The organism is Actinomadura formosensis NBRC 14204, assembly GCF_001552155.1.
Taxonomy (GTDB): domain Bacteria; phylum Actinomycetota; class Actinomycetes; order Streptosporangiales; family Streptosporangiaceae; genus Spirillospora; species Spirillospora formosensis.
Map to the genome: position 1 here is coordinate 1 of NZ_BCQQ01000020.1, position 55889 is coordinate 55889.

Annotated in this window: 57 protein-coding genes and 2 riboswitches (1 of these 59 running past the window's edge); of the genes, 36 read left to right on the forward strand and 21 right to left on the reverse strand. The window is 72.3% G+C overall.

Annotated features, from left to right (window positions below; genetic code table 11):
* The 5 genes from AF1_RS07540 to AF1_RS07560 form a co-directional block, all read right to left on the reverse strand.
* Positions 1–317: biotin/lipoyl-containing protein (locus tag AF1_RS07540; protein ID WP_303621231.1), on the reverse strand; the 317-nt coding region annotated here is incomplete at its 3' end.
* 34 nt (positions 318–351) lie between these two features.
* Positions 352–1746: a dihydrolipoyl dehydrogenase gene (gene lpdA, locus AF1_RS07545; RefSeq protein ID WP_067794291.1), complete on the reverse strand. Its 1395-nt coding sequence runs from the start codon at positions 1744–1746 to the stop codon at positions 352–354.
* A 128-nt stretch (positions 1747–1874) separates the two neighbouring features.
* Positions 1875–3353, reverse strand: coding sequence for a leucyl aminopeptidase (locus tag AF1_RS07550; RefSeq protein ID WP_067794292.1), 1479 nt, complete (start codon positions 3351–3353; stop codon positions 1875–1877).
* A gap of 86 nt (positions 3354–3439) precedes the next feature.
* A complete protein-coding gene (locus AF1_RS07555) occupies positions 3440–4201 on the reverse strand; it encodes an adenosylcobinamide-GDP ribazoletransferase (protein WP_067794294.1) in 762 nt (253 codons plus the stop codon).
* A complete protein-coding gene (locus AF1_RS07560) occupies positions 4198–5145 on the reverse strand; it encodes a bifunctional adenosylcobinamide kinase/adenosylcobinamide-phosphate guanylyltransferase (RefSeq protein ID WP_306303155.1) in 948 nt (315 codons plus the stop codon). The genes AF1_RS07555 and AF1_RS07560 overlap by 4 nt, the downstream gene beginning before the upstream one ends.
* A gap of 67 nt (positions 5146–5212) precedes the next feature.
* Here AF1_RS07560 and AF1_RS07565 point away from each other — a divergent pair, with 67 nt between their 5' ends.
* Positions 5213–6061: a DsbA family protein gene (locus AF1_RS07565; protein ID WP_067794296.1), complete on the forward strand. Its 849-nt coding sequence runs from the start codon at positions 5213–5215 to the stop codon at positions 6059–6061.
* A gap of 18 nt (positions 6062–6079) precedes the next feature.
* Positions 6080–6295 (forward strand): hypothetical protein, encoded by a 216-nt coding sequence (locus AF1_RS07570; RefSeq protein WP_306303156.1) that lies wholly within the window; start codon positions 6080–6082, stop codon positions 6293–6295.
* Between the two features lie 46 nt (positions 6296–6341).
* Here AF1_RS07570 and AF1_RS07575 read toward each other — a convergent pair whose 3' ends face one another.
* Positions 6342–7343 (reverse strand): aldo/keto reductase family protein, encoded by a 1002-nt coding sequence (locus tag AF1_RS07575; protein ID WP_067794299.1) that lies wholly within the window; start codon positions 7341–7343, stop codon positions 6342–6344.
* Between the two features lie 76 nt (positions 7344–7419).
* The gene (locus AF1_RS07580) at positions 7420–7995 is read right to left on the reverse strand and encodes a DUF3043 domain-containing protein (protein WP_084262548.1); all 576 of its coding nucleotides are present in this window, start codon (positions 7993–7995) and stop codon (positions 7420–7422) included.
* Between the two features lie 132 nt (positions 7996–8127).
* On the opposite strand from AF1_RS07580, the gene AF1_RS07585 reads away from it, so the two are divergent.
* The 6 genes from AF1_RS07585 (at position 8128) to pspAB (AF1_RS07610) (ending at position 12413) form a co-directional block, all read left to right on the forward strand.
* Complete coding sequence (locus AF1_RS07585) at positions 8128–8931, forward strand: PspA/IM30 family protein (RefSeq protein ID WP_207394155.1); 804 nt, start codon at positions 8128–8130, stop codon at positions 8929–8931.
* Positions 8928–9206 carry a PspA-associated protein PspAA gene (pspAA, locus tag AF1_RS07590; protein ID WP_067794303.1) on the forward strand — a complete coding sequence of 93 codons (279 nt, stop codon included), beginning with the start codon at positions 8928–8930 and terminating at the stop codon, positions 9204–9206. The genes AF1_RS07585 and pspAA overlap by 4 nt, the downstream gene beginning before the upstream one ends.
* A gap of 140 nt (positions 9207–9346) precedes the next feature.
* Positions 9347–10264, forward strand: coding sequence for a zinc metalloprotease HtpX (gene htpX, locus AF1_RS07595; protein WP_067794305.1), 918 nt, complete (start codon positions 9347–9349; stop codon positions 10262–10264).
* 3 nt (positions 10265–10267) lie between these two features.
* The gene (pspAB, locus tag AF1_RS07600) at positions 10268–10837 is read left to right on the forward strand and encodes a PspA-associated protein PspAB (RefSeq protein WP_067794307.1); all 570 of its coding nucleotides are present in this window, start codon (positions 10268–10270) and stop codon (positions 10835–10837) included.
* Positions 10838–10893: 56 nt separating this feature from the next.
* The gene (locus AF1_RS07605; protein ID WP_067794309.1) at positions 10894–11811 is read left to right on the forward strand and encodes a M48 family metalloprotease; all 918 of its coding nucleotides are present in this window, start codon (positions 10894–10896) and stop codon (positions 11809–11811) included.
* Positions 11812–11813: 2 nt separating this feature from the next.
* A complete protein-coding gene (gene pspAB, locus AF1_RS07610) occupies positions 11814–12413 on the forward strand; it encodes a PspA-associated protein PspAB (RefSeq protein ID WP_067794311.1) in 600 nt (199 codons plus the stop codon).
* A 24-nt stretch (positions 12414–12437) separates the two neighbouring features.
* Here the strand turns inward: pspAB (AF1_RS07610) and nadA are convergent, their stop codons facing one another.
* Positions 12438–13592 (reverse strand): quinolinate synthase NadA, encoded by a 1155-nt coding sequence (gene nadA / locus AF1_RS07615; RefSeq protein WP_067794313.1) that lies wholly within the window; start codon positions 13590–13592, stop codon positions 12438–12440.
* A gap of 235 nt (positions 13593–13827) precedes the next feature.
* On the opposite strand from nadA, the gene AF1_RS07620 reads away from it, so the two are divergent.
* A complete protein-coding gene (locus AF1_RS07620; protein ID WP_067794315.1) occupies positions 13828–14190 on the forward strand; it encodes a HesB/IscA family protein in 363 nt (120 codons plus the stop codon).
* A 179-nt stretch (positions 14191–14369) separates the two neighbouring features.
* Positions 14370–15356, forward strand: coding sequence for a carbohydrate kinase family protein (locus tag AF1_RS07625; protein ID WP_067794409.1), 987 nt, complete (start codon positions 14370–14372; stop codon positions 15354–15356).
* A 60-nt stretch (positions 15357–15416) separates the two neighbouring features.
* Here AF1_RS07625 and AF1_RS07630 read toward each other — a convergent pair whose 3' ends face one another.
* Together AF1_RS07630 and AF1_RS07635 are read right to left on the reverse strand one after the other, a co-directional pair.
* On the reverse strand, positions 15417–15725 hold the full coding sequence (locus tag AF1_RS07630) for a sulfurtransferase TusA family protein (RefSeq protein ID WP_084262550.1): 309 nt from the start codon (positions 15723–15725) through the stop codon (positions 15417–15419).
* Between the two features lie 31 nt (positions 15726–15756).
* Complete coding sequence (locus AF1_RS07635) at positions 15757–16914, reverse strand: cysteine desulfurase family protein (RefSeq protein WP_067794317.1); 1158 nt, start codon at positions 16912–16914, stop codon at positions 15757–15759.
* Positions 16915–17094: 180 nt separating this feature from the next.
* On the opposite strand from AF1_RS07635, the gene ctaC reads away from it, so the two are divergent.
* From ctaC to AF1_RS07655, 4 genes are all read left to right on the forward strand, one after another.
* A complete protein-coding gene (gene ctaC, locus AF1_RS07640) occupies positions 17095–17853 on the forward strand; it encodes an aa3-type cytochrome oxidase subunit II (protein ID WP_242608962.1) in 759 nt (252 codons plus the stop codon).
* Complete coding sequence (gene ctaD, locus AF1_RS07645) at positions 17850–19517, forward strand: aa3-type cytochrome oxidase subunit I (RefSeq protein WP_067794321.1); 1668 nt, start codon at positions 17850–17852, stop codon at positions 19515–19517. Before ctaC ends, ctaD begins: the two co-directional genes overlap by 4 nt.
* 3 nt (positions 19518–19520) lie before the next feature.
* Positions 19521–19931: a cytochrome c oxidase subunit 4 gene (locus tag AF1_RS07650; RefSeq protein ID WP_067794323.1), complete on the forward strand. Its 411-nt coding sequence runs from the start codon at positions 19521–19523 to the stop codon at positions 19929–19931.
* Positions 19932–20065: 134 nt separating this feature from the next.
* Entirely contained in the window at positions 20066–21355 is a 1290-nt protein-coding gene (locus AF1_RS07655; RefSeq protein WP_084262551.1) for a L,D-transpeptidase, read from the forward strand.
* A 6-nt stretch (positions 21356–21361) separates the two neighbouring features.
* On the opposite strand, the gene AF1_RS07660 is transcribed toward AF1_RS07655, so the two are convergent.
* The 5 genes from AF1_RS07660 to AF1_RS07680 form a co-directional block, all read right to left on the reverse strand.
* Entirely contained in the window at positions 21362–22777 is a 1416-nt protein-coding gene (locus AF1_RS07660; protein ID WP_084262553.1) for a M48 family metallopeptidase, read from the reverse strand.
* The gene (locus AF1_RS35620) at positions 22774–24114 is read right to left on the reverse strand and encodes a hypothetical protein (RefSeq protein WP_067794325.1); all 1341 of its coding nucleotides are present in this window, start codon (positions 24112–24114) and stop codon (positions 22774–22776) included. Before AF1_RS35620 ends, AF1_RS07660 begins: the two co-directional genes overlap by 4 nt.
* A 39-nt stretch (positions 24115–24153) precedes the next feature.
* Positions 24154–24966: a CHAP domain-containing protein gene (locus AF1_RS07670; protein ID WP_067794327.1), complete on the reverse strand. Its 813-nt coding sequence runs from the start codon at positions 24964–24966 to the stop codon at positions 24154–24156.
* A gap of 9 nt (positions 24967–24975) precedes the next feature.
* Positions 24976–25116: riboswitch (cyclic di-AMP (ydaO/yuaA leader) on the reverse strand.
* A gap of 158 nt (positions 25117–25274) precedes the next feature.
* A riboswitch (cyclic di-AMP (ydaO/yuaA leader) is annotated at positions 25275–25469 on the reverse strand.
* Positions 25470–25970: 501 nt separating this feature from the next.
* Entirely contained in the window at positions 25971–26939 is a 969-nt protein-coding gene (locus AF1_RS07675; protein ID WP_242608961.1) for a C40 family peptidase, read from the reverse strand.
* A gap of 273 nt (positions 26940–27212) precedes the next feature.
* Complete coding sequence (locus tag AF1_RS07680) at positions 27213–28490, reverse strand: NYN domain-containing protein (RefSeq protein ID WP_242608960.1); 1278 nt, start codon at positions 28488–28490, stop codon at positions 27213–27215.
* A gap of 337 nt (positions 28491–28827) precedes the next feature.
* On the opposite strand from AF1_RS07680, the gene AF1_RS07685 reads away from it, so the two are divergent.
* The 3 genes from AF1_RS07685 to AF1_RS07695 are packed head-to-tail and all read left to right on the forward strand — an operon-like array spanning position 28828 to position 31709.
* Positions 28828–30618: a DEDD exonuclease domain-containing protein gene (locus AF1_RS07685; protein WP_067794333.1), complete on the forward strand. Its 1791-nt coding sequence runs from the start codon at positions 28828–28830 to the stop codon at positions 30616–30618.
* A gap of 4 nt (positions 30619–30622) precedes the next feature.
* Positions 30623–31375 (forward strand): rhomboid family intramembrane serine protease, encoded by a 753-nt coding sequence (locus AF1_RS07690; RefSeq protein ID WP_067794334.1) that lies wholly within the window; start codon positions 30623–30625, stop codon positions 31373–31375.
* 46 nt (positions 31376–31421) lie between these two features.
* Positions 31422–31709, forward strand: coding sequence for an Lrp/AsnC family transcriptional regulator (locus AF1_RS07695; RefSeq protein WP_067794336.1), 288 nt, complete (start codon positions 31422–31424; stop codon positions 31707–31709).
* Positions 31710–31770: 61 nt separating this feature from the next.
* On the opposite strand, the gene AF1_RS07700 is transcribed toward AF1_RS07695, so the two are convergent.
* Together AF1_RS07700 and AF1_RS07705 are read right to left on the reverse strand one after the other, a co-directional pair.
* Positions 31771–32469 carry a cache domain-containing protein gene (locus tag AF1_RS07700; protein ID WP_067794338.1) on the reverse strand — a complete coding sequence of 233 codons (699 nt, stop codon included), beginning with the start codon at positions 32467–32469 and terminating at the stop codon, positions 31771–31773.
* Positions 32470–32478: 9 nt separating this feature from the next.
* Positions 32479–33195 (reverse strand): FadR/GntR family transcriptional regulator, encoded by a 717-nt coding sequence (locus AF1_RS07705; protein ID WP_067794340.1) that lies wholly within the window; start codon positions 33193–33195, stop codon positions 32479–32481.
* 76 nt (positions 33196–33271) lie between these two features.
* Here AF1_RS07705 and AF1_RS07710 point away from each other — a divergent pair, with 76 nt between their 5' ends.
* From AF1_RS07710 to AF1_RS07725, 4 genes are read left to right on the forward strand one after another with little or no spacing between them, the layout of a single operon-like run.
* Positions 33272–34315, forward strand: coding sequence for an ABC transporter ATP-binding protein (locus AF1_RS07710; protein WP_067794342.1), 1044 nt, complete (start codon positions 33272–33274; stop codon positions 34313–34315).
* A 34-nt stretch (positions 34316–34349) separates the two neighbouring features.
* Positions 34350–35558 (forward strand): ABC transporter substrate-binding protein, encoded by a 1209-nt coding sequence (locus tag AF1_RS07715; RefSeq protein WP_067794344.1) that lies wholly within the window; start codon positions 34350–34352, stop codon positions 35556–35558.
* The gene (locus AF1_RS07720; protein ID WP_067794346.1) at positions 35555–36469 is read left to right on the forward strand and encodes an ABC transporter permease; all 915 of its coding nucleotides are present in this window, start codon (positions 35555–35557) and stop codon (positions 36467–36469) included. Before AF1_RS07715 ends, AF1_RS07720 begins: the two co-directional genes overlap by 4 nt.
* Positions 36469–37278 (forward strand): ABC transporter permease, encoded by an 810-nt coding sequence (locus AF1_RS07725; RefSeq protein ID WP_067794348.1) that lies wholly within the window; start codon positions 36469–36471, stop codon positions 37276–37278. Before AF1_RS07720 ends, AF1_RS07725 begins: the two co-directional genes overlap by 1 nt.
* 80 nt (positions 37279–37358) lie before the next feature.
* Here AF1_RS07725 and trpD read toward each other — a convergent pair whose 3' ends face one another.
* The gene (gene trpD, locus AF1_RS07730) at positions 37359–38405 is read right to left on the reverse strand and encodes an anthranilate phosphoribosyltransferase (RefSeq protein ID WP_067794350.1); all 1047 of its coding nucleotides are present in this window, start codon (positions 38403–38405) and stop codon (positions 37359–37361) included.
* A gap of 75 nt (positions 38406–38480) precedes the next feature.
* A complete protein-coding gene (locus tag AF1_RS07735) occupies positions 38481–38903 on the reverse strand; it encodes a type 2 periplasmic-binding domain-containing protein (protein WP_067794352.1) in 423 nt (140 codons plus the stop codon).
* A gap of 92 nt (positions 38904–38995) precedes the next feature.
* Between AF1_RS07735 and ctaE the strand changes: the two genes are divergently transcribed.
* From ctaE to AF1_RS07785, 10 genes are all read left to right on the forward strand, one after another.
* On the forward strand, positions 38996–39652 hold the full coding sequence (ctaE, locus tag AF1_RS07740) for an aa3-type cytochrome oxidase subunit III (protein WP_322788273.1): 657 nt from the start codon (positions 38996–38998) through the stop codon (positions 39650–39652).
* 34 nt (positions 39653–39686) lie between these two features.
* Entirely contained in the window at positions 39687–40598 is a 912-nt protein-coding gene (gene qcrC, locus AF1_RS07745) for a cytochrome bc1 complex diheme cytochrome c subunit (RefSeq protein ID WP_067794354.1), read from the forward strand.
* Complete coding sequence (gene qcrA, locus AF1_RS07750) at positions 40595–41710, forward strand: cytochrome bc1 complex Rieske iron-sulfur subunit (protein WP_067794356.1); 1116 nt, start codon at positions 40595–40597, stop codon at positions 41708–41710. The genes qcrC and qcrA overlap by 4 nt, the downstream gene beginning before the upstream one ends.
* Entirely contained in the window at positions 41707–43335 is a 1629-nt protein-coding gene (gene qcrB / locus AF1_RS07755) for a cytochrome bc1 complex cytochrome b subunit (protein WP_067794358.1), read from the forward strand. Before qcrA ends, qcrB begins: the two co-directional genes overlap by 4 nt.
* Positions 43336–43403: 68 nt before the next feature.
* Positions 43404–44531 (forward strand): glycosyltransferase family 4 protein, encoded by a 1128-nt coding sequence (locus AF1_RS07760; protein WP_067794360.1) that lies wholly within the window; start codon positions 43404–43406, stop codon positions 44529–44531.
* Between the two features lie 17 nt (positions 44532–44548).
* Positions 44549–45343 (forward strand): hypothetical protein, encoded by a 795-nt coding sequence (locus AF1_RS07765; protein WP_067794362.1) that lies wholly within the window; start codon positions 44549–44551, stop codon positions 45341–45343.
* 569 nt (positions 45344–45912) lie between these two features.
* A complete protein-coding gene (locus tag AF1_RS07770; RefSeq protein ID WP_067794364.1) occupies positions 45913–47244 on the forward strand; it encodes a M23 family metallopeptidase in 1332 nt (443 codons plus the stop codon).
* Entirely contained in the window at positions 47225–48082 is an 858-nt protein-coding gene (locus AF1_RS07775; RefSeq protein WP_131732602.1) for a hypothetical protein, read from the forward strand. The genes AF1_RS07770 and AF1_RS07775 overlap by 20 nt, the downstream gene beginning before the upstream one ends.
* Positions 48079–49584: an NADH-quinone oxidoreductase subunit NuoF family protein gene (locus tag AF1_RS07780; RefSeq protein ID WP_067794367.1), complete on the forward strand. Its 1506-nt coding sequence runs from the start codon at positions 48079–48081 to the stop codon at positions 49582–49584. Before AF1_RS07775 ends, AF1_RS07780 begins: the two co-directional genes overlap by 4 nt.
* 97 nt (positions 49585–49681) lie before the next feature.
* Entirely contained in the window at positions 49682–50362 is a 681-nt protein-coding gene (locus AF1_RS07785) for an NAD(P)-binding oxidoreductase (protein ID WP_067794417.1), read from the forward strand.
* On the opposite strand, the gene AF1_RS07790 is transcribed toward AF1_RS07785, so the two are convergent.
* Entirely contained in the window at positions 50350–52140 is a 1791-nt protein-coding gene (locus AF1_RS07790) for an AMP-dependent synthetase/ligase (protein ID WP_067794369.1), read from the reverse strand. The two genes, AF1_RS07785 and AF1_RS07790, sit on opposite strands and share 13 nt — an antisense overlap.
* Before the next feature lie 211 nt (positions 52141–52351).
* Between AF1_RS07790 and AF1_RS07795 the strand changes: the two genes are divergently transcribed.
* From AF1_RS07795 to AF1_RS07815, 5 genes are all read left to right on the forward strand, one after another.
* Positions 52352–53119: a metallophosphoesterase family protein gene (locus tag AF1_RS07795; RefSeq protein ID WP_067794371.1), complete on the forward strand. Its 768-nt coding sequence runs from the start codon at positions 52352–52354 to the stop codon at positions 53117–53119.
* 65 nt (positions 53120–53184) lie between these two features.
* Positions 53185–53619 carry an SRPBCC family protein gene (locus AF1_RS07800; protein WP_067794373.1) on the forward strand — a complete coding sequence of 145 codons (435 nt, stop codon included), beginning with the start codon at positions 53185–53187 and terminating at the stop codon, positions 53617–53619.
* A 56-nt stretch (positions 53620–53675) separates the two neighbouring features.
* A complete protein-coding gene (locus AF1_RS07805; protein WP_067794375.1) occupies positions 53676–54005 on the forward strand; it encodes a hypothetical protein in 330 nt (109 codons plus the stop codon).
* A gap of 46 nt (positions 54006–54051) precedes the next feature.
* Positions 54052–55026 carry an ROK family glucokinase gene (locus tag AF1_RS07810; protein ID WP_067794377.1) on the forward strand — a complete coding sequence of 325 codons (975 nt, stop codon included), beginning with the start codon at positions 54052–54054 and terminating at the stop codon, positions 55024–55026.
* Complete coding sequence (locus AF1_RS07815) at positions 55023–55718, forward strand: endonuclease/exonuclease/phosphatase family protein (protein WP_067794379.1); 696 nt, start codon at positions 55023–55025, stop codon at positions 55716–55718. Before AF1_RS07810 ends, AF1_RS07815 begins: the two co-directional genes overlap by 4 nt.
* On the opposite strand, the gene AF1_RS07820 is transcribed toward AF1_RS07815, so the two are convergent.
* Positions 55715–55889 carry the 3' end of a hypothetical protein gene (locus tag AF1_RS07820; RefSeq protein ID WP_067794381.1) on the reverse strand. It continues 689 nt past the right edge of the window, so 175 of the gene's 864 nt are visible here — the last part of the coding sequence; the start codon falls outside the window, past its right edge — the gene reads right to left on this strand; the stop codon is at positions 55715–55717. The genes AF1_RS07815 and AF1_RS07820 overlap by 4 nt on opposite strands.

The window sequence follows — 55889 nt, forward strand, 5'->3', positions numbered from 1 at the left end:
GCCTGCGGGGCGGGCGCCTCCTGCGCGGGCGCCTGCCGCTCCGCGGCGGCCGGGGCGCCGCCGGTGGACGGCGCGGCGCCCTCGTCCCCGATGACGGCCAGTTCGGCGCCGACCTCGACGGTCTCGTCCTCGGCGACGGTGATGCTGGTCAGGATGCCCGAGGCGGGCGAGGGGATCTCGGTGTCGACCTTGTCGGTCGACACTTCCAGGAGCGGCTCGTCGGTCTCGACGCGCTCGCCCTCCTTCTTGAGCCAGCGGGTGACGGTGCCCTCGGTGACGCTCTCGCCGAGCTGGGGCATTGTGACGGAGACCGGCATGTCTCAGCGACTCCTTTTGAATACTGTGCGGCGTTCAGCCGTGCACATGCAGTGGTTTGCCGGCGAGGGCGAGGTGAGCCTCGCCGACCGCCTCGGACTGGGTCGGGTGGGGATGGATCAGCTGGGCGACCTCGCCCGGCAGAGCCTCCCAGTTGTAGATGAGCTGGCCTTCCGCGATGAGCTCGCCGACGCGCGCCCCGACCATGTGCAGGCCGAGGACGGGACCGTCCACGGCCGCGATCACCTTGATCTCGCCCTGCGTCCCCAGGATCTTGCTCTTGGGGTTGCCGGCCAGGTCGTAGGTGACCTCCTTGATCTGGTGACCGCGCTCGCGGGCCACCGCGGACGTGATGCCGACCGAGGCCACCTCGGGGTCGGAGTAGGTGATGCGCGGGACGCCGTCGTAGTCGATCGGCGGCGGGGTGAGCCCGCTCAGCCGCTCGGCGACGAGGATGCCCTCGGCGAACCCGACGTGCGCGAGCTGCGGCGTCGGGATCAGGTCGCCGACCGCCGAGATCGTGGGGACGCTGGTCCGGCAGTACTCGTCGACCTTGACGAACCCGCGCTCGGTCTCGACGCCGGCCTCGGCCAGGCCGATGCCGTCGGAGACGGGGCCGCGCCCCACCGCGACGAGCAGCAGCTCCGCCTCGATGGTCTTGCCGCCTTCGAGGGCGACGGAGACGCCGTCCTGCGTCGTCTTGACGCTCTCGAACCGGGTGCCGACCTCGAACTTGATGCCGCGCTTGCGGAACGCGCGCTCCAGCCGTTTGGAGCTGGACTCCTCCTCCAGCGGCAGCAGGTGCGGCAGCGCCTCCACGATCGTGACCTTGGCGCCGAACGAGCGCCACACGCTGGCGAACTCGACGCCGATGACGCCGCCGCCGAGGATGACGACCGAGGCGGGGACGTGCTCCAGCCGCAGCGCGTGGTCGCTGGAGATGACGCGCTCGCCGTCGATCTCCAGGCCGGGCAGCGACTTCGGCGCCGACCCGGTGCCGAGGACGATGTGCCCGCCCTCGATCGTTGTGGCCTGCCCGTCGGCGCCGGTGACCTCGACCGTGGTCGGGCCCGTCAGCCGCCCCGTGCCGTGGACGACCTCGATGCCCCGGGACTTGATCAGCCCGGTGAGGCCCTTGACGGTCGTGGAGACGACCTTGTCCTTGTAGGCGTTCACCCCCGCGATGTCGATGCCCTCGAACGTGGTCTTGACGCCGAACTTCGCCGCCTCGCGGGACTGGTCCGCCACCTCGGCCGCGTGCAGCAGCGCCTTGGTGGGGATGCAGCCGCGGTTGAGGCACGTTCCGCCGAGGGTCTCGTCCCGCTCGATGAGCGCGACCGACTTGCCGAGCTCGGCGGCGCGCAACGCGCACGCGTAACCGCCGCTGCCGGCACCTAGGACGACGATGTCGAAGGGGCCGCTGTTGGCCACTGGACGCTCCCTTTCGCCTGAGGTGGCACCGCGTGGATCGCGGCGCCGCGGGCGGGGCGCACCGTCGCCGGGCCCCGCCGCCACGAGAAAACTATTCTGTTCTGCACCGGTACCAGCGGGCGGGGTCGCTACAGAATTCCTGCGGCGACGTCCTCGGCGATCTGGATCAGCGTGCGGGCCGCGGCGCCGGTGCCGCCCTTCGGCGTGTACCCGTACGGCTCGCCCTTGTGGAACGACGGGCCCGCGATGTCGAGGTGCGCCCACTTGACGCCGTCCGGCACGAACTCCTTCAGGAACACCGCGGCGACCAGCATGCCGCCCCAGCGCTCGCCGCTGATGTTGGCGATGTCGGCGACCGCCGAGTCGAGGCCCTTGCGCAGCTCCTCCGGCAGGGGCATGCCCCAGGACGGTTCGCCCGCGCGCTCGGCCGCGGCCACCACCTTCTCACGGACGTCGTCGTCGTTGGCCATGACGCCGGTGGTCCGGGTGCCGAGCGCGACGAGCTGCGCGCCGGTCAGCGTGGCGACGTCCACGATCAGGTCGGGGGAGTCCTCACCGGCGCGGACGAGGGCGTCGGCCATGACGAGGCGGCCCTCGGCGTCGGTGTTGAGGACCTCGACGGTCTTGCCGCCGTAGACCCGCAGCACGTCGGACGGACGCTGCGCGGTCCCGCTCGGCATGTTCTCGGCGATGGTGAGGTAGCCCACCACGTTCACCTTGAGGCCGAGCTCGGCGATGGCGGCGAGCGCCCCGAGCACCGCGGCGGCGCCGCCCATGTCGGACTTCATCCAGTCCATCGCCTCGGTCGGCTTGAGGGACAGGCCGCCGGAGTCGAACGTGATGCCCTTGCCGACCAGCACGAGGGTCTTGGACGCCTCAGCGTGGGTGTAGGCGAGCCGGACGAGCCGCGGCGGGTTGACCGAGCCCTGCCCGACGCCCACGAGGCCGCCGTAGCCGCCCTCCACCAGGGCCTTCTCGTCCAGCACCTCGATCGCGAGGCCGGTCTCGGCGGCGACCCGGCCGGCCTCGGCGGCGAAGTCCTCGGGGGACAGGTGCGACGGCGGGGTGTTGACCAGGTCGCGGACCAGCTTGACGGACGCGGCGAGGGTCCGTGCTCGCTCGACGGCCGCCTCCTCGGCGGCGGGCCCCACCAGGCGGATCTCCTCGACGGGGCTCTTGTGGCCGTCGCCGGTGCGGTAGGCGTCGAAGGAGTAGGCGCCGAGCAGCGCGCCCAGCGCGACGGCCTGCACGGACTCGGCGGACTCGGCGGGCAGTGCGACCGCGACGCGCCCGGTGCCGGCCAGGGACCGGACGGCGGCGCCCGCGGCGCGGCGCAGGTCCTCGGCGGAAGGGTCCTCGCCCAGCCCGGCGGCCACGATGACCTTGGCGGTGACGGCGCCGAGCGAGGGGAGCCTGGTGATCTCGCCGGCCTTGCCGGTGGCGCCGAGCGCGTTCAGCGCGTCGGCCAGCCGGCCGTCCATCGCGCGGTCGAGGCCGTCGGCGCCGGCGGCCGGCGCGGCACCCGCCTCGCCCGGGGAGACACCGATCACGATCGCGTCGGCGTCGAGGCCGACCAGGTCTGCGCTGTCAAGGCTGATGCTCGTCACGTAGCACGATGGTAGTCCTCCCGGTGACCGTTTTCGTCCTTTTCGATCAAGCGCCGCCCGGCCTGGAGACTTCGGGCCGCCGCGGGTCAGCGGGGAACGGCGGCGAGAACGGTCAGGGCGGCCGTGGTGGTGATCTCGACGAGGGCGCCGAGGACGTCCCCGGTGACGCCGCCCAGCCGGCGGACGGCATGGCGGAGCACCAGCAGGGCGGCGGCCAGGGAGACGATCACCGCCGCCGCCGTGTGCACGGCGCCGCCCGGTCCGTCCGCGGCCGTGCCGGTGGCCGCGGCGGCGGCGAGGACGACGCCCGTGGCCAGGAGCGCGGCGCGGGTGGCGACGGTGCCCGCCACCAGCGCGCCCAGCCCGCCCGGACGCGCGGACGGGACGCCGGCGCGGCAGGCCCAGGGCAGCGCGAGCCGCCCGGCGACGGCCGCGACGAGCACCGCGACGGCCGGATGCGGGGCCGAGGCCACGGCGGCGACCTGGATCAGCAGGGTCAGCACCAGCGTGACGACACCGAAGGGACCGATGTCGGACCGCTTCATGATCGTCAGGGCGTCGGCGGCGGGGCGCCCGCTGCCGAGGCCGTCGGCGAGGTCGGCCAGGCCGTCCAGGTGCAGGGCGCGGGTCATCGCGGCGGCTACGGCCACCGCCAGCGCCGCCGCCAGCGGGCGGGAGAGGCCGAGCAGATCGCCGGCCTGCAGTACCAGGGCGGCGGCGCCGCCGGTGATCAGGCCGACGGCCGGGGCGAGCAGCATGGCGGCGCGCGCGGTGCCCCGGTCGACGTGCGCCGTTCCCAGCGGGACGACGGTGAGCAGCGTGACCGCCAGCCGCAGACCGCTGATCACCCGAGCTCCGTGACGCGTCCCGCGACGACCAGCGCGGTCTCCTCCGACTCGCCCGCGAGCCGCTGGTTCAGCAGGCCGAGCAGGTCGCGGAACGCCCGACCGGACGCCGTCGAGGGCACCAGTGACAAGCCGACCTCGTCGCTGACCGCGACCACCCGTGCCGCCGTGTCGCGCCAGGCGGAGACGAGGCCGTCGAGAAGGGGACGCGCCCGGGACGGGTCGTCCCAGGCGTCCGCCTCGTCCATGGCCGCGGCCAGCCAGGTGCCGATGCCGTCCACCAGGACCGGGCCTTCCGCGGACTCCAGGACGCCGGTCAGATCGGTCGTCTCGGCGGTACGCCACCAGGCCGGACGGCGAACCCGGTGCGCGGCGACGCGCTCCGCCCACTCGGGGTCGTCGTCACGGACCGGGCCGGTGGCGACGTACAGGACGTCCGGGCACGCGGCCAGCCGCAGTTCCGCCTCGGCGGACTTGCCCGACCGGCTCCCGCCGAGCAGCAGGGTGCGGAAGGGGCCGTCCGCCGGCCGGTTCCAGAAGGCCGTGCGCCGGTCCAGTTCGGCCGGCGAAGGCAGCCGGTGGTCGATGTGAACGGCCACCACCTGGGACCGGGGCGTCACAGCCCTGACATGACGCAGATATCCCAGATGTTCTGGGGAGCCCGCAAGATCCAGGAGGACGGCTTCGTACTCCACCCCGGGGGCCGGTTCCGGCCGGAGGCCCGGGCCCGCCGCCACCAGGACGCGTCCGCCGCCGGGGCCGCGCACCTCATGACCGCCGGGCACGTCCCTCCGCGGCAGGTCCTCCAGCGGGACGCCGTCGATGACGACCGAGAGCGGTTCGTACCGGACGCCGGCGGCGCGCAGCCGGCCGCAGGACGCGCACCGGCATCCCGGCGCGGGCCAGCCGTGCGCGGCGGCGGTGCCGCGAAGCTCGATGTTCATCATCGGCGCGAACTCTACGGATACGCTCCCCTGGAAGGATCACCCCGCCCCCCAGCCGGAAGGAGACCCGGTGGGCACCCCCCCGAACGCGCCCTGGCCGCACCAGCCGGGACCGGGCGGCCAGCCGCCCTATGGCCCGCCGCCCGGCGGCCTTCCGCCCGGCGGTTTCCCGCCCGGCCTGCCCGGTCCGCCCCCGCCCGGGCGCAGGGGCGGCGCCGGCCTGGCGCTCGCGCTGATCGGCGGCGGCCTCGTCATCGTGCTGATCATCGTCGGGGTGGTCGTGCTGGCCCTGCAGGGCGGCGACGACGACAAGGGGGGCGGCGCTCAGCTGCGGGTCGGCAAGATCGCCGGGGGAGCCGAGGCCATCCCGCTCTCCGACGGCAGCCTGGTCATGGCCCGTCCGGGCGTCACCGGCCCCGTCGTGGACGTCTACGAGGACTTCGCCTGCCCGCCCTGCGGCGCCTTCGACCGCATGCACGACCCGATGCTCAAGGAGATGGCGGTCGCCGGGCGGGCCAAGATCGTGTTTCATCCGATGGTGGTCTTCGGCGAGAGCACCCAGCCGGCGCACGGCAACTCGCTGCGCGCCGCGGCGGCGCTGCGCTGCGTCGGGGACGGCGCGCACTGGCTGTCCTACCAGGACGCGCTGTACGCCCACCAGCCCGCGGACCACGACACCGAGGGCTACGCGATCGGCGACCTGATCTCCTACGCCGCGCCGCTCGGCCTCACCGGCGACGACTTCACCTCCTGCGTGAAGAGCCAGCGCCACGCCGAGAGCGTGAAGCAGGTCAGCCAGGGCTACCTGGCATCCGGTGTGCAGGGCACACCGAGCGTGCGGGTCAACGGGACCATGCTCGGCACGTCCGCCACCGAGAGCCCGGACGCCCTGCGCCGTGCCATCGCGGAGGCTTCGTGACCCGCTAGTCTCACCGCGATGAGGGAGGGCGACGCGATGGCGTGGAGCTGGCGTTTGGAGAAGGCCGACGGGCGCGCGGCCGGCAAGGCGGAGGAGACCTTCTCCACCCAGGCGGACGCGGAGAGCTGGCTGGGGGAGAACTGGCGGGGCCTGCGCGCCGACGGGGTCGACAAGGTCGTCCTGCTGGACGGCGAGACGCTCGTGTACGAGATGAGCCTGCAAGACCCCGAGTGAGGGCCGCGGGGCCATGGCGGCTCCGCGACCCCCGCCCGGTGCTCGCTCAGGGGCGCCTGGCCGGGCTGACGGTCTTGGCCGGGTCACGGATGACGACCGGCCCGAGGACGTCGTCGATGCGCTTCAGCACGTCGGCGTCCAGCTTCACCCCGGCGGCCCTCGCGTTCTCGGTGACCTGCTCGGGACGGGACGCGCCCACGATCGCCGCCGACACGTTCGGGTTCTGCAGCGTCCAGGCGATCGCGAGCTGCGCCATCGACAGCCCGACGCCGTCCGCGATCGGCTTCAGCTCCTGCACCCGGGTCAGCAGGTCGTCGTTCAGGTAGCGCTTGATCATGTCGGCGCCGCCATTGGCGTCGGTGGCGCGCGATCCCTCCGGCAGCGGCCGTCCCGGCCGGTACTTGCCGGTCAGCACGCCCTGCGCGATCGGCGACCAGACGATCTGGCCGATGCCCTCGCGCTCGCACAGCGGGACGACCTCCTCCTCGATGACCCGCCACAGCATCGAGTACTGCGGCTGGCCGGAGATGATCCGGTCGAAGCCCATCTCGTCCGCGATCTTGAGGGCGCGCTCGATCTCCTCGGCCCGCCACTCCGACACGCCCACGTACAGGACCTTGCCCTGCCGGACGAGGTCGTCGAACGCCCGCAGGGTCTCCTCCAGCGGCGTCTCGTAGTCGAACCGGTGGGCCTGGTAAAGGTCCACGTAGTCGGTGCCGAGGCGGCGCAGGGAGCCGTGGATCGACTCGAAGATGTGCTTGCGGGACAGGCCCCGGTCGTTCATGCCGGGACCGGTGGGCCAGTAGACCTTGGTGAAGATCTCCAGCCCCTCGCGGCGCTGCCCCTTGAGCGCGCGCCCGAGGACCTCCTCGGCGCGCGTGCCGGCGTACACGTCCGCGGTGTCGAAGGTGGTGATCCCCTCGTCGAGGGCCGTCCGCACGCATGCGCGCGCCGCGTCCTCCTCGACCTGGGAGCCGTGGGTGAGCCAGTTGCCGTACGCGATCTCGCTGATCTTCAGACCGCTCCGGCCCAGGTTTCGGAACTCCATGGTCCCCGACCCTAGCCCGATGCTGATCGTGGAACCCGCGCCGGACGGCCGCGCGGGCGGCCGGCCACCCCGTAGATCAGACCTTCTCCTTCTCGCCGATCCGCACCTGCGGGTTCGGGACGCGCAGCCGGCGGATCTGCATCGCCCGCATCGCGGCGTACATGCCGACGCCCTTCGCGTCCTCGCCGGGGAACCGCTCGGCGGCCAGTTTCTTGATGCCGTGGCTGAGCAGCAGGCCCTCCCCGAACACCACGAGGAGCAGCACCGGCGGCGCCAACAGGACCAGCAGCCGGGCGGTCGGAACCGGCAGCATGCTCAGCAGCACGATCACGAACATCGCGTACATGAGGTACGAGCCGACGGTGCGGCGCGCGTCCACGTAGTCGCGGGCGAGCCGGCGGACGGGGCCCCTGTCCCGCTTGAGCAGGTGCTTCTCCTCGCCCTTCGCCATTCCCTGGCGGGCCTTGGCGCGCTCGGTCGCAAGCTGCGCACGGCGCCGCTTGTAGGCCTCCTTGCCGGTGGCCGGCGCGGTGATCGGCTGGCGGCGGCGCTTCTCGGCCTCGCTGCGCTTGGGCGTGGGGCGGCCCTTGCCTCCCGGCTTTACTACCTGAGGAGGATTCGCCGGGGCCTCCGGGGTACGACGCTTGAACACGGAATCAGCCTACCGGCTGCGAACATCGTGACTGCCTCGCGCGTTACCGCGTAGGGTGATAAGAACCCCAGCAGTGGTCATTGAGCCCAGTTCACGACTGAGGCGACAGCACGAAGGGACCGGCGCCGCGCGATGAGCGTGATGAAGCGAATGTCGATGATCTTCAAGTCCAAGGCGAACAGGGCCCTGGACCGCATGGAAGACCCTCGGGAGACCCTCGATTACTCCTACCAGCGCCAGCTGGAGATGCTGCAGAAGGTTCGCCGCGGGGTCGCCGACGTCGCCACCTCCCGCAAGCGTCTCGAACTCCAGATCAACCAGTTGGAGCAGCAGCAGAACAAGCTGACCGACCAGGGCAAGAAGGCGCTGCAGGTGGGCCGCGAGGACCTCGCCCGCGAGGCGCTGACCCGCCGGGCCGGGCTGGAGGGCCAGCTCAACGACCTGCGCGGCCAGTACCAGCAGCTCCAGGGCGAGGAGGAGAAGCTCACGCTCGCCTCCCAGCGGCTGCAGGCCAAGGTCGACTCCTTCCGCACCCGCAAGGAGACCATCAAGGCGACCTACACGGCCGCCGAGGCGCAGACGAAGATCAACGAGGCGTTCACCGGCATCTCCGAGGAGATGGGCGATGTCGGCCTCGCGATCCAGCGCGCCGAGGAGAAGACCGACACGATGAAGGCCCGCGCCGGCGCGATCGACGAGCTGCTGGCCTCCGGCGCCCTGGAGGACTTCACCGGTCCCAAGGACGACATCCAGGCCGAGCTCGACCGGGTGGGCTCCGGCCCCGGCGTCGACCTGGAGCTGGAGCGGCTCAAGGCGGAGCTGGGCCAGGGGCCCGCGCCCAAGGAGCTGAACCAGGGGACGCCGACCGCGCGGCCCCAGCAGCAGGACACCCCGCAGCAGGCCCAGTGGCCGAACAACCCCGGGGGTGCGCAGTGATCGTCCGCCTGATGGGCGAGGGCCAGCTGGACGTGGCCGAGGAGGATCTGTCCTCCCTCAACACGCTCGACTCCGAGCTGGAATCGGCGATCGAGTCAGGTGACGAGGCGGCGTTCCGCGCCGCCCTGCACGCCCTGCTGGAGAACGTCCGCAAGGTGGGCAGGCCGCTGCCGCCCGACAGCCTGGAGCCGTCCGAGCTGATCCTGCCGCCGGCCGACGCGCACATCGACGAGGTCCGCTCGATGCTCGGGGACGAGGGCCTCATTCCGGACTGAGCCGGGCACGTGGGCCGGGGGAGGCGCCCGCAGCGAAACGGGGGCCCGGGGATGTGCCGTCCGTTCTGGACATTCAGGCACAAAACCCGGGTCTCGTGCGTTGGGACGAGTGAACGGGAGTAACGACTGGGGGTGGCCGTATGGCCAGGACGCGTTACGCCTCCGACCGGGGGCTGACGTCACGGATGCTTTTGACGATGTTCCTGCTGGGGCTGTTGTACGTGGTCGCGGTGGGGGCGTTCTTCGTCTTCGTGCCCAAGCTGGCCTTCGTCGCGCTGGCCGTCGCGCTCGTGTTCCTGATCGCCCAGTTCTTCTTCTCCGACCGGATGACGCTGTTCGCCATGCACGGCCGCGTCGTCTCGCCGCAGGAGGCGCCGGAGCTGCACGGCGTCGTCGACCGCATCTGCGCGATGTCGGACACCCCGAAGCCGAGGGTCGCGATCGCCGACACCGACGTGCCGAACGCGTTCGCCACCGGGCGCAACCAGAAGAACGCGGTCGTCTGCGTCACCACCGGGCTGCTGCGCCGGCTCGACCCGGTGGAGCTGGAGGGCGTGCTCGCGCATGAGATGGCGCACGTCGCGCACAAGGACGTCGCGGTCATGACGATCGCCTCGTTCCTCGGCATCTGCGCCGGGCTCATCACCCGGTTCGGCCTGCAGATGGGGCTGTGGGGCGGCTTCTCCCGCCGCAGCAACGACCAGAACACCGGGCTGATCCTGCTCGCCGTCGTCGCGGCCAGCGCGCTCGCCTACGCGATCAGCTTCATGCTCACCCGGGCCCTGTCGCGCTACCGCGAGCTGTCCGCCGACCGCTCCGCCGCGCTGCTGACCGGCCGCCCGTCCGCCCTCGCCAGCGCGCTGACGAAGGTCAGCGGCGACATCGCGCGCATCCCGACGAACGACCTGCGGTCCGCGCAGGCGTTCAACGCGTTCTTCTTCACCCCGGCGTTCGGCAAGGGCTTCAGCGTCGCCTCGCTGTTCTCCACCCACCCGTCGCTGGACAAGCGGCTCGCCCAGCTCTCAAGGATCTCCGACCAGCTCAGCAGGGGAGTCTGATCCGTGGGTTTCCTGGACACGCTGCTCGGCCGCTCCAAGCCGGCCAAGCCCGACCTCGACCAGATCTTCGGGCTGTCGTCGGCGGCGATCACGCTGGAGGCGGCGACGGGGTTCACCCCGACCGGTCGCGGCTCGGTCTGCTTCCGCGCGGCCGAGGGCGGGGCGTTCGCCCGGCTGCAGACCGACGTCCAGCAGTTGCTGGACGCCGACGAGGGCCCCAAGGTCGAGATCAGCAACGACGCCTACGGCTACACCTGGCTGCTCGCCACGCACCGGCCCGAAGAGCTGCCCGACCTCGTCACCGACCTGCACGCGGTGAACTCGACGCTGGAGGCGGGCGGGTTCGGCCCGCACCTGCTGTGCTCCCTGGCGAGTTTCCGCGGCCCGGAGGGGCAGCGGCTCGCCCTCGTCTACCTGTACAAGCGCGGCACCTTCTACCCGTTCGCCCCGCTGCCCGGCGACAGGCGCGACAACGCGCTGGAACTCCAGGTGCGCGGCGCGATCGGCGCCGACCTCCCCTTCGAGGAGGACCTCGGCCGCTGGTTTCCCGTCTGGGGCGCCCCCGGCCTGTGATCCTTTCTGTGTCACGGGACGCTGACCGGCGGGCCGTGATGGTTTAACGTCGGGTCATGGCGCCCTCCCGTGCCGCCGCCGGGCCCGGCCTGACCCGGCGGATGCTCGCCGCGGTCGTCCTGGTCGCGCTGGTCTACGCGGCCGCCGTGCTGCCCGCGTTCCTGGCCGGTCCGGTCTGGGGCACGGCCGCGGTGGCCGCGGCCATGGTCGTCGCGGCCTGCTCGGCGCGGATGGCGGACCGGCTCGTCCTCCACGCGATGGACGCGCGCCCGGTGGACGCCGCCGCCGAGCCGGAGCTGCACGCGGTGCTGGACCGGCTGTGCCTGTCGTCCGGGCTGCCCAAGCCGCGCCTCGCGATCTCCTCGAAGGACGTCCCCAACGCGTTCGCCGCGGGCTCCGGTCCCGGCTCGGCGGTGGTGTGCGTCACCGAAGGGCTGCGCGCACGGCTCGGACCGGCCGAGCTCGCCGCCGTGCTCGCCCATGAGACCGCGCACGTCGCGAACCGGGACGTGCTCGTCGCGGCGGTCGCCTCGTTCCCCGGCCTGGTCGGCGGCCTCGTCCTCGGGTGGTGGACGGGCCTGTTCACCGGCCGCGACCGGGGCGCGGCCGGCCGCGTCGCGGCGCCGGTCCTCGGGATCGTCCTGCTGCCCCTCGGCCTGGCGGCGGCGGTGCTGCACACGGCGGGCACGCTGGCGTGGCTCGCCCTGTCGCGGCACCGGGAGCTGTGCGCCGACTCCACCGGGGCGCTGCTGACCGGGCGCCCGGCCGACCTCGCGTCCGCCCTCGCCAAGGTCAGCGACGACCTGCGCGACGCGTCCCGAGACGACCTGCGGTCGCTGCGCCCGGCCGGTGCCCGTTGCGTGGTCGCGGCGCGCGGCGACGGCGTGGCCGGCCTGCTGTCCACGCATCCGACGCTGGAGCGGCGCAGGGCACGGCTGGCGGATCTCTCCTGGCGGCTCGCGAGCGGGGGCTGACCGTGGGAATCCTGGACGGGCTCCTCGGCCGTCCCGCGCCAGCCGAGCCCGACTCGGGTGTGCTGTTCGCGCTGCCCGCCGCCGCGCCCGCGCTGGAGGCGGCGACCGGGTTCACCCCGACCGGCGAGGGCGGTGTCTGCCACCGCCAGGTGGAAGGCGGGGCGTTCGGCGCGTTCGAACGCGTGCAACGCGAGGTCGCCCGGCTGCTGCCCGGCGACGCGGCCCGGCGGGTCGAGACGAGCGCCGGCCCCTACGGCTGGGGCTGGACGCACCTCACCCGCCCGCCCGGCGCGTTCGGCGAGCTGGTCGCCGACCTGCACCTGGTCAACGCGACCCTGACGGCCGCCGGATTCGGGCGCTACCTGCTCTGCTCGGTCGCCGCCTTCCGCAGGGGCGCGGACCCGCAGCGGCTCTTCCTCGTCCACGTTCCCGGCCGCGGGGCGTTCTACCCGTTCGCGCCGCGTCCGCCCGGCGGCCCGGACCCCGGGCGCCGCCGCAGCAACCTGGTCGAGACGCGCGCCAGGGACGCGCTCGCGGGAGACCTCGCCATGGAGCCGGACACGGCCCGCTGGTTCCCGCTGTGGGACGTCCCCGGCCTGTGACGTGCCGGGGACGTCTCCGGCACGTCAGGGGAGTGCGAGCATCTGGTCCAGGGCGACGCGCGCGTAGTGCGCGGTCTCCTCGTCCACCGCGATGACGTTCCGCACGTCGCCCGCGGCCAGCGACTCCAGCGACAGGACCAGGTGCGGCAGGTCGATGCGGTTCATCGTCGAGCAGTAGCAGACGGTCTTGTCGAGGAACATGACGTTCTTGTCCGGGTGCGCGTTCGCCAGCCGCCGGACGAGGTTCAGCTCGGTGCCGATCGCCCAGGACGAGCCGGGCTCCGCGGCCTCAAGCGCCTTGATGATGTACTCGGTGGAACCGACCCGGTCGGCGGCCGTGACGACCTCGTGCCGGCACTCGGGGTGCACCAGGACGTTCACGCCGGGAACGCGCTCGCGGACCTCGTCCACCGACTCGCGCGTGAACCGGCCGTGCACCGAGCAGTGGCCGCGCCACAGGATCATCTTGGCGTCCCGCAACTGCTCGCGGGTGAGCCCGCCCTCGCGGCGGTGCGGGCTGTAGACGACGCAGTCGTCCAGCGAGAAGCCCATGTCCAGGACGGCGGTGTTGCGGCCGAGGTGCTGGTCGGGCAGGAACAGGACCTTCTTGCCCTTGCCGTAGGCCCAGTCCAGGGCGCGCTTGGCGTTGGACGAGGTGCACACCGTGCCGCCGTGCCGCCCGACGAACGCCTTGATGTCGGCCGAGGAGTTCATGTAGGTGACGGGGACGACGTCGTCGGCGATTCCCGCGTCCTCCAGGACGTCCCAGCAGTCCTCGACCTGATCGAAGGTCGCCATGTCCGCCATCGAGCAGCCCGCGGCCAGGTCGGGCAGGATCACCCGCTGGTGGCCGGCGGTCAGGATGTCGGCGGACTCCGCCATGAAGTGGACACCGCAGAACACGATGTAGGGCGCCTCGGGACGGGCCGCCGCCTTCTGCGCCAGCTTGAACGAGTCGCCGGTGACGTCCGCGAACTGGATGACCTCGTCCCGCTGGTAGTGGTGGCCGAGGACGAACACCCGGTCGCCGAGGGACGCCTTGGCGGCGCGGGCGCGTTCGACCAGCGCGGGGTCGGAGGCCGGCGGCAGCTCGCCCGGACAGTCCACGCCGCGCTCGCTGTTCGGGTCGGCGCCGCTGCCGAGCAGCAGCAGCGGAAGGTCGCTTACCGGGGTGGTCATCGGGAGTCTCCCTTCGGCGACGGGACTTATCGTCGCTTTGACGACTAATGATGGCACATCCTCCGGGCGGCGGTGATGTGACGTAGACCGCACCGTTCCCCCGGTGTTAAACACGGCCGATACGCGGAATGGCTATCTACCGAGGTACGTTGTTCTACGGGAAGAGGCGCACGACGTCCTCGGACAAGCGACAGCCCGCCGCATCGCGGCGCAGCGAGACCCGGGAGCTGAACACATGACGGTTTCAGGCGAGACCACGCAGGAGACCACGCAGCAGGGCGTCGTCCTCACCGACGCCGCCGCCGAGAAGGCCAAGGGCCTGCTTGAGCAGGAGGGCCGCGATGATCTTGCGCTGCGTGTCGCCGTGCAGCCGGGCGGCTGCTCCGGCCTGATCTACCAGCTCTTCTTCGACGAGCGGGAGATGGACGGCGACCAGATCCAGGACTTCGGCGGCCTGTCGGTGCGCGTCGACCGGATGAGCGCCCCCTACCTGACGGGCGCCACCATCGACTTCGTCGACTCGATCGAGAAGCAGGGCTTCACGATCGACAACCCGAACGCGTCGGGTTCCTGCGCCTGCGGCGACTCCTTCAACTGAGCGCCCGCGACGCGAGCGGAACGCCCGGAAGGGGCGGTCCGGGCACCGGCCCGCGGCCGTCCCTTTTCCGTTGCCCGCTGCGGTCCTGACGCGATCTGTGGTGCGATGGGCAAGTAGTCTTTCCGGGTTCGAAACAGCCGGTGAATCAGCCGGACGACCACGACGAGGAGAGCGACGCCGTGCGCATCGCCGTGACTGGCTCCATTGCGACCGACCATCTGATGACCTTCCCCGGGAGGTTCACCGACCAGCTTCTTCCCGACCAGCTGGCCCGGGTGTCGCTGTCCTTCCTGGTGGACGAGCTGGAGATCCGCCGGGGCGGCATCGCTGCCAACATCTGCTTCGGCATGGGCAGCCTCGGCAAGGAGTCGATCCTCGTCGGCTCCGTCGGCGACGACTTCGCCGACTACCGCTCCTGGCTGGAGCGCCACGCCGTCGACACCGCGTCCGTGCACGTGTCCGACATCCACCACACCGCCCGGTTCCTGTGCACCACCGACCAGGACCAGAACCAGATCGCCACGTTCTACGCCGGCGCCATGAGCGAGGCCCGCTCCATCGAGCTGAAGCCGGTCGCCGACCGCGTCGGCGGCCTCGACCTCGTCGTCGTCAGCCCGAACGACCCGGACGCGATGATCCGGCACACCGACGAGTGCCGCACCCGCGGCATCCCGTTCGCCGCCGACCCGTCCCAGCAGCTCGCCCGCATGGACGGCGCGGACGTCCGCCGCCTCATCGACGGCGCCGCGTACCTGTTCAGCAACGACTACGAGAAGGCGCTCGCCGAGGAGAAGACCGGCTGGAGCGGCGAGGAGATCCTGTCCCGCGTGGAGGCCCGCGTGACGACCCTCGGCGCCAAGGGCGTCGTCATCGACCGTGAGGGCGAGGAGGGCCTGCACGTCCCCTGCGTCCCCGTCGAGAACGTCGTCGACCCGACCGGCGTCGGCGACGCCTTCCGCGCCGGCTTCCTGTCGGCGACCGCCTGGAACCTGCCGCTGGAGCGCGCCGCGCAGGTCGGCTGCGCCCTGGCCGCACACGCCCTGGAGGCCGCGGGCCCGCAGGAGTACACGCTCGCCAGGCAGGCGTTCCTCGACCGTTTCGCCGCCGCCTACGGCTCCGACGCCGCCGGCGAGGTCGCCCCTCACATCACCTGCCCGAACCCGTAACACGACTCGCCCCGGGGCCGCGCCGTCAGGTGCGGCCCCGGCGTGTCCCGCGTGCGCGGGTCAGTACGTCCGGCGGATGTGGAAGCCCCACCCGCCCTGCTGCAGGGTCTCCTCGCGGACGAAGTCCTGCGACTTCATGCGGCACCAGGCGGGGACGTCGGTGCGGGCGGCGGCATCGTCGGCGAGGACGGCGACGATCTCCCCGACCGGCACCTCGCGGATCCGCTCGGCCAGCATGATGATCGGGATGGGGCACTTGCGGCCGAGCGCGTCGATGACGAGCACGGGCGCCGGGCCGGCCGGCTCGGCGGGGGGCGCTGCCGCGTCGCTGGGCGGCGTCCCGTTCTTGGTCCGGCCTCGGAACCTCATGGGCGCGACCGCCTCCCTGTCTCGAAGGTGTTCATCGTCCGGCGGCCCTCATCGTCTCGCGGAGGCGGGCGACGGCGCCGGGGAGCACGGTGAGGAACCGCTCGACGTCCGCCGCGGCGACCCCGCGCGGCAGCGATACCCGGACGTTCCCATGGGTGAGCACCCCCATCGCCTCAAGCACATGACTGGGACGCAGCGTATCCGCCGTGCACGAGCTGCCGGAGGAAACCGCGAAACCCAGCCGGTCCAGTTCGGTCAGCAGCGCCTCGCCCTCCACGTACAGGCACGAGAACGTCACCAGGTGCGGCAGGCGCCGGACCGGGTCGCCGACCACCTCGACGTCGGGCACGGCCCGCGGAACCTCCGCGCGGATGCGGTCCACCAGCGCGGAGACGCGCGGCGCGTCCGCCGCCATGTCCGCACGGTACGCCTCCAGCGCGGCCGCCGCCGCGGCGATGGAGGGAACGTTCTCGAAACCGGGGACGCGGCGCCCCTCCCGCTCGTCGTCGGGCAGCGGGGAACGCCACCGCGTGCCCTTGCGGATCACGAGCACGCCGACGCCCGCCGGGCCGCCCCACTTGTGGGCGCTGCCGGCGAGGAACGACCAGCCGGCGGGGACGTCCATACGCCCGAGGGACTGCGCGGCGTCCACGAACAGCGGCACGCGGGCGGCGCGGCACGCCTCGGCGACCTCGGCGACGGGCTGGACGGTGCCGACCTCATGGTTGGCCGACTGCAGGCACGCCAGCGCCGTGTCGGAACGCAGCGCCGCGGTGAACTCGCCCGGGTCGACGCGGCCCGCCCGGTCCACGCCGACGACGGTCACCTCGCCGCCGCCGCGCTCGTGCGCCTCCGCGGCGTGGAGCACGCTGGAGTGCTCCACGGCGCTCACCACCAGATGCCGCCCGACCCGCCGGCGCGCCTGGAGCCCCCCGAGGACCGCCAGGTGCACCGCCTGGGTACCCGAGGACGTGAACGACACCTCGTCGGCCCGGACGCCCAGGACCCCGGCGGCCCGCGCGCGGGCCCGGTCCAGCAGCAGCCGGGTGCCGCGGGCCGTCCCGTACAACCGCGCGGGATCGGCCCAGCCCGCGTCCAGCGCCTCCAGCAGCGCGGACCGCGCCGCCGGGTGCGGCGGCTCGGTGGAAGCGGCGTCGAAGTAGGCGCCCGCCGTGCTCGGATCGACCACGCTGAAACACTAACCGGGCACCCGATCGGGGGTTCGCGCGACCCTCGCGCTAGGGTGTCCACCACACGTGTAAACAGTGATCTCACCGCCCGGCCGACCGGGCTTCATCCGTGGGGAAGGCATTCCGTGAGTCCGACCCGCTCTGGGGAGCGGCGTACGCCTGTGCGCAGTCGCCGCGCATTGAAAAGTGCCGGTGCGCTAGGGCTGCTGGCGCTGTCCGCCACCGGCTGCAGTGGAACCCGGCTGGGCCTGCCCGAGCCGATCAGCGTCCAAGGCGAGCGCATGCTGCACCTGTGGCAGGGCTCCTGGATCGCGGCTTTCGCGGTCGGGGGCGTCGTCTGGGGCCTGATCATCTGGGCGGTGCTGTTTCATCGCAAGCGCTCCGACGATCTGCCGCCGCAGGTCCGCTACAACATGCCGATCGAGATCCTCTATACGGCGGTCCCGTTCGTCATCATCGCGGTTCTGTTCTACTTCACCGCGCGCGATGAGAACTTCGTCGAGAAGACCACGGACAATCCCGCCGTGGTCGTCGACGTGATCGGGTTCCAGTGGAGCTGGCAGTTCGACTACAAGGAGAACGGCAAGACCGTCGCCTCCGTCGTCGGCCAGCCGGTGGCGCCCAACGGCCCCGCGCCGGGCAAGCCGGTCATGACGATCCCCGCCGGCAAGACCGTGCGGGTGCGGCTGCACGCCAACGACGTCATCCACTCGTTCTGGGTTCCCGCGCTGATCTACAAGAAGGACGTCATGCCGGGGTACACCAACGAGTTCGAGTTCACGGCGAACAAGCTCGGCACCTATGAGGGCCGCTGCGCCGAGCTCTGCGGCGTCGACCACAGCCGGATGCTGTTCCAGCTGAAGGTCGTGACGCCCCAGCAGTACGACAAGTTCATCGCAGATTCGAAGCAAGCACTGGCCGCGGGAGGTGGGAAGTGACCACGACGAGTCACGCCCCGAGCGCGCCGATCGCCGCGCCGCGGACGAGCAAGGGGCGCATCATCGCCTCCTGGCTGTCGTCCACCGACCACAAGGTGATCGGCTACCTCTACCTGATCACCTCGTTCTTCATGTTCCTGTTCGGCGGTGTGCTCGCCCTGGTGATCCGGGCGGAGCTGTTCGAGCCGGGCACGCAGATCGTCAGCAACGAGCAGTACAACCAGCTGTTCACCATGCACGGCACGATCATGCTGCTGATGTTCGCGACGCCGCTGTTCGCGGGCTTCACCAACGTCATCATGCCGCTGCAGATCGGCGCGCCGGACGTGGCGTTCCCGCGGCTGAACATGCTGGCGTACTGGCTGTTCCTGTTCGGCAGCCTCATCGCCCTCGCCGGCTTCCTGACCCCGGGCGGCGCGGCCAGCTTCGGCTGGTTCGCCTACACCCCGCTGTCGGACGCGGTGCGCTCGCCGGGCATCGGCGGCGACATGTGGGTGATGGGCCTGGCGATGTCGGGCTTCGGCACCATCATGGGCGCGGTCAACTTCATCACCACGATCCTGTGCATGCGCGCCCCCGGCATGACGATGTTCCGGCTGCCGATCTTCTCCTGGAACGTCCTGCTGACCTCCATCCTGATCCTGATCGCCTTCCCGCCGCTGGCGGCGGCGCTGCTCGCCCTGGAGGCCGACCGCAAGCTCGGCGCGCACATCTTCGACGCCGCGCACGGAGGCGCGCTGCTCTGGCAGCACCTGTTCTGGTTCTTCGGGCATCCGGAGGTCTACATCATCGCCTTGCCCTTCTTCGGCATCGTGACTGAGATCCTCCCGGTGTTCAGCCGCAAGCCCGTCTTCGGTTACATCGGCCTGGTCTTCGCGACGATCAGCATCGCGGGCCTGTCCATCACCGTGTGGGCGCACCACATGTTCGTCACCGGCCAGGTGCTGCTGCCGTTCTTCTCCTTCATGACGTTCCTCATCGCCGTGCCCACGGGGGTGAAGTTCTTCAACTGGGTGGGGACGATCTGGCGAGGACAGCTGACGTTCGAGTCGCCGATGCTGTGGTCGCTGGGCTTCCTGGTGACGTTCCTGTTCGGCGGCCTGACCGGCGTCATCCTGGCCTCCCCGCCGATGGACTTCCAACTGTCGGACTCCTACTTCGTGGTGGCGCACTTCCACTACGTCGTCTTCGGCACCGTGGTGTTCGCGATGTTCGCGGGCTTCTATTTCTGGTGGCCGAAGTTCACCGGCAAGATGCTGAACGACAAGCTCGGCCACGTGCACTTCTGGCTGCTCTTCATCGGCTTCCACGGCACGTTCCTCATCCAGCACTGGCTGGGCGCGGCGGGCATGCCCCGCCGGTACGCCGACTACGCCGCCGAGTTCCACGCGCTGAACGAGATCTCCACCATCTTCTCGTTCATCCTCGGCATCTCCATGCTGCCGTTCTTCTACAACGTCTACATCACGTGGAAGAAGGGCAAGCGGGTCGAGGTCGACGACCCGTGGGGCTACGCCAACTCGCTGGAGTGGGCCACGTCCTGCCCGCCGCCGCGGCACAACTTCAACTCGATCCCGAAGATCCGTTCCGAGCGGCCGGCGTTCGACCTGCACCACCCCTACGTGGGTGCCAAGGGCGAACTCGCCGGGGCGAAGGGAGAGTAGCCGATGCGCGTCCAGGCGTTCATGTTCTACGGGTGCGCGGTCTTCTTCCTCGTGACCGACATCGTGTACTGGCTCTGGTCCAAGGACTGGACGGGCACCACCGCGCTCGCGCTGGCCGTCGGCCTCGCCGGGCTCGTCGGGTTCTACGTCCACTTCACGATCCGCCGTCTCGAGCGCGCCAACGCGGGTCCGCTGTTCGAGGACGACCCCGAGGGCGAGATCGCGGACGCGGCCGGTGAGCTGGGCTTCTTCAGCCCGCACAGCTGGTGGCCGCTGTTCGTGGGGCTGTCGGCCGCGACCGTGACGCTCGGCGTCGTGTTCGGCTGGTGGCTGGTCATCCTCGGCGCGGCCGCCGCGATCCTGACCTCGATCGGTCTGGTCTTCGAGTACTACCGGGGTCATTTCGCCCACTGATCAGTAAAGGATCCCCATCGGGGGCCGGTGCCCGCTTTCCAGCGGGTACCGGCCCTTTCACATACTGGGCGCCGTTCCAGCGACCGGGCTGGGCAGGCGGACCGATCGCCCAGGAGGACGACCGGGGGGACCACATGCCGGTAGGTGGCTCAGGACCGGGGGACCGGGGACGGCGCGCCGCCGCCGTGCTCGTCGGCGCGAGCGTGGTGGCGGGAGCCGCGGCGTGCTCGGGCGGCGGCGAGGCGGATGTCGGGAACGCCGTGCGGCTCGCGGTGTCGCCGATGGGCGGCACGAGCAGGCTCAGACCGGACAGCCAGATCGACGTCCGGGCGCACGGCGGCACGATCGAGAACGTCACGGTGTCGGCCGGGGGCCGCGAGGTCGCGGGCGATCTCAGCGCGGACCGGACGCGGTGGCAGTCGCGCTGGACGCTGGAGCCGGGCGAGACGTACCTGGTCAACGCGACGGCGCTCGGCAAGGACGGCAGGACCCGCACGGTCTCCAGCCGCTTCACCACCGCCGAGGTCACGAAGACGAACGACGTGACGATCGAGGCGCCCTACAACAGGGAGACCGTCGGCGTCGGCATCCCGATCATCGTGCACTTCGCGCGGGCGGTGAAGGACCGGGCGGCGGTCGAGCGGGCGCTGGAGGTCACGGCCGACAAGACGGTCGAGGGCGCCTGGCACTGGTTCGGTGACAAGGAGGTCGTGTTCCGGACGAAGGACTACTGGCCCGCCCACACGAAGGTGAAGTTCCAGGCCCATCTCGCCGGGGTGCGCACGGGCGGGGACGTGTACGGCGGTAAGAACCACGCCGTCGACTTCAAGATCGGTGACTCGCACATCTCCACGGCGGGCGAGGACACCCACAAGATGGTCGTGATGGTCAACGGCAAGAAGGCCCGCACCATCCCGACCAGCATGGGGCGCGGCGGCAGCCGCATGTACACCACCACCAACGGGGTCCATCTGTCGATGGACAAGGAGGACCCCACCATCATGACGTCGGACTGGATGGGCTGTGGTGCCGGTTGCGCGGGCTACTACAGCCTGACCGTGTACAAGGCCGTACGGATCTCCGACAGCGGCGAGTACGTGCACAGCGCGCCGTGGTCGGTCGGGTCCCAGGGCAGCGAGAACGTCAGCCACGGCTGCATCAACGTCAGCCCGTCCAACGCCAAGTGGTTCTACAACCTCAGCTATCGGGGCGACCCGGTGAAGGTGACGGGGAGCAATCGGGAACTGGAGCCGGAGAACGGCTGGGGCTACTGGCAGCTCGGCTGGCGGAACTGGGTGAAGGGCAGCGCGCTGAAGCGGTCGGTGACGACCGCGCCGCACGCGGACGCCGCGACGCTGGCGGCCCAGCAGGGCAGGGGAGCCGGGCCGAAGGCCCCGGCCAAGCGGGGGACCCAGGGGAACTGACGCCGCTCACCGCAGCGGCGGCGGGACCTCGGTGTGATTCATGCGGGCCCAGTCACGGGCCATGGCGATCCGGTCGGGCCCCGACGGGTGGGTCATCCACAGCAGGTACTCCATGACGTCGGGGCTCAGATCGGAGATGTTGCGCACCGACAGCGTGCGCTGCATCGACACGAACGTCGACGGGTCGCGGGTGAGGTTCAGCGCGTGCGCGTCCGCCCGGGCCTCGATGCGCCGGCTGACGAGGTTCTGGACGGGCGCGGCGAGCTGCGTCCCGGCGGTCACGAGCGCGAGCAGGAGGGCGATGGAGCGCGGGTCCGCCGCCCCGCGCGTCCCGCGCCCGCCGGGCGCGTCCGGCGGCGCGCCGCCGGGATCGACTCCCGCGCGCCGCAGGAGCCGCGGAGAGGTCATCAGGGGGTACAGCAGGCACAGCGCCCCGGCGATGCCCAGCGCGCCCACCAGCGTGCCCCACAGGACGTCGTCGCGCTTGGCATGGCCCAGTTCGTGCCCGACGATCGACTCGATCTGCGGGCGCGGCGACTTCAGCAGCGTGTCGTACAGGACGATGCGGCGGGTGGAGCCGAACCCGGACACGTAGGCGTTCAGCGACGTCGTCCGGCGGGAGGCGTCCGCGACGAGGACGTCCTCGACGGGCACGCCGTCGCGCTTCGCCATCGCGAGCAGGTCGCCGCGCAACCGCCCCTGCGGCAGCGAGTGGAACCTGTTGAACACCGGCTCGACCGCGACCGGGTAGATGAACGACACGAGCACGACGAGAACGAACCCGCCCGCGGCGGCGCCCGCCCACCAGTAGCGCGGGAACCGGCGGATGAGGGCGTACAGGAGCAGCAGGGCGACGGTGGAGACGACCCAGGTGACGCCGAGGGACTTCAGCTGGTCGACGAGCCACGCGGGCCAGCCCTGCGTGGACAGCCCGTACCGGCGCAGCACCGACTCGCTCCAGATGCGGAACGGGAGCCCGGCGAGACGCAGCAGCGTCGTGAGCGCGGTGGCCGCGACGATGATTGTGAGCGGGCGGCGGCGGGTACGGGCGGTGACCCAGCCGATGAAGCGGGCGCCGAGCGGGGTCAGGCCGAGGACGAGGATCAGCGCGAGGCCCGCGAGGAGCCCCGTGTAGGCGGGCGGGTTGACGGCCGAGTCGAACGCCCTGGAGCGGGAGATCTCGGCGGGGGGGAAGTCGAGCGCGGGATCGGCCTTGACGCCTCCGCCGGGGACGTGGCCGGGGAGCGGATTCCACGGGGTGGTCAGGGCGAGGACGGCCGCGACCGAGGCGAACAGCACGGCGGCGGCGACGGCGGCGGCGATCCGGGGACGCCGCGCCCGGGCGGTCCGGCCGGGCCCGCCGGCGACGGCCCCGGTCCCGTCCCCGTCGACCCGGCCCTTGTCCGCCTCCGCCTCGCTCATGCGAGCTCCTTCTTCACATAGTCGCGCCACAGGGTGGTGAATCGGTCCCGGTTGAGGCCCAGCACGTCGCGCAGCGCGGCGGCCTCCGGGACGCGCCCGGCGGCCCGGTAGAGCCGCACGAGCGCCGGCTCACCGTACCGGTCGGCGACCATCCGGCAGGCGAGCCAGGCCTCCTGGTAGGCCTGGGAGAGCCGCGGGGAGCCGCCGGCGAACTCGGCCGCCGCGGGCAGGGCGTCCGGCGGCCGTCCGGCGGTGACCTCGCGGCGCAGCTCGCCCGCCGCCGACCGGACGCTGATCTTGACCCGCCGGTAGCCGACATAGTCGGCGAAGCCCTCGATGAGCCACAGCGGGGTGCGCCGGTCGCGGGCGCCGCCGGTGGCGACGTGGGTCAGCTCGTGCGTCAGGACGACGTCGCGGCCGAGTCCGTTGAGGCGGCCGAAAGTGCCGGGGGAGACGATGACCCTGTCCTCGCCCCGGCCGCCGGTGGACGGCGCCGGGGACGTTCCGGGAGGCGTGGGGGGCCGTTCCCCCTCGTCCCGCTCGATTCGCGCGGGGGGCACGACGGTGGCGAGCGCGGCGATCTGCCCGAGGCTCTGGCCGGGCCCGGCCAGGGCGGAGGCGAGGTCCGTGCCGGCGGGGACGAGCGCGACGACCCGCTGGGCCCACCCCTTGCCGACGACGCCCGTGACGACCGGCGCGGCGGCGTCCAGCCGCTTGGCGATGCCTTCGAGGCCGGTGGTGTCGCCTATGACGAGGCTGGCGCGGCCTTTGACCACGGTCAGGGGGCCGCCGTCCCAGATGTCGGCGTCGTCCTTGAAGCCGTGCGCCGTCCCATCGCCGACGATCGTCCAGGTGCCGGAGCCGGGGGCGAGCGTGAGGTAGCGGGTGCGGCTCACGTAGCCCTTGTCGAAGCCCCGTAGCTTGTAGCGCACCTCCAGGCGGACCACTGCGCTCTCGTCGTCCACGGCCTGGGTGCCGGAGATGAGCTCCTGCCAGCCTTCCAGCGGGAGCTTGCGGAGGTTGCCGTATATGCGGGCCTGGACGTCCTGGAACGCCTTGGGCGCGTCGCCCACTGTGGCGAGGAACGCGATGCGGTCGCCGTCCCGCACGGCACGGGCGCGGTTGGCGAGGGTGGCACGGGCGGCGTCGAGGCTGAACGGCGCGGCGGCCCTCGGAGTGCGGGCGGGCGACGCCGCGTCGCCGCCGGACCGGACGCCGAGCAGGCCGGCGCCTCCCGCGGCCAGCACGGCGGCCCCGCCCGCGCCCAGAGCGAGAGCCCTGCGCCGCGTCACGGGACCGCCGTGCTCCGGACCGCCGTGCTCCGGACCGTCCTCCATGGGCGTGATCCTATGCAGCCCGCGTCGTCCGGGGGCTCATCACGGCTTGTAGCCGGGGTATCCGTAGCCGACGATGTCGTCGACCGGACGCTCCTTGATCCTGACGGCGTTGCCGGTGTTGCCCTCGACGGCTTCGATCGTGCCGTCGTCGACCTTCTTGACCACCATGCCGACGTGCCGGATGTCCTCGACGTCCTTGCTGCCGTCCCAGGCGTAGAAGACGATCGCGCCCGGCCTCGGGTCGGTGCCCCAGCGGCCGTGCTCCTGGAACCAGCGGGCGTGGGCGACGGTCCAGGCGTCGCTGCCGATCTGGTCGGTGAAGCCGATCTGCTCGCCGATCCAGGAGATGAACATGTCGCACCACTGTGCGTCGCCGTACTCGCTGATGGAGCCGCCGTCGCGGGCGACGGTCTCCCCGGCGCGCGCGGTGCCCATGTACCACTTCTGGAACTTGGTCTCGCCGCCGCTGTCCTCTTCCACACCGACCTGGGACTTGGCGAGCTTGATGGCCTCGTCGGCGGTGGGCCGGGCATCCCCGGTCTTCTGGGGGGCGGCCTTCGGGCGGTCCTGGGTTTCCTGTGCGGGGGACGTCCGGGGCTCGGCCTTGGACGTGCTCTTGGCCGGACCCTTGCCCGCCTTCTTGGCATCCGCCTTCTTGACGGGGGCGGCACCGGCCGCCGCGGCCGTCGCCGGGGCGGAGCCGAACGGCAGGACGGACGCCTGCGCGGTGGCCGCCGCGGTACCGAGGACGGCGGCGCCGACGATTACGCCGCCGGTCGTCCGCCATGTGAGGGACAGGGGGCCCGGCTTGCGGTGCCTGCCCGGGACCTTCTTGCAATGTTCGCGTGGCAAGGGGGGATCTCCTCGACTTCCATGCCGCCTACCGGGTTAGCTGACGGGTTCGGGCCTGGAAGGCGCCCTACGGCCCGCGGGCAGGCCGATTCACCCCGAAAGAGAAAGGACACGATGGGTCCCCGGCTCCGCGTCCGGTGCGCGTGCGCACGGCGGTCCGCGGACTCGGCGGTGGCGTGCCCGGGGGACGGGCACACCGGTTTCGGATGGGGGCTCGCACGGGCGGAGGCGCCCGCGGAGTGCAGGGGGGGTCCGGGCGTGGCCGCACGACGGGCGGCCACGCCCAGGTAACGCTGCGGAACTCACTCCTTCGCTCTTCCAGACGCCTACCGGGTTAGCTGACGGGTTCGGGCGTGGAAGTGGCCCTACGGCGGCTCTCACCGGGGGTGGGAGAGACACGCCGATTCACCCCGGGTGCCGGAATGCCCGTCCGGGAGGTCTCCCGGACTCCGGCGATGTGGGTCCCCGGTTCCGCGCTTCGGCGGATTCGGCGCTGCCGCTGCGATCCTGGGGGCGAGATGGGGCCCGGCGCGGGACCTGTCTCCCGCGTGCGAACGAGCGGCGCCTGATGTTGTGTGCGGACGCCGGCCCGGTTCCGGGGGCGTCCGGGGTTGCCTGACCCGGGGGAACCGCCGTGGCTGCGCGCTCAGCGCCATGCACGCCGTGAGCGTGCGCACGGTGGCCCGGGTCGGCCGTGCGGTCCGCGTGGGACCGCTGTGCGGCACCGTCCGGTGCCGCGGGGGCGACGCGTGGGTCGTGCCGCCCGGGTGGCGGCACATGGCTCGTGCCGCCGTCACGCGGCGGACGAACGCGCCGCGCGGGGTCGGGGCGCCTGGCGGGCGCCGCGGGGCTACGGCGCCTGGAGGGCGCCGTGAGTGGTGACAACGTACCAAAGCCCCAACAGAAGGCAAACCCCTACAAAATTAACAACGGACCAGGTCAAGCCTGGTCCGTTGCGAAAAGAGAGCTCCGTTACGCCCTCCGCGGGGCGTGGGACGGGGCCGTCAGGGGCGTCCGGCGCCGTAGTAGTTGCTCAGGTAGTAGCCCGAGGTGATGTCGCTGATCTTGACGACGTCGCCGGTGTGCGGGGCGTGGATCATCTTGCCGCCGCCGATGTAGAGGCCGACGTGGCCGAGCCCGCTGAAGAACACCAGGTCGCCCGGCTGCAGGTCGCTCCTGGCCACCCGCTTGGTCGCGGCCCACTGCGAGTTCGTGGTGCGGGTGATGCTGACGCCCGCCGCCGCCCACGACTTCATGGTCAGGCCGGAGCAGTCGTAGGAGCCCGGGCCCTCCGCGCCGTACTGGTACGGCTTGCCGAGCTGGGCGTAGGCGAAGTCGAGCGCCGTGCGGGCCGGGCCGCTGGCCGGGCCGTTGTAGGTGCCGCCGGTGCCGCCCGAACCGCCCGAACCGCCGGACCCTCCGCGGCCGCCGCCGGAGGGCGTGCTGGTGCCGAACCGCCGCAGCAGCTTCTTCTGCTTCTCGACTTCCTTGTCGAGCTTGGTCTTCTGGTCCTTCAGCTCCTTGGTCTTGGCCTTCACGTCGTCGTAGGCGGCCTTGGCCTGCGCCTGCTCGCGGCGGAGCCGCTGCGCGGTCGCGAGGAACTGGGTGAGCTGGGAGCTGCGCTCGTGCGACAGGTGCGAGAAGATGGCCGCCTGGTCGAGGATCGCCTGCGGGTCGTTGCTGCCCACGAAGCCGGTCACGTCCGCGGAGTCGCCGTTCTTGTACGCGGCGGCGGCCATCTGGGCGATCTTGGAGCGCTGCTCCTCGAAGGCGGTCTCCTCCTGCTTGCTCGCCTTCGTCGCGCTGTCGAGCTTCTTCTTGGCGACCTTGAGCTTCTCGTTGAGCTGGTTGTACTGCTCGACCTTCTGGTCCATCTGCTCATTGAGCTGGTTCAGCTTCTTCTGGACCTGCGTCTTGGTCGGCTTGGGCTCGGCGTGCGCCACCATCGGGGGCGCCATGAGGGAGGCGGTCACGGTCAGACAGGCGGCGGCCGCCAGACGACGGGAGGCGCCTCTGGTCGCGGGGCCACCTCTCCGGTCACGCTTCTGCGCTGGTACCCCGTTGAGATCCTTGGCCACGATGGGTCTCGCCCTTCTCGTCCACGACATCAGCGGACGACACTAGCGAGGGGGGACAACCGTCACAACCGATTCGTCACTCTTTGATGGACATCGAGAAGCATCATCTACTTTTCGTGACGCCATGATCACAGATGGCAAGGGTTTCTTTGGCGGCCTCAGGGGTTCCTATGACCGGCCCAGCCGCCGCAGCAGCAGGGTGGACGGGCAGGGCCGGGCATCGGCGCGGCGGGCCCCGTCGGCGACCTCCCGGTCCGAGGACACCACCACCACGGGACGGCCCGACGGCTCGGCCCGCACCAGCTCGCCGATCAGCTCGTCCGCGGTCTGGCCCGGGGCGCTGAACCGTACCCGGACGCCGCGCGGCGCCGCGACCGCCACCGGCGTGTCCAGCTCCGCGCCGTCGAACACGCACGTCACCTCGGCGCGGGTCTGCGCCGCCAGCCCGCCGAGCCCGGACACCAGCCGGTTGCGCTGATCCGCCAGCGGCAGTTCCCCGTAGCCGGTCTTCGTGACGTTGTAGCCGTCCACCACCAGATGCACCTGCGGCAGGGTCAGCAGCCGGTCGAGCAGCTGCGGGTCGCTGTCGGACAGCGCCCGGCCGGGCAGCGCCCGATGCGCGAGCCGGTCCGGCTCCAGCCCGCCCGCCGCGTCCGCGGGACGGCCGATGGTGGAGGGCAGCGCCAGTTCCCGGCGGATGCCCTGCGCCGCGTCCACGAGCGTGTCGAGCAGCATCCGCAGCCGGACGTCGTCGACGTTGCGCCCCTCGCGCGCGGCCCGTCTGGCGGCCTCCGCGTTCGCCTCCGCGTGCGCGGTGCGGGCGCGCAGCCTGCGCAGCTCCTTCTCGGATGCGGCGGTCGACTCGCGGGCGGCGGCCAGTTCCCGCTCGGCCCGCTCGGCGGCCGCGTCCGCGCGCTCCTCCGCCGCCCTGAACCGGGTGCGGGCGTCGTGCAGCTTGTGGCGCAGCCCGGCCACCTCGGCCTTGGTCTCGCGCAGCTCGGCGCGCAGCTTGTCCAGCTCGGCGGAGCGCGCGGCGCGGGCGGCGGCCAGCTCCTCCTTCAGCGCGGCGACGCGGCGCTCGGCGGCCTCCTCCTCCGACGCGGTCGCGGAGCGCTCCAGTTCCGCGCGTGCGGACTCGACGAGCACCGTCCAGCCCGCGGGCCGCAGCAGGTAGGCCAGCACCGCCACGCGCACCGGGTCGGCGGCGGGCGGCACCCGCCCGCCCTCGACCACCTCGACCAGGTCGGCCTGCGTCTCCCGCAGCGGCTCGGCGACCCGCTCCCGGAAGCCGGAGTCCTTCTCCAGCGCCGCGGCGATGTGCTGCCCGGCGAGCTTGGCGCGCTTGCGGCGCTCGAACCGCGCGAACCGGCGCAGCGGCGCGGGGACCTCATCGGCGGGCAGCGACCCGATCAGCTCGGCGGCGGCCTCCACCACGCTCTGCCGCACGGGTTCGGGAAGGGGCCGGTCAAGATGCTCTTCCCGGTGGGGCTGATGGGCCGGCTCCCCGGAACACGCCGGCTTCTGCCCGGACTCCACGCCGCCGGGGGTCGCTTCGGGGCCGCTGTCGATGATCCCGCTCCTTCCGGGCTGCGCCGCCGGTGGGCTGTGTCTTCCCGAGCACCCACGCCTTAACCGGCATTCGACCAGGGCGAACGTGTCATCGGACCGAGCGCGCCGGGCTCCCCCCTGACCGTCCCGCGGCCCCCGCCCGGCGGGACGTGCCGGCGCACCTCAACCCTAGCGGCCCGGGGTTGTGTCGGTGGTGTCCTCTACGGTCGCGCACATGACGGCTGCGCACGGGGTTCAGGGGACGCTGGACGACCTCGGCACTCCGCTCTGCGAGGTCACCTTCGTGGTGGTCGACCTGGAGACGACGGGCGGCTCGGCCGCGGACTCGGCCATCACCGAGATCGGCGCGGTGAAGGTGCGCGGGGGAGAGGAACTCGGCGAGCTCGGCACGCTGGTCGACCCCGGCGGGCCCGTCCCGCCGTTCATCACCGCGCTGACCGGCATCACCACGGCGATGGTGACGGCCGCGCCGCGCATCGAGTCGGTGCTGCCCGCGTTCCTGGAGTTCGCGCGCGGCTGCGTGCTCGTGGCGCACAACGCCCCGTTCGACATCGGCTTCCTCAAGGCCGCCTGCGCCGCGGGCGGCCACGCCTGGCCCGCGTTCCCCGTCATCGACACCGTGGACCTGGCGCGGCGCGTCCTGTCCCGGGACGAGGTGCCCAACTGCAAGCTCGGCACGCTGGCCCGGTTCTTCCGGACGTCCAACGAGCCGACGCACCGCGCCCTCGCCGACGCCCGCGCCACCGTCGAGGTCCTGCACGGCCTCATCGAGCGGCTCGGCTCGTTCGGCGTCACCTCGCTGGAGGAGATGCGCGGCTTCGCCAAGGCGCCCACCCCCGAGCAGCGCCGCAAGCGGCATCTCGCCGACGGCGTGCCGAGCACGCCCGGCGTCTACCTGTTCGAGGACCGCGCCGGCGAGGTGCTCTACGTCGGCAAGAGCGGCGACCTGCGCTCGCGCGTGCGCAGCTACTTCACCGGTTCGGAGACGCGTCCGCGCGTCCGCGAGATGGTGGGGCTCGCCGAGAACGTCCGCACGATCGTGTGCGCCACCGGCTTGGAGGCCGAGGTCCGCGAGCTGCGGCTGATCGCCGAGTACAAGCCGCGCTACAACCGCCGTTCCAAGTTCCCCGAGCGGGTGATCTGGCTGAAACTGACCGTGGAGCCGTTCCCGCGACTGTCCATCGTCCGGGAGTGCCGCGCCGACGGCGCCCGCTACCTCGGGCCGATCTCGTCCCGGCGGCAGGCCGAGGAGGCGCGCGCCGCGCTGCACGAGGCGATCCCGCTGCGCGAGTGCACCCAGCGGCTGACGCCCCGGCTGATCGAGAGCGGCAGGGCGCGCGCGTGCGCGCTCGCCGAGATCGGACGCTGCGGCGCGCCCTGCGACGGCCGCGAGTCCGCCGACGCCTACGCCATGCACGCCGGGACGGCCCGCGCGGTCATGGAGGGCGACGTCCGCCCGGTGGTGGCCGCCGCTCGGGTGCGCATCGACCGGCTCGCCTCCGAGCTGCGGTACGAGGAGGCCGCCGTGCAGCGCGACCGGCTCGCCGCGTTCGTCCGCGCCGCCGCGCGCGGGCAGCGGCTCGCCGCGCTGGCCCGGCTGCCGCAGCTGGTGGCGGCCCGTCCCGCCTTCGACGGCGGCTGGGAGCTGTCGGTCGTCCGGTACGGGCGGCTCGCCGCCGCCGGGACGGTCCCGCCGGACGCCCGGCCCCGCCCGTACGTGGACGCGCTCATCGCCACCGCCGAGACCGTCTTCCCGCCCGCGGGGGAGGCGCCCGGCGGCGTCGCGCTCGGCGCGCCGCCGTCGGCGGGCGCGACCGCCGAGGAGATGGAGTGCGTGCTGCGCTGGCTCGACCTGCCCGGCGTCCGGCTCGTCGAGGTCGACGGCGCGTGGACGTGCCCGGTCCACGGCGCCGAGGGGCTGCGCGAATGGATCGACCGCGCCTACGACAGGGCGTACGAGCGGCACGAGCCGTCCCATCCGCGGGCCGCCCGCCCACTAAGGTGAAGACGTGGCCCTGCCCCTCTACGACAGCCAGCCGGCCCGGCGCGTCCCCTGGGTGACGTACCTGCTGATCGCGGTGAACGTCGTGGTCTTCCTGATCACCCCGATGTCGCGCTTCGCCACCTGGTACGGCGAGGGCGCGGTCCGCGAGTGCAGGGCGACGCAGTTCACGTTCGAGTACGGCGCGGTGCCCAAGGAGCTGACGACCGGCGACCAGCAGCCGCTGCCGTCGGACGTCGCCCGCGACTGCGGGCCCGCGACCTTCCACAAGGCGCCCTGGACGTCGGCGTTCACCTCGATGTTCCTGCACTCCGGCGCGCTGCACCTGCTGGGCAACCTGGTCTTCCTGTTCGTCGTCGGCATGGGCGTCGAGGACCGGCTCGGACGGTGGCGCTATCTGCTCAGCTACCTGTTCTTCGGGCTCGTCGCCGTCTACGGGTTCGCGTGGACGTCGCCCGGCTCGGCCGTCCCGCTCATCGGCGCGTCCGGGGCGATCGCGGGGGTGATGGGCGCCTACGTGATCCTCAATCCGCGGGGCCGCGTCGTCAGCTGGGTGCCGCCGGTCATCGTGATCCGGCTGCCGGTGTGGGTGGTGCTCGGGTACTGGTTCATCCTGCAGTGGCTGTCGCTGGGCAGCGAGGAGAAGAGCAACGTGGCCTACACGGCGCACATCTACGGCTTCGCGGCCGGCGTGGTCTTCGCCCTCCTCGCCCGCCGCGCGGGCCCGTCCCGCCGCCTGGCCGCGCTGAGCCGCGGCTAGTACTTCCCGGTAGGGTCGAAGCGTCCGAATCTGCGGGGAGGGTGAAGTGGTCACTGCGATCGTGTTCGTCAAGGCCGACGTCGCGCGCATCCACGAGGTGGCCGAGACGATCGCCGCGCTGGACGGCGTCAGCGAGGTCTACTCCATCACCGGGGGCCACGACCTCATGGCGATGGTCCGGGTGCGCCGCCACGAGGAATTGAACGACATCATCCCGGGCCGGCTCAACAAGGTCGAGGGCGTCATCGGTACCGAGACCCATATCGCCTTCCGCACCTACTCCCAGCACGACCTGGAACAGGCATTCGCGTTGGGCCTCCCCGACGCCGACTAACGCATCGCCGCGTTGCCCGTTGAAGGAGGGCCTGCAAGGCCCGACGCCGAGGGCGACGCAATCAACCCGCGCCGAGGGCGATGCAATGGACTCCATCCCCGCAGGGGAGGGTGTTGTAGCCGGGGCTTTCGCGGTAGACGGCGCCCGGGGGCCAGTGCGCGGTGTTGGACGCCATGACGCGGCCGGGGGCGTTGACGACGAACGCGGGCGCCGGGATTTCGCGCAGCGCGGGGACGATCTCGTTCTCGAACGTCCGGGCGAACACGTCGGCGGCGGCGACGCCGGCGAACGTCCCGGCGGCGTGGACGGGCGCCGACAGGGTCAGGACGTACTCGTCGCTGCACAGGTAGTCGACGTAGGGGCCGCAGACGGTCCGCTCGGCGCCGTCCTCCGGGCCGGTGAACCACTCCCAGCGCGTGTAGTCGTACAGGGCGCTGCTCTCGGGGTTCAGGTCGCGCAGCAGTTGGGCGGGGCGGCCGCCGGGGCCGGCCTGCCACCATTCCATGTACCAGGCGGCGTCGGCGAGCAGCTGGGGCGCGGCGATGAAGCCGAGGCCGCAGATGAGCGGGCCGAGCCGGGCGGACAGCAGCGGGCGCAGCGGGGCGAGGTCGGCGCGGACGGGGGCGCGGCCGGTGCGGTGGACGTCCTCCAGGCACCGGGCCGTCGCGTCGCGGACCCGGGCCACGGTCGCGAAGACGTAGTCCAGGGTCGCGCGGACGTGCGCCGCCGCCGCGCCGACGGCCGGTGGCTCGGCGGGCATGGGTCCCCCTCAGAGTGCGAGCCGTCGTTCAATGAGACGTTCTACCGCATTCAGGACGTGACTTTCAGCCACCTCGCGGGCCCGGGCGTCGTCGGCGCCCTCGATGGCGTCGACGAGCCCGGCGTGTTCGGCGTCCACCCGGCCGCGCCGGGCCCGCAGGTCGTGCACGGCCCAGATCAGCGGGCCGATCTCGGCCTGCAGCCGGATCTCCTCCCGGGTGAGCCGGCCGGACTGGGACGCGGCGGCGACCTCCAGGTGGAGCCGGCCGTCCAGCCTGCACATCCCGGCGCCGGGCTCGGTTTCCGCCATGTCGTCCAGGGTGCGGCGCAGCCGCCGGACGTCGGCGGGCAGCGAGCGCAGCGCGGCCAGGCGCGCGGCGGCGCCGGCGATGGCGGCGTAGTGGTCGCCGAGGTCGCGGAGTTCTTCCGCGCTGAGCGAACGGAGCCGCTCGTCGAGATCGAATGGCCTGGCCGGGGCGCGGACGAAGCTTCCGCCGCCGCGCCCGCGCCGGGTCTCGATGAGCCCCTGTTGACGCAAGGCCATCAACGCTTCGCGTAGTGTGACCGTTGAGACACCGAGATGTGCCGCGAGGTCGGTTTCGCTCGGCAGATGCTCGCCGTCGCCGAGGAGCCCGAGCGCGATCGCGTCGCTCAGCCGCCGCACGACGGCGTGCACCCGTGCGGTGTTGTCGACGGGAGCGAACACGACGAGATGCGCGCTGTCCATGGCCCCCTCCCGGTGTTAACACAGTGATACCGGAACATCACTTGAACTTAAACTTATGAATCCATATGTTTTCGTTATGCCGGTGACAGCGGTGAGGATCCGCGATCTGCGTAAGACCTTCGGCCCCGTCGAGGCGGTGGCGGGCGTCGACCTCGACATCGGGGACGGCGAGTTCTTCTCCATGCTGGGCCCGTCCGGGTCCGGGAAGACGACCGTGCTCCGGCTCATCGCGGGCTTCGAACGCCCGACGTCCGGGACCATCGAACTCGGCGGCACGGACGTGACGGCGCTCGCGCCGTTCGACCGCGACGTCAACACCGTCTTCCAGGACTACGCGCTGTTCCCGCACATGGACGTGCTCCGCAACGTCGAGTACGGCCTCAAGGTGCGGCGGGTGCCGCGCGCGAAACGCCGCGAGCGGGCGCTGGAGGCGCTGCGCGGCGTCCGCCTGGACGGGATGGAGTCGCGCCGTCCCGCCGAGCTGTCGGGCGGCCAGCGCCAGCGGGTGGCGCTCGCCCGCGCCCTGGTGAACGAGCCGAAGGTCCTGCTGCTGGACGAGCCGCTCGGCGCGCTCGACCTGAAGCTGCGTGAGGAGATGCAGGTCGAGCTGAAGAGCCTGCAACGGCGGGCCGGCATCACGTTCGTGTTCGTCACCCACGACCAGGAGGAGGCGCTGACCCTGAGCGACCGGGTCGCCGTCCTCAACGGGGGCAGGGTCGAGCAGGTGGGCACGCCCGCCGAGGTGTACGAGCACCCCGCGACGGAGTTCGTGGCGGGATTCGTGGGGACCTCCAACCGGATCGACGGCGTTTGCGTCCGGCCGGAGAAGATCCACGTCGACACCGAGACCGGCGCCGGCGCGAGCGCGCCGGACGCCGGGGACCGGCACGCCTTCGGCACGGTCGCGGAGGTCGTCTACGCGGGCGCGGTGACCCGGTTCGTGATCGACCTGGAGTCGGGGGACCGGGTCGTGGCGCTGCAGCAGAACCTGCGGACCTCCTCCATGGACGTGCTGGGCCGGCGCGGCGCCCGCGTCCGGATCGGCTGGCACGAAGCGCACGAGTTCCACGTCTCGGGCGCCGGTACGGGTACCGACCCCGCCCCGGCCCCCACCTCCTGATTCACCCCCATCCCCCCGAAATAAGGAGTTCCCCATGTGGTCCACGCGCAAGGCGTTCGCCGTCGCGGCGACGCTCGCGATCGGACTGACGGCCGCCGCCTGCGGCGACGGCTCAGGTGACAAGGCGTCCGGCGCCGGGCAGGGCGGCTTCACCGTCCCGAAGGTCCCGATGCGGCAGTCGCTCGGCGCGGGCGAGGGCGCGGTCAACCTGGTCGCCTGGGCGGGCTACGCCGAGGACGGCTCCAACGACCCGAAGGTCGACTGGGTCACCCCGTTCGAGAAGCAGACCGGCTGCACGGTCAACACCAAGGTCGCCGGGACGTCCGACGAGATGGTGACGCTGATGAAGACCGGCGAGTACGACGCGGTGTCGGCGTCCGGGGACGCCTCGCTGCGGCTGATCGCGTCCGGGACGGTCGCGCCGGTCAACACGGGGCTCGTGCCGAACTACGCCGACGTGTTCTCCGGCCTGAAGATGAAGCCGTGGAACTCGGTGAACGGCGTCTCCTACGGCATCCCGCACGGCCGCGGCGCCAACCTGCTGATGTGGCGCACCGACAAGGTGAAGACGGCGCCCGACTCGTGGGGTGCGGTGTTCGACGCGAACTCGCCGTACAAGGGCAAGATCACCGCCTATGACTCGCCGATCTACATCGCCGACGCCGCCCTCTACCTGATGTCGGCCAAGCCCGAACTCGGGATCAAGAACCCGTACGCGCTCGACCAGAAGCAGTTCGACGCGGCCGTCGGCCTGCTGAAGACCCAGCACGGGCTCATCGGCGAGTACTGGTCCGACTACACCAAGGAGGTCCAGGCGTTCAAGAGCGGCGACTCCGTCCTCGGGACGACGTGGCAGGTCATCGCGAACCTCGCCGAGGCGGAGAAGGCGCCGGTGCAGGTGACGCTGCCCAAGGAGGGCTCCACCGGCTGGTCGGACACCTGGATGGTCGGCGCGAAGGCCAAGCACCCCGACTGCGCCTACAAGTGGCTCGACTGGATCGTGTCCCCGAAGGCGAACGCGCAGGTCGCCGAGTGGTTCGGTGAGGCCCCGGCCAACGCCAAGGCGTGCCAGGAGACCTCGGACAAGAAGTTCTGCGACACCTTCCACGCCACCGACGAGACCTACTTCTCCAAGGTGCACTTCTGGACGACGCCGATCGCCCAGTGCCTGGACGGGCGCACGAACGTCAAGTGCGTCGACTACTCCAAGTGGACCCAGGCGTGGACCACGATCAAGGGATGACCGCCCCCGCCTCCACCGGCGGAGCGGACGCCCGCCCGGCGCCGGGTCCCCGGCGCCGGGCGGCGGCCCTGCTGCACCGCCGTCCGCGGCTGCGGCTGTCGCTGCTGCTGTCGGCGCCGCTCGCCTGGCTGGTCGTCGTCTACCTCGGTGCGCTCGCCGCCATCTTCCTCACCGCGTTCTGGACGACCGACGTGTTCACCGGCGAGGTCGTCCGGCAGTTCACCCTCGCGAACTTCCGGACGCTGCTGGACGAGCCCGTCTACCGGACGGTCGCGCTGCGCAGCCTCGGCGTCGCGGTGGCCGTCACCCTCATCGACACCGCCATCGGCTTCCCCATGGCGCTCTACATGGCCAAGGTCGCAAGGCCCCGGTACCGGCCGTATCTGCTGATCGCGATCCTGGCGCCGCTGTGGGCCGCCTACCTCGTCAAGGCGTACGCGTGGCGGGTGATGCTGCAGCAGGGCGGCCTGCTCGACCAGGTGCTCGAGCCGTTCGGCCTCTCCAGCCCCGGCTACGGCCTCACGGCGACCGTGCTCGTCCTGGCCTACCTGTGGCTGCCGTACATGATCCTGCCCGTCTACACGGGCCTGGAGCGGCTCCCGGACTCGCTGCTCGACGCGTCCGGCGACCTCGGCGCCCGGCCGCTGCGCACGTTCCGCACGGTGATGCTCCCGCTGGTGTTCCCGTCCCTGGTGGCCGGGTCGATCTTCACGTTCTCGCTGTCGCTCGGCGACTACATTACCGTGAAGATCGTCGGCGGCCGCCGGCAACTGCTCGGCAACGTCGTCTACGACAACATCGGCGCCGCCAACAACCTGCCGTTCGCCGCGGCCGTCGCCACGATCCCGGTGGTGGTGATGCTCGGCTACCTCGCCGCGGCCCGCCGCACCGGCGCCCTCAGGGAGCTGTGATGACCTTCTCGCCCGCCGCACGGATCGCACTGCGCGTCCTCATGGCCCTCGGCCTGGCCGTCATCTACGTGCCGCTGCTGGTGGTGCTCGTCAACTCCGTCAACGCCGACAAGACGTTCGGCTGGCCGCCGCCCGGGTTCACCGGACGCTGGTGGGCGCAGGCGCTGGACAACGAGGGCGCCCGGCAGGCCGTCCTCACCAGCGTCAAGGCGGGTCTCGGCGCGACCGCGACCGCCCTCGTCCTCGGCACGATGGCGGCGTTCGCCGTGTCGCGCCACCGCTTCTTCGGCCGGGAGACGGTGTCGCTCGTCGTCGTCCTGCCGATCGCGCTGCCCGGCATCGTCACCGGCATCGCGCTGAGCAACGCCTTCCAGGTCGTGCTGAAGCCGCTCGGCATCGGGCTCGGCCTGTTCACCGTCATCGTCGGGCACGCCACGTTCTGCGTCGTCACCATCTACAACAACGTGCTCGCCCGGCTCCGCCGGACGGGCACCCGCCTGGAGGAGGCGTCCGCCGACCTCGGCGCCGACACGTTCCAGACGTTCTGGTACGTGACGTTCCCGGCGCTGCGGTCCGCGCTGCTCGCCGGCGGCCTGCTGGCGTTCGCGCTGTCCTTCGACGAGATCATCGTGACCACGTTCACCGCCGGTCCGGGCGCGACGACCCTGCCCATCTGGATCTTCAACAACCTGTTCCGCCCGAACCAGGCCCCGGTCGTCAACGTCCTCGCCGCCGCCCTGATCGTCCTGTCGGTCATCCCGATCTACCTGGCCCAGCGTCTCTCCAGCGGCGCCCGGAGCCCCGTCTGACCCCGGGGGGCGACTCCCTGGAACCCCGCCACGGCGCAGGCGATCCGCGTGCCTGCGCCGTGCTCTGGTGACCGAGGTGGCTAGCGCATGCCCTGGCTCGTGTCGATCCAGCGGTCGAGGAGGGTGCTCGTGGCGCCGGAGTCGACGGCCTCGGCGGCGCGGTCGCGGGCGTCCCGGAGGGCGCCGGTGAGCTCGGCGGGGGGCGGAGCGCCCTCGTAGGCGGTGATGAGCGCGGCGGCGTTCAGCAGGACCATGTCGCGAACCGGGCCCCTGGCGCCCGCGAACGTCTCGCGGGCGACCCGGGCGTTGAAGGCCGCGTCGGCGCCGCGCAGGTCCTCCGGCGCGGCCGGCGGGATGCCGAGGTCGGACGGGTCGAACGTCGTCTCCGTCGCCGTCCCGTCGCGGACGACCCACACCGTGGACGTGCCGGTGGTCGTCAGCTCGTCCAGCCCGTCGTCGCCGCGGAACACCAGCGACGAGCAGCCGCGTGCGGCGAACACCCCGGCGATGACGCCCGCCATCCGGGGGTGGAACACGCCGACCGCCTGGGCCGCCGGAAGCGCCGGGTTGGTCAGCGGGCCGAGGAAGTTGAACACCGTCGGCGTGCCCAGCTCGCTGCGCGTCCGCGACGCGTACCGCAGCGCCGGGTGGTAGAGCGGGGCGAAGCAGAACGTGATGCCGAGCTCCTCGGCGACCCGGGCGGTGGCCTCCGGCGGCAGGTCGATGGCGACGCCGAGGTGCTCCAGCAGGTCGGCGGCGCCGCACGAGGACGACGCGGCGCGGTTGCCGTGCTTGACGACCCGGACGCCGGACGCGGCGGCGACCACCGCGGCCATCGTCGAGATGTTGACGGTGTGGGCGCGGTCGCCGCCCGTGCCCACCAGGTCGGCGATGGGCCCCGGCACGTCGATGCGGGTGGCGTTGTCCATCATGCCCTGGGCGAGTCCGGTGACCTCCTCGACCGTCTCGCCCTTGGCGCGCAGTGCGACCGCGAAGCCCGCGATCTGCACGTCGGTGGCCTCCCCGGCCATGATGCTGTTCATGGCCCAGGCGGTCTCCTCGCTGGACAGCGAGTCGCCCGACAGGAGGGCGTTGATCAGTGCGGGCCAGCTGGTGCGCGCGTCCATGTCCCCTACCGGGTCTCGTGGGCCGACGTTGTCCACGGGGTGGTGAAGGCGGTCTCTACAGGGTTCTCAGCGGGTCTACAGGGTGGTGAGGCGGTTCTCGCGGCGCTGCCGCATGAGGCCGGCGAGCGCGCCGGCGAGTGCCATCGGGTCGAGCGGCAGGCCGACGACCGCGTCGGCGCGCGACCAGGTGGCGAGCCAGCCGTCGTCGCGGCGGCCGATGACGGCGAGCACGGGCGGGCAGTCGTACACCTCGTCCTTGGCCTGCCGGCAGACGCCGAGCCCGCCCGCGGGCTGCGCTTCGCCGTCCACGACCATGATGTCGATGCCGCCCTCGTCCAGCCGCGCGACCGCGGCGGGCTGGGTGGCGCACTCCACGAACTCCACCTTCGGGAGGTCGGCGGCGGGACGGCGGCCGATCGCCATCCGGATCTGTGCGCGGGTGTTCGCGTCGTCGCTGTAGACGAGGACCTTCATCGGGGTCTCCGGGGCGGTGCTCATGCACGTGAGGGTACCGGGTCGGGGGCCCTGGGACACCCGCGGGGAACCATATGAGGGGGGTCATGCGTCACTCACGGGACGGGGGCGCAATAATGCTGCCCGTGACAGCATCCGCGATAGAGACAACACCTCACGCACGGGCGAACCGTCCCAATCTGGTAAGCGTGGGGACGATCGTTTGGCTGTCGTCCGAGCTGATGTTCTTCGCGGCGCTGTTCGCGATGTTCTTCACGATCCGCTCTGTGACGATCGGCCAGTCCGGGCATGGCGCATGGCCCGGTGCCCCGCTGGACCTGCCCCTGTCGGCGGTCAACACGACCGTCCTGGTGCTGTCCTCGGTGACCTGCCAGATGGGCGTGTTCAAGGCCGAGGCGGGCCAGGTCGGACGTGACGGCGGCCTGCTGAACTTCAGGCGCTGGGGACTGCGCGAGTGGTACATCCTCTCGTTCCTCATGGGCGCCTACTTCGTCGCAGGCCAGGCCTACGAGTACTTCAACCTCGTCACGCACGACGGGCTGACCTTCTCGTCCTCCGCCTACGGCTCGGTCTTCTACCTGGCCACCGGCTTCCACGGCCTTCACGTCATCGGCGGCCTGGTCGCGTTCCTCTTCCTGCTCGGGCGCACCTACGCCGCCAAGCGGTGGACGCACGAGCAGGCGACGAGCGCGATCGTCGTGTCCTACTACTGGCACTTCGTCGACGTGGTGTGGATCGGCCTGTTCTCCGCCGTTTACCTGCTCGACCTCTGACCTACCCGACGACATGACCCGAACGGGGATTTCCGTGAAAAGGATCACCGCATGGCGACGGCGCCCGTGGGCGGGCTACGCCGTCGTGCTGGCGGCCCTGGTGGCGATCGGCGTGGTCTACGCCGGCTTCTCGCCGCGGACCGACCGCGCCGAGGCGCAGAGCACCGCGCAGGCCGCGGAGGACTTGAAGAACGGGCAGAAGCTGTTCGACAAGAACTGCGCGAGCTGCCACGGGCTGAACGCCCAGGGCACCAAGGACGCCCAGGGCAACGCGATCGCCCCCAGCCTCATCGGGGTGGGCGCCGCGTCGGTTGACTTCCAGGTCAGCACGGGACGCATGCCCGCGGCGAACCCCGGCGCGCAGGTGCCGCGCAAGACGCCGATCCCCACCTTCAACACCTCGATCAAGACCGACTACGAGGAGAAGGACAAGCGGGAGGCCGCCGAGAAGCAGAAGGCCCAGGCCGAGAAGAACCTCGCCGACCTGCGCGCCTACATCGCGTCGCTGGGCGGCGGCCCCGAGGTCCCGCCGGCCTCGGCCGTCGACCCGGCCAAGGGCAATGTGGCGCTCGGCGGGAAGCTGTTCCGCACCAACTGCGCGCAGTGCCACAGCTTCACCGGCCAGGGCGGCGCGCTGACCGGCGGCAAGTACGCGCCCCCGCTGTCCAAGAGCGACGTCACGCCCACCCAGATGTACGAGGCGATGCTGACCGGGCCGCAGGCGATGCCGGTGTTCAACGACACCACGCTGACGCCGCAGGACAAGCAGGCGATCATCTCCTACCTGGTGAAGACCCGCGAGGAGCCCAACCCGGGCGGTAACAGCCTCGGCCGCATCGGCCCGGTGACCGAGGGCCTGGCCGGCTGGCTGGTCGGCATCGGCCTGCTGGTCCTCGCGGCCATGTGGATCACCGCGAAGAAGCCGAAGAAGCTGAAGAAGTCATGAGCGACGACAACAAGGAGACCGCGGGCTCGACCGGCCCGCACGAGCAGGGCGGCCGGCGCGAACGCGTGATCGGCACGCCGTCCCCGGCGCGGGAGAAGGCGCTCCTCGCCGAGGACGACATCTCGGCGCCCGCGGGTGTGGGAGAGCAGCTCGACGAGCGGTCGGCCAAGCGCGCCGAGCGGATCGTCGCCGCGTTCTTCCTGCTCGCGTTCCTCGCCAGCGTGGTGTTCATCGCCTACTTCATCGGCTGGAGCGGCCGCGACGGCGGCATGCACGGCGTCACCGACGCCCGCGAGACCAACTTCTGGCTCGGCGGGACGATGGCGCTGGCGTTCCTCGCGATGGCGGTCGGCGTCACCATCTGGGTGCGCCGGCTGATGACCAGCAAGCCGATCGTCCAGGAGCGGCACGAGCTGGCCGCCGACGAGGCGTCCAGGGCGGCGTTCAACCGCGACTTCCTGGAGGGCGCGCAGGACAGCGGGATCACCAAGCGTCCGCTGCTGCGCCGCACGCTGCTGCTGGCCGCGGCGCCGCTCGGCCTGGCCCCGCTGGTGCTGCTGCGCGACCTCGGGCCGCTGCCGGAGAAGAAGCTCCGGCACACCTTCTGGGGCGAGGCGGTCAAGCTGGCGCAGGCCCAGGGCAAGAAGGGCGTCCGCCTGGTCGTGGACGGCACCAACAGGCCGCTCAAGGTCAGCGACTTCGCCACCCCCGGCTCGATGATCACCGTCCTGCCGGAGGGCATAGAGGAGCACCTGCCCGAGGACCAGGTCCTCACCCAGGTCGCCAAGGCGGTCACGATCCTCATCAACGTTCCGCAGGAGCAGTTCAAGCCTGCCAAGGGACGTGAGAACTGGCACGTCAACGGGGTCGTCGCGTACTCCAAGGTCTGCACGCACGTCGGCTGCCCGGCGGCCCTGTACGAGCAGACGACGCACCACATCCTGTGCCCGTGCCACCAGTCCACCTTCGACGCCACCGACGCGGCGAAGGTCATCTTCGGCCCGGCGGCCCGGCCGCTTCCGCAGCTGCCGCTGTCGGTCGAGGACGGTTACATCATCGCGACGAGCGACTATCACGAGCCCATCGGCCCGAGCTTCTGGGAGCGCGGATGAGCGAGGCGACAGCTCCGAAGGCGGTCGAGGCTCCGCTGACGTTCCTCGACGACCGTCTCGGTTCCACCACCTTCTTCAAGCGGAACATGAAGAAGGTCTTTCCGGACCACTGGTCGTTCATGCTGGGCGAGATCGCCCTGTACTCCTTCATCATCCTGCTGCTGACCGGGACGTTCCTGACGCTCTGGTTCAAGCCCAGCATGGGCGAGGTCGTGTACAACGGCTCGTACACGCACCTGCGGGGCGTGACGATGTCCGAGGCCTACGCCTCGACGCTGCACATCAGCTTCGACGTCCGCGGCGGACTGCTCATGCGGCAGATCCACCACTGGGCGGCGGTCCTGTTCATGGCGGCGATCCTGGCGCACATGCTGCGGGTGTTCTTCACCGGCGCCTACCGCAAGCCGCGCGAGCTGAACTGGCTGATCGGCATCGGCATGTTCACGCTCGGCATGCTGGAGGGCCTGTTCGGATACTCCCTCCCGGACGACCTGCTGTCCGGCACCGGCCTGCGGATCACGCAGGGCGTGGCGGAGTCGATCCCGGTGGTCGGCACGTATCTCTACATGTTCCTGTTCGGCGGTGAGTTCCCCGGCCAGGACATCGTGCCGCGGCTCTACATGCTGCACATCCTGCTGATCCCGGGTCTGCTGCTCGGCATGGTCACCGCGCACATGATGATCATGTGGGTGCAGAAGCACACGGCGATGCCGGTGAAGAACCAGACCGAGCACCAGGTGTACGGCTACCCGTTCTACCCGGTCTTCATGGCCAAGACGGGCGCCTACTTCCTGTTCACGTTCGGTGTGCTGGCGCTGCTGGGGGCGTTCGCGCAGATCAACCCGATCTGGCTGTTCGGCCCGTACGACCCCGGTGCGATCTCCTCGGGCTCCCAGCCCGACTGGTACATGGGGCCGCTGGAAGGCGCGCTGCGCATCATGCCGAACTGGGAGATCACCGCACTGGGGCACACGCTCAGCCTGAACGTGCTGATCCCGGCGCTGGTGCCGCTCGGCATCATCTTCGGCGGCGCCGCGGCCTGGCCGTGGGTCGAGGCGTGGGTGACCGGCGACAGGCGGCACCACCACGTCAACACCCGGCCGCGCAACGCCCCGGTCCGCACCGCGACCGGCATGGCCGCCGTCGCCTTCTACGGGCTGCTGTGGCTCGCCGGCGCGAACGACATCCTGGCCGACAAGTTCCACATCTCGCTGTTCGCGACGACGTGGTTCTTCCGGGTCATGGTCTTCGTCGGGCCGTTCCTGGCGTTCATCATCACCAAGCGGATCTGCCTCGGCCTGCAGCGCAAGGACGCCGACGTCATCGGGCACGGCGTGGAGAGCGGCGTGATCATGATGTCGCCGGAGGGGAAGTTCTCCGAGCGGCACGAGCCGGCCCGCGACGAGGAGAAGCAGGTCATCCTGTCCAAGGAGAACGCGCGGCTCCAGCCGCCGGCGCGGGACGCCCGCGGCATCCCGGCGCCCGGCGCCAAGGGCCCGCTCGGGCACCTGCGCGCGCGGCTCAACCGCGCGTGGACCTTCGACGACATCCCCGTCGAGGAGCACGGGCACGGCGAGCAGGAGGAGATCGAGGGCGGCCGCACGTCGCAGGAGATCAGTCACTGACCGCCGCACGGCGCTAGGAGAGGCCCGTCACCGTCCGCGGTGGCGGGCCTCTCCTATGCTGGCGGGCGATGACCAAGACCCTGTTCGTCACCAATGACTTCCCGCCTCGTCCGGGCGGTATCCAGGCGTTCGTGCACGGCCTCGCGTCCCGCCGTCCACCGGGGTCGGTGGTCGTGTACGCGCCGGCGTGGAAGGGCGCCGCGAAGTTCGATGCGCGGCAGCCGTTCCCGGTCGTCCGGCATCCGGGCTCGCTGATGCTGCCGGAGCCGGGCGTGCTGCGCCGGGCCGCGGACGTGCTGCGCGCGCAGGGCTGCGACTCGGTCGTGTTCGGCGCGGCGGCGCCGCTCGGGCTGCTGGCCCCGGCGCTGCGGCGGCGCGGGGCCGGGCGGCTCGTCGGGATCACCCACGGCCACGAGGCGGGCTGGGCGGCGCTGCCGGTGGCACGGCGCCTCCTGCGCCGCATCGGGGACGATCTGGACGTGCTGACCTACCTGGGCGAGTACACGCGGTCCCGGATGGCGCGGGCGCTGTCGCCGGACGCGGCGGCGCGGATGGCGCGGCTCGCCCCCGGTGTGGACGAGAAAGTCTTCCACGCGGGCGCGGGCGGCGAGGAGATTCGGGCGCGGCACGGGCTGGCGGGGCGTCCCGTGGCGGTGTGCGTGTCCCGGCTGGTGCCGCGCAAAGGGCAGGACGCGCTGATCCACGCATGGCCGCACGTCCTTCGGCGGGTGCCGGACGCGGCGTTGCTCCTTGTCGGCGGCGGGCCTCACCGCGCAGAGCTGGAGCGCCTGGCCGCGTCCCTCGGGGTGGAGCGCTCGGTCGTCTTCACCGGCGGCGTGCCCTGGGAGGAATTGCCCGCCCACTACGACGCCGGCGACGTGTTCGCGATGCCGTGCCGTACCCGCCGCCGCGGCCTGGACGTGGAGGGGCTCGGCATCGTCTACCTGGAGGCGTCGGCGACGGGCCTGCCGGTGGTCGCGGGCGACTCCGGTGGCGCGCCCGACGCCGTCCTGGCCGGGGAGACCGGGGTCGTGGTGCCGGGCCGCTCGGTCGCCCGGATCATCGATGCCGTCGCCGGCCTCCTGGCGGATCCGGGCCGGGCCCGCGCCATGGGGGACAGAGGCCGCGCCTGGATCGAACGCGAATGGCGCTGGGAAATTCAGGCCGCCCGGCTGGGGCGCCTGCTGACGGGCTGAAATGGCAGGATGCGGCTATGGACATCGAGGATGCTTGGGTCCGCGTTCCGGGGGAGGCCGCCCGGTGGCTGCGCGAGCTGGATCCCGACCACGGCCATTCGGGGTTCGAGCCGCCGCGCCGCCCCGATGCCGCCTGGCTCCTGCACGCGATGTACGTGTGGGAGGAGGGTCTGGTCACCACGACGCACGACGATGTCCACCAGTCGGTGGCGGCGGCGGGGCTGGCCGGGTCGCCGGAGCCGGACGTCCCGGGCGACGTGGGCGACCTGCTGGAGGGCGCGATCGTCACCGGGGTGGAGCTCGGCCGCAGCGGCGACCCGGGCACGGGCTGGCGGCGGTTGCGCTGGCGGGAGCTCGCACGCGGCTTCGGTGAGCCGGTCGTCCCGGAGGGGGCGCTGCCGGGCAGCCGCTGCCTGCGGCAGGGGCATCCGGCGGGAAGCTGGTCGGCGGCGGTCCGGCCGCCCGCGGAGGGCTGCCTGGACCGGGAGGGCTGGTACCGGCTGATCGGGGTGCTGCTGCGGCACAGCCCGTCCGGTGCGGGGACCCGCTGCCTGGCGTACTACTGCCCGCTGGTCACCGCGGACTGGGAGGACGACACCGTCCTCGCGGGCCGTCTCGGTGACGCCGCCGCGCTGTACGACCATCCGGGCCTGGGCAGCTGCCCGTCCGACCTGTGGGCCGAGGACCGCTCGTGGGTCGTCTACTGCGACTGGGATCTGTGGGGGACGAAGGTCGTCGGCCCCACGTCCCTGATCGAGGTCCTGCTGACCGACCCGGAGTTGGAGGCCGTCCGCCTGCCCTGGACCCGCTGACCGGTTCCGCGGACCGCCCCTGCCAAGGTGGGGCGGTCCGCGGAATCCGTCGCTCGAATGCGTGAACATGTCATGGCCTTTGTGCGTACTGCTTTGGAGAGCACAACGGCCACGGGATAAGGCCGGCTCGTACGGATTTTTCGTGCCGTCTCGCTTTTGAGCGGTTCTTGGGGCGTATGCTCCCGAAGTGATCGAGCGGGTTCACCGAGAATCCGTTCCGGAATCGCGGTGGGAGCGGAGCGGGCTCCGACACCGCGGTTCCGGATGTCTCAGCAGGACGGCCGCCGGGCGGGAAGTTCGGCGGCACGGAACCGACCGGCGTTCGCCGAGCCTTTGTCTCCTCCACGGGAGAGGGCATGGCGCGACGCGATATCGGGCATGCGTCCTGGAGCAACACGCGTGTTTCAACGTGGGCGGAGACGCCCGCGCGCCCCTCATCGGGACCGGCGACCGGACAGGGGCGCCGGTCCGAGGAGCCCCAGTGGCCCGAAGGGTCCTGGTGGTCGCAGCAGCCGGACTGGACCGGGCGGGGGCGCAGGGCGTCCCGGCGTGAGCCGAGCCGGCGCGTGATGAAGCGGCGCGAGGCCGGGGCCCGCGCACGCCCGCACCGTCGGGCACGGCCGCGCCCCGGCCCGAAGGCGAGGCCGCCCCGCGGCAGGCACCCCACCGACCGGCTGGGCATCGGCGCGATCACGCTGACCGCCGTCGTCGGCCTGTCCCTGCTCGCCATCGCCGAGCGGGCGCTGCTGGACGGCGGCGCGTCCGGCGCCGTCGGCTCGCATCACTCGATGAAGTCGCCGGAGCCGGGCGCGGACACGCCCGCGCAGCCGCGGCGGCCGTCGCGGCGGCCCCCCGGTGGCGGCGGCACGGGCACGGAGCCGGCCGGGCCGAGCCTGCGGGTGCTCGCCGCGCAGGTGCGCGGGCTCACCCTGGGCGAGCGCGGCGCCGCCGCCCGGCAGGACTACGGCGCCGCGCCGACCCGGCCCCCGATCGTGGGCGCCATCCGGACGAGCACCGACCGGACCTGGGTGTTCGGCACCACCGCGATCCCCGTCCCCGCGTCCAGCACCGCCAGCCCCGAGGTCGCGTTCTACGCGGCCCACTGGGCCGGTGGGCGGTGGCGGGTCGGGCTGTCGGGCGGCAGGGTGTTCGCCGCCCTGCTCCGCACGGTCCCCGCGGATGTGATACCGGTCTCGGAGGCGCGGCTGCTGCGCAGGTACGGGGCGGTCACCGCCGCGCAGGCCGCCGCCCTCACCCACGGCAGGGCGGGCGGCGGGCTGATGCTGCCGTGGAAGATCGGCCAGACCTGGGCGATGACGACCTCGGACGGCTCCACGTCCCCGCGTCCGCTCGGCTCGCTGGCGTTCTCCGGCGGGGACGGCCGCGTCCTCGCGGCCGGCGCCGGCCGCCTCTACCGGTTCTGCGCCGACCCGGCCGGCCGCGCGATGGTCATGCTGATCCACCCGAGCGGTCTCGCGACCACCTACTACCGGCTGCGGGACGTGACCCGGCTGCGCGACGGCACCGCCGTCGGGCGGGGCGCCGTGCTCGGCCGCACCGGCACCACGGTGCCGTGCGGCGGTGCCGGGGCACCCCGCGCCGAGATCGAGTTCGGCCTGCAAGACGGGACCGGTGCGGTCCCGCTGGACGGCGCCGAGATCGGCGGCTGGACGTTCCGGGAACGGGCCAGGCCGCTCCTCGGCTTCGCCGAACGAGGCGCGCTGCAAGTGCTCTCCGGGGGCCTGCTGGCCAACCTCGGCCCCGTCCCCGCGGCGGACGGCCCTTCGTCGCCGTCCCCGTCCTCCGGCGGGCCGCCGAAGGACGGTGCAGGACCGGCCGGCGCCCCGCCGGCGGCCGCAATAGAGAAGAGGAGCCCGAAAGGTGCGAATTCGCAGCAGTGATGATCCCGTGGTGCCCTCCTGGGCGCTGCGCATCGTGCTCGCCGGCGCGGTGCTGGTGCTCATCGGCGCGGCGACCCCGCCGGGAGCGGTCGCGGTCGCGAACGTGCGGTATTTCCTCGACTACTACGCCGGCGTCTTCGCGCTCGTCTCGCTGACGATCGCGGTGATGGGCGGGCTCCTGGCGACCGAGCGGCTGATCCTGAAGATCCGGCACCGGGTGCTCGCGCAGGCCGTGCACCACGCCTGCGCGGTGGTGGCGACGGCGACGCTGGTCGCGCACATCGTGGTGAAGGTCATGGACGGCCTCGCGTCCCCGGTCCAGATCGTCGTCCCGGACGGCGGTGCCATCGGAATCGGCACGATCGCGGCCGAGCTGATGTGCCTCATCGGGCTCACCGGCATGGTGCGCCCGCGGTTCGCGGTCCGCGGCAAGGCGTGGATGTGGCGGTCGCTGCACGTGTTCGCCTACGTCTGCTGGCCGCTGGCGATCGTGCACGGCCTGATCGCCGGCCGGTCCGCGGCGAACTGGGTGGTGCTCAGCTATGTGCTGAGCGCGGTGTTCGTCGTGCTCGCCCTCGTCACCCGCATGGTGGTGGTGTTCAAACCGCGCGAGGTGCACCGGGCCGGCGCCGGGACCGGTGCGTTCACCGGCCCTGACGGGGCCGGCCGGCGCCGTGACCGCCGCATGACGGCCGAGCGCGAGCACGCGCGGGGACGCGCCGCCGCGGCCGCCCGCGACCTCGGCGGACGCGACTCCGGCGACCCCCGGCAGACCGTCACCGACCCGCGCGGCATGCCGGTCACCGGGGCGGCCCGTGACACCGGGGTCCTGCGATGACCTCGGCCGTCACCGTCTCCAGCATCGGCGGCCCCCGGCTGACGCTCGGTTTCGACCGGTTCGACCGGCTGGACCTCGACCGGCATCTGGCGGTGCACGGCAGGCTCCGCGCGCCGGGGCTGGACGACCTGGTCCGCATGGCCGAGCAGGTCGACCTGCGGGGACGCGGCGGGGCGGGCTTCCCGCTCGCGCGCAAGCTGATGGCGGTCGCGGCGCGGGTCGCCCATCCGGCCGCCGACCGGACCGTGCTGCCCGGCGAGAAGGCCGGTGAGCGCCGCTCCAGCGAGGACGTCGTCGTGGTGAACGGTGCCGAGGGCGAGCCGGGCAGTGCCAAGGACAAGCTGCTGCTCCGCCGGGCGCCGCACCTGGTGCTCGACGGCGCGCAGATCGCCGCGTCCGCGCTCGGCACCCGGCGGATCGTGCTGGCCGTCGAGAGCGACGAGGCGGCCCGCTCGGTCCGCGCGGCGATCGGCGAGCGGCGGATGCCGGCCCGGGTCGTCCGGCTGACCGAGCGGTTCATCTCCGGGGAGAGCGGCGCGGTGATCCGCGCGATCAACGGGGAGACGCCGATCCCGCCGGGCGTGAAGGTCCGCGCGTCCGACTCCGGGGTGGACGGCTGCCCGACGCTGCTGTCCAACACCGAGACGTTCGCCCAGCTCGCGGTGCTGGTGTCGCTCGGTCCCGACCTGTACGCCTCGACCGGGACGGACGGCGAGCCCGGCACCACGCTGCTCACGGTCGGCGGGACCCGGGTCGTCGAGGCGCCGCTCGGCACCCCGCTGCGGACCGTCCTCGACCACTGCGAGGTGCCGCCGTCGCCGGGTGTGCTCGTCGGCGGCTACCACGGCATGTGGCTCGATCCGGCCGCCGTGTCGCGGGCGGTGCTGTCGCGCGCCGGGATGCGGCGCGTCGGCGGGACGGTCGGCGCGGGCATCATCCTGCCGCTGACGCGGGGCACCTGCCCGCTCGGCGAGGTCACCCGGATCGCGGCCTACCTCGCGGCGCAGTCCGCCGGGCAGTGCGGCCCGTGCCGGCTCGGGCTGCCCGACGTCGTCCGCTCCCTGCACACGCTCACCGAGGGCACCGGCACGGCGGAGGACGTCCGCCGCGCCGCCGGTGTCGGCCGGGGCCGCGGCGCCTGCACCCACCCGGACGGGACGGCGAAGTTCGTGCTGTCGGCGATGGAGGCGTTCGCCCCTCACATCGACGCGCACCGGTGGGACGGCGGCTGCGGCCTGTCGACCTACGGCGTGCTGCCGCTCCCGGTGCCCGACGGGTCGGAGGGGCGGGTGGCGATCGACTGGAGCCGGTGCGACGGGCACGGGCTGTGCGCCTACCTCGTCCCCGAGCTGATCCAGCTCGACCGGTACGGGTTCCCCGTGGTGCTCGGCACCGACATCCCGCCGTGGCTGGAGAAGGACGTGCAGAAAGCGGTCGCGATGTGTCCCGCCTTGGCGCTCCGCGTCGTCGGGGGGATGCCCCGGACGCCCTCGCGGCGGTGAATTCCCGGGGCGGAAGAACGACATCGGGTGGAAACGATGTGATCCGCACCGGCCGCGTCCGCGCGTGCCCGGCGCCCGGGCGTCCTACGATCGCGGCATGGACATCGTGATCGCGGGCGGGCACGGGCAGATCGCGCTGCGGCTGTCCCGGCTGCTGGCCGCACGGGGGGACACCGTGCGGAGCATCATTCGCGACCCCGGCCACGCCGGGGACGTCGGGGACACCGGCGCCCGGCCGGTGGTGTGCGACCTGGAGTCCGCGGACGCCGCCGAGGTCGCCGGCCACCTCACCGGGGCGGACGCGGTCGTGTTCGCCGCCGGCGCGGGACCCGGCAGCGGCGCGGCCCGCAAGGACACCGTCGACCGGGCCGCGTCCGTGCTGACGGCGGACGCGGCGGAGCGCGCGGGCGTACGCGGCTTCCTGCAGATCTCCGCGATGGGCGCGGGTGAGCCGCCCGCGCCGGGGCGCGGCGAGGCATGGGAGGCCTACATCAGAGCCAAGGGCGCGGCCGAGGACGACCTGAGACACCGCGACGCGCTCGACTGGCTGATCCTGCGCCCGGGGCGGCTCACCGACGACCCGGGCACCGGGCTCGTGCGGCTGGAGGAACCACCGATCGGGCGCGGCGCGGTGACCCGCGACGACGTGGCGGCGGTCATCGCGGCGCTGCTCGGCGCCCGCGACGTCCGGCGCCGTACGCTCGACCTGCTCAACGGCGGCACCCCGATCGCCGACGCCGTCGCCTCCCTGCGCCGGCCCGGCGGTCAGGAGGTGTAGAGGGAGTCGATCTCGGCGGCGAAGTCCTTCATCACCATGTTGCGCTTCACCTTCAGGCTCGGTGTCATGTGGCCGGCCTCCTCGGTGAAGTCGACGCCGAGGATGATGTGCTTCTTGATCGCCTCCGCGTGGCTGACCGACTTGTTGGCCTCGGCGACCGCGGTCTCGACCTCGGCGATGAGATCGGGATCGGTGCGCAGCTCCTCGATCGTCATCGCCGCGGGCTTGCCGTGCCGCGCCTTCCAAGGGCCGAGGGCCTCCTCGTCCAGGGTGACGAGCGCGCTGATGAACTTGCGGCCGTCGCCGACCACGAGGCACTGGCTGACCAGCGGATGCGCGCGGAGCCGGTCCTCCAGCGGAGCGGGCGCCACGTTCTTGCCCGCCGCGGTGACCAGGATCTCCTTCTTCCGGCCGGTGATCGTGAGGAAGCCGCCGTCGTCGAGGGAGCCGAGGTCGCCGGTGTGGAGCCAGCCGTCCTCCAGAGCCTCCTTGGTGGCGGCCTCGTTGTTCCAGTAGCCGCGCAGGACGTTGACGCCGCGGACGAGCACCTCGCCGTCGTCGGCGATGCGGATGTCCACGCCCGGGATCGGCCGGCCCACCGTGCCGATCTTGATCGCGGTGGGGCGGTTGACGCTGGCCGGCGCGGTCGTCTCGGTGAGGCCGTAGCCCTCCAGGATCGTGATGCCGACACCGCGGAAGAAGTGCCCGAGCCGCTCGCCCAGCGCGGCCCCGCCGGACACCGCGTACCGCACCTTCCCGCCGACGGCGGCGCGCAGCTTGCCGTACACGAGCACGTCGAACACCTTGTGCTTCGCCTTGAGCGCGAGGCCGGGGCCGCCCGCGTCCATGGCCCGGCTGTAGGCGATCGCGGTCTCGGCCGCCGCCTTGAAGATCTTGCCCTTGCCCTGCGCCGCGGCCTTCTGCTCGGCGCCGTTGTAGACCTTCTCGAACACGCGCGGGACGGCCAGCAGGAACGTCGGCTGGAAGGACGCGAGGTCGGGCAGCAGGTTCTTGATGTCGCTGTGCCCGAGGACGATGCCGGCCTCGATGGTGGCGACCTGGATCAGCCGGGCGAACACGTGGGCCAGCGGGAGGAACAGCAGGGTGGAACTGCCCTCGACGGCGATCTCGGCGATCGCGCCCTGCACGGCGTTGCGCGCGGTCGACACGAGGTTCCCGTGGGTGATCTCGCAGCCCTTGGGGCGCCCGGTCGTGCCCGAGGTGTAGACGAGCGTGGCGATGTCGGCGGCGGTACGGGACCGGCGGCGCTCCTCGGCCACGTCGTCGCCGACCTCCGCGCCGAGCCGGACGACCTCGTCGACGTCGCCCGCGTCGATGCCCCACACGTGCGCGAGGTCCGCCAGCCGGTCCCGGGCCTCGGTGATCCGCGCCACGTGCTCGGCGGTCTCGGCGAACACGGCCTTGGCGCCGGAGTCGCCGACGATCCACTCGATCTGCTCGGCGGACGACGTCTCGTAGATGGGGACGGAGATCGCGCCGGCCGTCCAGATCGCGTAGTCGAGGACGGTCCACTCCCAGCGGGTCCGCGACAGCAGGCACACCCGGTCGCCGGGCTCGATCCCGGCGGCCACCAGGCCCTTGGCGACCGCGGCGGCCTCGGCCGCGAACTCGGCGGCGGTGACGGCGCTCCACGCGTCGCCGCGCTTTCGGCGCGCCACGATCGTGCCGGGCTCCTCGGCGGCCCGGGTGAAGGGCGCGTCGGTCAGATTGGCGGAGTCGGAAACCTCCACCATCGCGGGGACGCTGAACTCGCGCACGGCCCACTCCCGTAGTCGGTGTTCCAGGTCGGCGGGAAGCCTCCGGGGCTTCCCGCACCCGAATGATACCCATGAGTAGGGATTTCTCCCTGCAACCGATCATGCCCGCCGGGCGGTGCGGGACACGCGCCGCCGGCTTAACGGCACGGCAAAGACCGCCCGCCCCGGCGCACTCGTTCTCCCGGGTGGTCCGCCCCATTAGAGTCGGTTCATGAGGATCCACGTGGTGAGCGACGTCCACGGCCGCGCGGACGCGCTGACGAGCGCGGCGGACGGCGCCGACGTCCTCATCTGCCTGGGCGACCTGATCCTGTTCATCGACTACCACGACCACGGGCAGGGGATCTTCGCCGAACTGTTCGGACAGGAGAACGCCGCCCGCTTCATCACGCTGCGCACCGAGAAGCGCTTCGACGAGGCGCGGGCGTTCTCCCGGAGCCTGTGGGCGTCGCTGGACGGCGACGCGTGGCCGCACATCGAGCGCGCGGTCGACCGGCAGTACGCCGACCTGTTCGCGGCCATGCCGGCCCCGGCGTACCTGACGTACGGCAACGTCGACGTCCCGCGCATGTGGGGCCCCCATCTGCGCGAGGGCCACCATGTCCTCGACGGGCAGACCACCGAGATCGGCGGGCTGCGGTTCGGGTTCGTCGGCGGCGGTCTCCGCACCGAGTACCGCACCCCCTACGAACTGGACGAGGAGACGTTCGCCGCCAAGGTCGAGGCCGTCGGGGAGGTGGACGTGCTGTGCTCGCACATCCCGCCCGCCGTCCCCGAACTGCTGTACGACACGGTGGCGCGCCGGTTCGAGCGGGGCAGTGAGGCGATCCTGGACGCGGTCCGCCGGACGCAGCCGAAGTACATGCTGTTCGGGCACGTCCACCAGCCGCTCGCGAGCCGGATCCGGATCGGCCGCACCGAGTGCGTGAACGTCGGGCACTTCCGCGCCCGCGGCGTTCCCTACGTCCTGACGGTGTGACGGATACCGTCTCTACGAAGAGCGGGTCCGGCCGCGGGCCCGACGACAGCCGGAGGGAGACGCAGATGGCGGACCGCACCAGTTCCTCCATCACGGTCAAGGCGGGCAAGGCCGAGATCATGGCGGTGATCGCCGATCTGGAGGCGTACCCGCGGTGGGCGAGCGGCATCCGCGAGTTCACCGTGCAGGAGACGGGGGAGGACGGCCGCGCGAAGCGCGCCAGGCTGACCTTCGACGGGGGCCCGTTCAGCGACACGGTCGGGCTCGCCTACGTCTGGGAGGGCGACGACCGGGTCACCTGGGAACTGGTGGAGCCGGGCACGGTCGTCACCGGCCTGCACGGCACCTATGACCTCGTCGAGGAGGGCGGCGTCACCGAGGTGACCTACGAGCTCGCCGTGGACGTCCGCATCCCCATGATCGGCATGGTGAAGCGCAAGGGCGAGAAGCGGATCATCGACTCGGCCCTCAAGGGCCTCAAGCGGCACGTCGAGCGCTGAACCCGGCACGGGGAGGCGGGTACCGTGCACGCCGGTGACAGATGGATGATGGAGCCATGAGCGACGACGCGGGCAGCGTATGGGACCGTGCCATCGCCGCCGAGGCGGGCCCGGAACCGGCCGCCGGGCCGGCCGCTCCGCCGGACGCTCCGCCGGACGCGGAGCCGGACGCGGTGCGGCACCTGTGCGAGGCCGGGCGATCGCTGCTCGCGGCCGCGCGGGACGCGGCGGCCGCGCTCGACCGGACCCGGCCCTTACCCGGGAGGGAGAACCCTCCGGCTGAGGCGTCGAAGCGCCCGCGGGCGGGTACGTCCGATCGGTCGGGACGTGCGGAGCCGGGCGAGCCGTGGGCGGCCGCCACCGGCGGTCCCATCGACATCGGGTAGCGCGCAGTGGCTCCAGCCGGGCCGCGCGAGGAGGAGGAAGTGCTACATGGCCCTGACCATCGGCGTGGATGTGGGCGGTACGAAGGTGGCCGCGGGGGTCGTCGACGACCGGGGAACGATCCTGGAGAAGGTCCGCCGGCCCACCCCCTCGACGAACCCCAAGGAGACCGCCAAGACCATCGCCGAGGTCGTCGACCTGCTGAAGGGCAAGTACGACGAGGTGTCGGCCGTCGGCCTCGGCACCGCGGGCTTCGTCGACGAGGACCGTTCCACCGTGCTGTTCGCACCCAACCTCGCCTGGCGGGACGAGCCGATCAAGGAGAAGGTGGAGAGCCTGGTCGGGCTGCCGGTCGTCGTGGAGAACGACGGTAACGCGACCGCGTGGGGCGAGGCCCGGTTCGGCGCCGGCCGCGGCGAGGACTTCCTCGTCCTGGTGGCGCTCGGCACCGGCATCGGCGGTGGCATCATCCTGGGCGGCGAGCTGTACCGGGGCCGGTTCGGCATCGGCGCCGAGATGGGGCACTTCCGGGTCGTCCCGGACGGGCGCCGCTGCGGCTGCGGCAACCGCGGCTGCTGGGAGCAGTACGCGAGCGGCAACGCGCTGGTCCACGAGGCCCGCGACCTGGCCCGGGTGGCGCCCGCGATGGCGGGGCGGCTGCTGGAACTCGGCGGCGGCCGGCCGGAGGGCATCAGCGGACCGGAGGTGTCGCAGGCGGCCCGCGAAGGCGACAAGGCGGCGCTGGAATGCTTCCGGACCATCGCGCACTGGGCGGGGCAGGGCCTCGCCGACCTCAGCGCGATCCTGGACCCGGGCGCGTTCATCATCGGCGGCGGCCTGTCGGACGCCGGCGACCTGCTGCTCGACCCGGTCCGCGCCGCGTTCGAGGACGCGCTGACCGGACGTGGCCACCGCCCGCTGCCCGACATCCGCATCGCCGAGCTGGGGTCGGCGGCGGGCATCGTCGGCGCCGCGGACCTCGCCCGCGTCCGCCCGCTCCAGGACGTGGCCGTCCAGGCGTGACCGCCGTCCGGCTGCTGAGCTACAACATCCGTTCGCTGCGCGACGACGCGGCGGCCGTGGCGCGCGTCGTCCGCGCCGTCGCCCCCGACGTGCTGTGCCTGCAGGAGGTCCCGCGCTTCCGGGCGTGGCGCCTGCGGCGGCGCCGCCTGGCGAACGCGTGCGGTATGCGGATCGCGGCAGGACGGCGGGCCTGCGGGCTCGCCGTCCTGACCGCGCCCCACGTGCGCCGGGTGCACCGCGAGTTCCACCTGCTGACCCCCGACCGCGGGCTGCACCGCCGCGCCCTGGCGATCGCCGTCCTGGAGATCGGCGGCACCGGCGTCATCGCCGCGAGCACCCACCTGGACCTGGAGGACGCCCCGCGCCTGCGCCACGTCCACGAGATCCGCGCCCACCTCGACCGTGCCCGTGCCCGTTACGGCGCGCCCGCCGTCCTGGCCGGTGACTTCAACGAGGAACCGGGCGGCGGGTCCTGGTCACTGCTGACCGGCTGCTTCCGGGACGCCTACGCGACCGCCCCCACCGGCGGGGAGGCGACCTTCTCCGCCCGCAACCCGACCCGCCGCATAGACGCCGTCTTCGTCGACCCGGCGATCGGTGTGACGGCCTGCGGCGTCCCCCCGGACGAAACCGGCGACCACCCCCGGGCCACCGACCACCGCCCGCTCCTGGCGGACCTGCGCCTCGGCTAGACGACGGCTCCGTCGTCGGGGTCCCTCGGCTCGTCGCCCATGCGCAGGACGAGGGTGACGAAGCCGCCGATGAAGGCGGCGACGGCGAGGAAGGCGGCCCAGCCGGGCACCTCCCAGTCGAGGACGACGGTGACGAGCAGGTAGATGGGACCGCCGATCAGGGCGATCCAG

Excerpts from the sequence above, each read along its gene's own strand:
- AF1_RS07560 (WP_306303155.1), bottom strand. The coding sequence starts at position 5,145 with ATGATGAACATCGAGCTTCGCGGCACCGCCGCCGCGCACGGCTGGCCC.
- AF1_RS07570 (WP_306303156.1), top strand. The coding sequence starts at position 6,080 with ATGAGGGAGGGCGACGCGATGGCGTGGAGCTGGCGTTTGGAGAAGGCC.
- AF1_RS07575 (WP_067794299.1), bottom strand. The coding sequence starts at position 7,343 with ATGGAGTTCCGAAACCTGGGCCGGAGCGGTCTGAAGATCAGCGAGATC.
- AF1_RS07585 (WP_207394155.1), top strand. The coding sequence starts at position 8,128 with ATGAGCGTGATGAAGCGAATGTCGATGATCTTCAAGTCCAAGGCGAAC.
- htpX (WP_067794305.1), top strand. The coding sequence starts at position 9,347 with ATGGCCAGGACGCGTTACGCCTCCGACCGGGGGCTGACGTCACGGATG.
- AF1_RS07605 (WP_067794309.1), top strand. The coding sequence starts at position 10,894 with ATGGCGCCCTCCCGTGCCGCCGCCGGGCCCGGCCTGACCCGGCGGATG.
- nadA (WP_067794313.1), bottom strand. The coding sequence starts at position 13,592 with ATGACCACCCCGGTAAGCGACCTTCCGCTGCTGCTGCTCGGCAGCGGC.
- AF1_RS07620 (WP_067794315.1), top strand. The coding sequence starts at position 13,828 with ATGACGGTTTCAGGCGAGACCACGCAGGAGACCACGCAGCAGGGCGTC.
- AF1_RS07630 (WP_084262550.1), bottom strand. The coding sequence starts at position 15,725 with ATGAGGTTCCGAGGCCGGACCAAGAACGGGACGCCGCCCAGCGACGCG.
- AF1_RS07650 (WP_067794323.1), top strand. The coding sequence starts at position 19,521 with ATGCGCGTCCAGGCGTTCATGTTCTACGGGTGCGCGGTCTTCTTCCTC.
- AF1_RS07655 (WP_084262551.1), top strand. The coding sequence starts at position 20,066 with ATGCCGGTAGGTGGCTCAGGACCGGGGGACCGGGGACGGCGCGCCGCC.
- AF1_RS07660 (WP_084262553.1), bottom strand. The coding sequence starts at position 22,777 with ATGAGCGAGGCGGAGGCGGACAAGGGCCGGGTCGACGGGGACGGGACC.
- AF1_RS35620 (WP_067794325.1), bottom strand. The coding sequence starts at position 24,114 with ATGGAGGACGGTCCGGAGCACGGCGGTCCGGAGCACGGCGGTCCCGTG.
- AF1_RS07685 (WP_067794333.1), top strand. The coding sequence starts at position 28,828 with ATGACGGCTGCGCACGGGGTTCAGGGGACGCTGGACGACCTCGGCACT.
- AF1_RS07700 (WP_067794338.1), bottom strand. The coding sequence starts at position 32,469 with ATGCCCGCCGAGCCACCGGCCGTCGGCGCGGCGGCGGCGCACGTCCGC.
- AF1_RS07705 (WP_067794340.1), bottom strand. The coding sequence starts at position 33,195 with ATGGACAGCGCGCATCTCGTCGTGTTCGCTCCCGTCGACAACACCGCA.
- AF1_RS07710 (WP_067794342.1), top strand. The coding sequence starts at position 33,272 with ATGCCGGTGACAGCGGTGAGGATCCGCGATCTGCGTAAGACCTTCGGC.
- AF1_RS07715 (WP_067794344.1), top strand. The coding sequence starts at position 34,350 with ATGTGGTCCACGCGCAAGGCGTTCGCCGTCGCGGCGACGCTCGCGATC.
- AF1_RS07720 (WP_067794346.1), top strand. The coding sequence starts at position 35,555 with ATGACCGCCCCCGCCTCCACCGGCGGAGCGGACGCCCGCCCGGCGCCG.
- AF1_RS07725 (WP_067794348.1), top strand. The coding sequence starts at position 36,469 with ATGACCTTCTCGCCCGCCGCACGGATCGCACTGCGCGTCCTCATGGCC.
- trpD (WP_067794350.1), bottom strand. The coding sequence starts at position 38,405 with ATGGACGCGCGCACCAGCTGGCCCGCACTGATCAACGCCCTCCTGTCG.
- AF1_RS07735 (WP_067794352.1), bottom strand. The coding sequence starts at position 38,903 with ATGAGCACCGCCCCGGAGACCCCGATGAAGGTCCTCGTCTACAGCGAC.
- ctaE (WP_322788273.1), top strand. The coding sequence starts at position 38,996 with ATGCTGCCCGTGACAGCATCCGCGATAGAGACAACACCTCACGCACGG.
- qcrA (WP_067794356.1), top strand. The coding sequence starts at position 40,595 with ATGAGCGACGACAACAAGGAGACCGCGGGCTCGACCGGCCCGCACGAG.
- qcrB (WP_067794358.1), top strand. The coding sequence starts at position 41,707 with ATGAGCGAGGCGACAGCTCCGAAGGCGGTCGAGGCTCCGCTGACGTTC.
- AF1_RS07760 (WP_067794360.1), top strand. The coding sequence starts at position 43,404 with ATGACCAAGACCCTGTTCGTCACCAATGACTTCCCGCCTCGTCCGGGC.
- AF1_RS07765 (WP_067794362.1), top strand. The coding sequence starts at position 44,549 with ATGGACATCGAGGATGCTTGGGTCCGCGTTCCGGGGGAGGCCGCCCGG.
- AF1_RS07770 (WP_067794364.1), top strand. The coding sequence starts at position 45,913 with ATGAAGCGGCGCGAGGCCGGGGCCCGCGCACGCCCGCACCGTCGGGCA.
- AF1_RS07780 (WP_067794367.1), top strand. The coding sequence starts at position 48,079 with ATGACCTCGGCCGTCACCGTCTCCAGCATCGGCGGCCCCCGGCTGACG.
- AF1_RS07785 (WP_067794417.1), top strand. The coding sequence starts at position 49,682 with ATGGACATCGTGATCGCGGGCGGGCACGGGCAGATCGCGCTGCGGCTG.
- AF1_RS07795 (WP_067794371.1), top strand. The coding sequence starts at position 52,352 with ATGAGGATCCACGTGGTGAGCGACGTCCACGGCCGCGCGGACGCGCTG.
- AF1_RS07800 (WP_067794373.1), top strand. The coding sequence starts at position 53,185 with ATGGCGGACCGCACCAGTTCCTCCATCACGGTCAAGGCGGGCAAGGCC.
- AF1_RS07805 (WP_067794375.1), top strand. The coding sequence starts at position 53,676 with ATGAGCGACGACGCGGGCAGCGTATGGGACCGTGCCATCGCCGCCGAG.
- AF1_RS07810 (WP_067794377.1), top strand. The coding sequence starts at position 54,052 with ATGGCCCTGACCATCGGCGTGGATGTGGGCGGTACGAAGGTGGCCGCG.